The organism is Bradyrhizobium sp. CCBAU 45321 (assembly GCF_028128975.1).
Taxonomy (GTDB): domain Bacteria; phylum Pseudomonadota; class Alphaproteobacteria; order Rhizobiales; family Xanthobacteraceae; genus Bradyrhizobium; species Bradyrhizobium yuanmingense.
In genome coordinates this window covers 1-57671 of sequence record NZ_LFKZ01000123.1, presented here as the reverse complement: position 1 = coordinate 57671, position 57671 = coordinate 1, and the positions used below count along the sequence as shown (strand labels likewise).

At 64.2% G+C, this 57671-nt stretch carries 38 protein-coding genes, 2 tRNA genes and 1 pseudogene (1 of these 41 running past the window's edge); 13 read left to right on the top strand and 28 right to left on the bottom strand.

All coding sequences use genetic code 11. The features are described 5' to 3' along the window. The 3 genes from ACM43_RS19420 to ACM43_RS19410 form a co-directional block, all read right to left on the bottom strand. On the bottom strand, positions 1–67 hold the 5' end (the start) of the coding sequence (locus ACM43_RS19420) for an OB-fold-containig protein (protein WP_157284307.1). Its footprint begins 593 nt before the window's first position; the window shows 67 of its 660 coding nt (coding positions 1–67); it begins with the start codon at positions 65–67; its stop codon lies beyond the left edge, outside the window. 10 nt (positions 68–77) lie between these two features. Beyond that, entirely contained in the window at positions 78–1241 is a 1164-nt protein-coding gene (locus ACM43_RS19415; protein WP_271542158.1) for a PspA/IM30 family protein, read from the bottom strand. A 437-nt stretch (positions 1242–1678) separates the two neighbouring features. Beyond that, positions 1679–1939: a hypothetical protein gene (locus ACM43_RS19410; protein ID WP_271542157.1), complete on the bottom strand. Its 261-nt coding sequence runs from the start codon at positions 1937–1939 to the stop codon at positions 1679–1681. Between the two features lie 263 nt (positions 1940–2202). Between ACM43_RS19410 and ACM43_RS19405 the strand changes: the two genes are divergently transcribed. Beyond that, positions 2203–2397: a hypothetical protein gene (locus ACM43_RS19405; RefSeq protein ID WP_271542156.1), complete on the top strand. Its 195-nt coding sequence runs from the start codon at positions 2203–2205 to the stop codon at positions 2395–2397. An 83-nt stretch (positions 2398–2480) separates the two neighbouring features. Here the strand turns inward: ACM43_RS19405 and ACM43_RS19400 are convergent, their stop codons facing one another. From ACM43_RS19400 to ACM43_RS19370, 7 genes are all read right to left on the bottom strand, one after another. Next, entirely contained in the window at positions 2481–2627 is a 147-nt protein-coding gene (locus ACM43_RS19400; RefSeq protein ID WP_198399783.1) for a hypothetical protein, read from the bottom strand. A gap of 174 nt (positions 2628–2801) precedes the next feature. Continuing rightward, positions 2802–2875 (bottom strand) — tRNA-Cys (locus tag ACM43_RS19395). Between the two features lie 84 nt (positions 2876–2959). Next, on the bottom strand, positions 2960–3700 hold the full coding sequence (locus ACM43_RS19390; RefSeq protein WP_271542155.1) for a tRNA-uridine aminocarboxypropyltransferase: 741 nt from the start codon (positions 3698–3700) through the stop codon (positions 2960–2962). 36 nt (positions 3701–3736) lie between these two features. Continuing rightward, entirely contained in the window at positions 3737–6844 is a 3108-nt protein-coding gene (locus tag ACM43_RS19385) for an efflux RND transporter permease subunit (protein ID WP_157284297.1), read from the bottom strand. Next, on the bottom strand, positions 6844–9993 hold the full coding sequence (locus ACM43_RS19380) for an efflux RND transporter permease subunit (protein ID WP_271542154.1): 3150 nt from the start codon (positions 9991–9993) through the stop codon (positions 6844–6846). The genes ACM43_RS19385 and ACM43_RS19380 overlap by 1 nt, the downstream gene beginning before the upstream one ends. Positions 9994–10030: 37 nt before the next feature. Next, positions 10031–11434 (bottom strand): efflux RND transporter periplasmic adaptor subunit, encoded by a 1404-nt coding sequence (locus tag ACM43_RS19375; RefSeq protein ID WP_271542153.1) that lies wholly within the window; start codon positions 11432–11434, stop codon positions 10031–10033. Further along, entirely contained in the window at positions 11424–12908 is a 1485-nt protein-coding gene (locus ACM43_RS19370; RefSeq protein WP_271542152.1) for an efflux transporter outer membrane subunit, read from the bottom strand. Before ACM43_RS19370 ends, ACM43_RS19375 begins: the two co-directional genes overlap by 11 nt. A 724-nt stretch (positions 12909–13632) precedes the next feature. Between ACM43_RS19370 and ACM43_RS19365 the strand changes: the two genes are divergently transcribed. Further along, complete coding sequence (locus tag ACM43_RS19365) at positions 13633–14667, top strand: cysteine synthase A (protein ID WP_271542151.1); 1035 nt, start codon at positions 13633–13635, stop codon at positions 14665–14667. A gap of 61 nt (positions 14668–14728) precedes the next feature. Here the strand turns inward: ACM43_RS19365 and ACM43_RS19360 are convergent, their stop codons facing one another. The 7 genes from ACM43_RS19360 to ACM43_RS19330 all read right to left on the bottom strand — a co-directional run bounded on the left by ACM43_RS19360 (position 14729) and on the right by ACM43_RS19330 (position 26311). Continuing rightward, positions 14729–16966, bottom strand: a complete 2238-nt coding sequence (locus tag ACM43_RS19360; RefSeq protein ID WP_271542150.1) for an O-linked N-acetylglucosamine transferase, SPINDLY family protein — start codon at positions 16964–16966, stop codon at positions 14729–14731. 118 nt (positions 16967–17084) lie between these two features. Then, on the bottom strand, positions 17085–19358 hold the full coding sequence (locus ACM43_RS19355; protein WP_271542149.1) for an O-linked N-acetylglucosamine transferase, SPINDLY family protein: 2274 nt from the start codon (positions 19356–19358) through the stop codon (positions 17085–17087). A 114-nt stretch (positions 19359–19472) separates the two neighbouring features. Further along, complete coding sequence (locus ACM43_RS19350; protein WP_271542148.1) at positions 19473–21704, bottom strand: O-linked N-acetylglucosamine transferase family protein; 2232 nt, start codon at positions 21702–21704, stop codon at positions 19473–19475. A gap of 93 nt (positions 21705–21797) precedes the next feature. Continuing rightward, on the bottom strand, positions 21798–22535 hold the full coding sequence (locus tag ACM43_RS19345) for an amino acid ABC transporter ATP-binding protein (RefSeq protein WP_271542147.1): 738 nt from the start codon (positions 22533–22535) through the stop codon (positions 21798–21800). Positions 22536–22546: 11 nt separating this feature from the next. After that, complete coding sequence (locus tag ACM43_RS19340) at positions 22547–24067, bottom strand: amino acid ABC transporter permease (RefSeq protein ID WP_271542146.1); 1521 nt, start codon at positions 24065–24067, stop codon at positions 22547–22549. Next, on the bottom strand, positions 24064–25269 hold the full coding sequence (locus ACM43_RS19335) for an amino acid ABC transporter permease (protein WP_271542145.1): 1206 nt from the start codon (positions 25267–25269) through the stop codon (positions 24064–24066). The genes ACM43_RS19340 and ACM43_RS19335 overlap by 4 nt, the downstream gene beginning before the upstream one ends. A 25-nt stretch (positions 25270–25294) precedes the next feature. Further along, complete coding sequence (locus tag ACM43_RS19330; RefSeq protein WP_057029155.1) at positions 25295–26311, bottom strand: amino acid ABC transporter substrate-binding protein; 1017 nt, start codon at positions 26309–26311, stop codon at positions 25295–25297. Positions 26312–26708: 397 nt separating this feature from the next. Between ACM43_RS19330 and metC the strand changes: the two genes are divergently transcribed. Next, entirely contained in the window at positions 26709–27893 is a 1185-nt protein-coding gene (gene metC, locus ACM43_RS19325; protein ID WP_271542144.1) for a cystathionine beta-lyase, read from the top strand. Between the two features lie 65 nt (positions 27894–27958). Here the strand turns inward: metC and ACM43_RS19320 are convergent, their stop codons facing one another. The 6 genes from ACM43_RS19320 to ACM43_RS19295 all read right to left on the bottom strand — a co-directional run bounded on the left by ACM43_RS19320 (position 27959) and on the right by ACM43_RS19295 (position 39135). Next, a complete protein-coding gene (locus ACM43_RS19320; protein ID WP_025036223.1) occupies positions 27959–28297 on the bottom strand; it encodes a lipid-A-disaccharide synthase N-terminal domain-containing protein in 339 nt (112 codons plus the stop codon). Then, complete coding sequence (locus ACM43_RS19315) at positions 28294–29031, bottom strand: glycosyltransferase family 2 protein (RefSeq protein ID WP_271542143.1); 738 nt, start codon at positions 29029–29031, stop codon at positions 28294–28296. The genes ACM43_RS19320 and ACM43_RS19315 overlap by 4 nt, the downstream gene beginning before the upstream one ends. 64 nt (positions 29032–29095) lie before the next feature. Next, positions 29096–29941 carry a phosphatase PAP2 family protein gene (locus tag ACM43_RS19310; RefSeq protein ID WP_271542142.1) on the bottom strand — a complete coding sequence of 282 codons (846 nt, stop codon included), beginning with the start codon at positions 29939–29941 and terminating at the stop codon, positions 29096–29098. A gap of 1 nt (position 29942) precedes the next feature. After that, a complete protein-coding gene (locus tag ACM43_RS19305) occupies positions 29943–31685 on the bottom strand; it encodes an ArnT family glycosyltransferase (protein ID WP_271542141.1) in 1743 nt (580 codons plus the stop codon). A gap of 50 nt (positions 31686–31735) precedes the next feature. After that, positions 31736–33844 carry a penicillin-binding protein 1C gene (pbpC, locus tag ACM43_RS19300; protein ID WP_271542288.1) on the bottom strand — a complete coding sequence of 703 codons (2109 nt, stop codon included), beginning with the start codon at positions 33842–33844 and terminating at the stop codon, positions 31736–31738. Between the two features lie 95 nt (positions 33845–33939). Beyond that, the gene (locus tag ACM43_RS19295) at positions 33940–39135 is read right to left on the bottom strand and encodes an alpha-2-macroglobulin family protein (protein WP_271542140.1); all 5196 of its coding nucleotides are present in this window, start codon (positions 39133–39135) and stop codon (positions 33940–33942) included. A gap of 420 nt (positions 39136–39555) precedes the next feature. Between ACM43_RS19295 and ACM43_RS19290 the strand changes: the two genes are divergently transcribed. Next, positions 39556–39632 (top strand) — tRNA-Arg (locus ACM43_RS19290). Positions 39633–39634: 2 nt separating this feature from the next. Here ACM43_RS19290 and ACM43_RS19285 read toward each other — a convergent pair. The 3 genes from ACM43_RS19285 to ACM43_RS19275 are packed head-to-tail and all read right to left on the bottom strand — an operon-like array spanning position 39635 to position 41096. Continuing rightward, positions 39635–40744, bottom strand: coding sequence for a tyrosine-type recombinase/integrase (locus ACM43_RS19285; protein WP_271542139.1), 1110 nt, complete (start codon positions 40742–40744; stop codon positions 39635–39637). Further along, a complete protein-coding gene (locus ACM43_RS19280; protein ID WP_271542138.1) occupies positions 40741–40935 on the bottom strand; it encodes a hypothetical protein in 195 nt (64 codons plus the stop codon). Before ACM43_RS19280 ends, ACM43_RS19285 begins: the two co-directional genes overlap by 4 nt. Next, a complete protein-coding gene (locus ACM43_RS19275) occupies positions 40935–41096 on the bottom strand; it encodes an Arc family DNA-binding protein (RefSeq protein WP_271542137.1) in 162 nt (53 codons plus the stop codon). The genes ACM43_RS19280 and ACM43_RS19275 overlap by 1 nt, the downstream gene beginning before the upstream one ends. A gap of 73 nt (positions 41097–41169) precedes the next feature. Between ACM43_RS19275 and ACM43_RS19270 the strand changes: the two genes are divergently transcribed. Further along, positions 41170–41433: an Arc family DNA-binding protein gene (locus ACM43_RS19270; protein ID WP_333919435.1), complete on the top strand. Its 264-nt coding sequence runs from the start codon at positions 41170–41172 to the stop codon at positions 41431–41433. A gap of 66 nt (positions 41434–41499) precedes the next feature. Here the strand turns inward: ACM43_RS19270 and ACM43_RS19265 are convergent, their stop codons facing one another. Both ACM43_RS19265 and ACM43_RS19260 read right to left on the bottom strand, forming a co-directional pair. Further along, positions 41500–43539, bottom strand: a complete 2040-nt coding sequence (locus ACM43_RS19265) for a hypothetical protein (protein WP_271542136.1) — start codon at positions 43537–43539, stop codon at positions 41500–41502. After that, a complete protein-coding gene (locus tag ACM43_RS19260; RefSeq protein WP_271542135.1) occupies positions 43536–47939 on the bottom strand; it encodes a bifunctional RecB family nuclease/DEAD/DEAH box helicase in 4404 nt (1467 codons plus the stop codon). The genes ACM43_RS19265 and ACM43_RS19260 overlap by 4 nt, the downstream gene beginning before the upstream one ends. 424 nt (positions 47940–48363) lie before the next feature. Here ACM43_RS19260 and ACM43_RS19255 point away from each other — a divergent pair, with 424 nt between their 5' ends. The 8 genes and pseudogenes from ACM43_RS19255 to ACM43_RS19220 all read left to right on the top strand — a co-directional run. Continuing rightward, entirely contained in the window at positions 48364–48957 is a 594-nt protein-coding gene (locus ACM43_RS19255) for a hypothetical protein (RefSeq protein ID WP_271542134.1), read from the top strand. Next, on the top strand, positions 48958–50742 hold the full coding sequence (locus ACM43_RS19250) for an ATP-dependent nuclease (protein WP_271542133.1): 1785 nt from the start codon (positions 48958–48960) through the stop codon (positions 50740–50742). Beyond that, positions 50735–52513, top strand: coding sequence for an ATP-dependent helicase (locus ACM43_RS19245; protein WP_271542132.1), 1779 nt, complete (start codon positions 50735–50737; stop codon positions 52511–52513). Before ACM43_RS19250 ends, ACM43_RS19245 begins: the two co-directional genes overlap by 8 nt. A gap of 781 nt (positions 52514–53294) precedes the next feature. Then, the gene (locus tag ACM43_RS19240) at positions 53295–53987 is read left to right on the top strand and encodes a hypothetical protein (protein WP_442869323.1); all 693 of its coding nucleotides are present in this window, start codon (positions 53295–53297) and stop codon (positions 53985–53987) included. 92 nt (positions 53988–54079) lie between these two features. Beyond that, positions 54080–55525 carry a DUF1254 domain-containing protein gene (locus ACM43_RS19235; protein WP_271542131.1) on the top strand — a complete coding sequence of 482 codons (1446 nt, stop codon included), beginning with the start codon at positions 54080–54082 and terminating at the stop codon, positions 55523–55525. Between the two features lie 5 nt (positions 55526–55530). Then, positions 55531–55728 carry a hypothetical protein gene (locus ACM43_RS19230; RefSeq protein ID WP_271542130.1) on the top strand — a complete coding sequence of 66 codons (198 nt, stop codon included), beginning with the start codon at positions 55531–55533 and terminating at the stop codon, positions 55726–55728. Positions 55729–55763: 35 nt separating this feature from the next. Next, complete coding sequence (locus ACM43_RS19225; RefSeq protein ID WP_271542129.1) at positions 55764–57206, top strand: DUF1254 domain-containing protein; 1443 nt, start codon at positions 55764–55766, stop codon at positions 57204–57206. 121 nt (positions 57207–57327) lie between these two features. After that, positions 57328–57671: pseudogene (locus ACM43_RS19220) on the top strand (phenol degradation protein meta); the annotation flags it as partial.

Sequence of the window (57671 nt, the reverse complement as noted above, 5' to 3'; positions counted from 1 at the left end):
TCATAGCCGCCGCGATCGCGAACGGCCTGACTTCAGGCGCCATGACGTGTTCGAGCAAAGCGCTCATGACACCGCACTCAGGAGCCCGACTTCAACCGGGCCAGCCTCGCTGCAATTTCCTTGTCGCGATGGAGCGTGCTCAGCTCGTCGATGTCGCTCGAATAAGGAATTCCCGGCGGCACGCCGGTGGCCCGTGCCACTGCCCTGCCCGCCCGCAGCGCCTTCGCGGCAGCGGAGGTGCCGCCGGATTTCCGCGACGACGTCGATGTCTGTGGGCTGGCCTGTGCCTCGCTCTTTTCCAGATCGGCCCGGCGCTGCTCGGCATCCTGGAGCGCCGACAGCACCGCGCGGAGCGATGTGACGCATTGCTCGATCTTCTCGTTGTTCTCGTCGATGGCGCGAGAGAGCACCTCGAACTGCGCCTCCAGGTCCATTTGCCGCGCGATGCCGGCGCGGGCGAGATCATCGCGCCCGTCTGCGATCGCGGCCTCGATCTTGGCGGTCAGATCGGTCATCGCCCGCTCGATCTCGCTGCGGCGCGCGTTGAGGCGATATTCCTCGGCCCGCGCAGCGGCGAGCGCATCGCGCGCTTCGGTCTCGGCGCGCTCGATTTCGCGGATGGCCTGGCCGACCACCTTCAGCTTGTTCTTGCCTTCCGCCTGCTCGATCGCATCGTACGCGATCCCGGCAATCAGGCGCCCGACTCGGGACAGGAAATTGTCGGGAGCGGCAGCGATGTTATCCATGGCGTTCTCCTCCTCTGGCAGGCTGTTCGGCGTGACGCCGTAGTGAACTTCGAAACCGTCGTCGGTGCGGATGAGGCGCGCCGGCACGCTCTGCCCCCAGCCCTCGGCATAGCCGGCGTAGTCGAAGGGCACGCTGAAGCGCCCTTGCACGGTCGCAATCGAAATGGTGGCGGGCCCCTTGATCTTGGCGAGCTTGTCGTCGAGCGGCAGGCGGCGCCCTTGCGCGGCGCGATACTCCGCGCGGTCGCGGAGCCCCAACGTCACCAGCCGCGAAGGCAGCGCCGTCTGTTTGCGGATCGGCTCATAGGCATGGGCATGGAGCAGGACCACATTGGAACCCACATTGTGGGTCCGCGCCACCTCATCGAGGACTTCCATCATGCGGTCATAAGCCTGGAATGTCGCCTCGATGGCGGCCTTGGCGGCCGGGTCAGGGGCAAGCCGGTAACGCAGCGCGGACGGCGCGTTTTTGCGAGATGGGCTCATAGAAAGCACTAAAGCACCATTTTGGTGCTTTCGGAAGAGGAAACTCGATCACGTTCTGCTGATTCCCATACACTCTGTAGGTTAGTCGCGGCGACGAGGGCCTGCGTTCAAGGCTGCCGATCATCCCTAGCGGACGGCCGATCAAGATTTGATGCACGCTTCGGTTGAAATTTGAGACGAATGCTGTGGGTGTTCGGTAAGCCGTCATTCTCTCGACGCGCCGTTGCGCGGAGCTCCGGCCGCAGCAGCGATCTGCCAGATCGCGCAATTATTTCGGTGAGCTCATTTGACGGAGATATGACGATCGCCGACCAAGATGCGACGACGGTACGAAGCATTCACGTCCGGCATCCGCAGCAAATCCACAGCATATCCACAGGGTGCCTGTGACCGATTCGCGAGCCTCTGCGAGACACTTGCTGCGCACAAACCCACAGGCGGGCCGTTCAGCCACCCGCCTGGTCGAATACGGATCGGCAGGCCTCGCTGAGGTTGGCGCGGTTGCGACGCAGGCAGGCGGTGATGGCGCGGACGTTGGGGATCTCGCCGGCGCAGAGCCGGTAGACATCGGGCGTACAGGCCCGCCGCTGCTCTGCCGTTCCCTGTGCATGGGCCGCGGAGGCAAACAGCGTCAGGAACAGCCCGACCGTCGAGGCGCTCCGCGCCCGGCTCTTCACGCCCGCAAACCGCAAGAACCTCGCCTTCATGACCGGTCTCCCGCTCTGCACTGCCCGCTCCGGCCTGCATTGGCCGGCACGGTGCAAAGGGGTTACGAGAAATAAACCGCCAGGGACGTGATCTCCTTCACACCCGCCGCGCGGCGGCGGCACATAGGGTTGCCCCGGGGATTTTCAGGAATCGCTAACCATTCGGGTCCCGATCGCCGCATCGTTAAAATGCGAACGATCGGGTCAATACGGAAACAAATCGGCTTTGCGACATTGCGCCGTCCGCGTTCTGCGAGGGTGTGATGAGCGAAGCCGAATTCAATTTGCTGCTGGATGCTGTCCGGGACGCCATGGTGTTTGAGGATTTCGCGCCTGTGCCGGTGGAGAAATACGTGCCCCGCTCGTGGAGCTTCAACGCGACGCCCAACGCTGCCAATGACAACGAGGGCGCCTGGCCCCTCCTGCCCTTTCCCGACGACTGGTACGCGGCCTGCTGAGGTCCGCCTTGAAGTGAACCGATGCGTCCGCCTTGCGGGCGGTTCGGCGTGACCGAGCGCCGGGGGGGACCGGCGCAGCCCGATCAAGTCTTGACGCGCTCCTCGCCGTGCTGCGGCGCCCGGTCGGGTGCAGCCGGCGGAAAGATGCTGTCATAGATCGCGCGCGCCTCAGCAATGAGGCGGGCCCGCTCCAGCTCGGATTTCGGGACAAATCGAACGACGTCGCCCACGTGCTCTCCAGCTCCAGGGTTTGGATGCGTCTCTTCGCAGATGCGAAGTCTATGCCAGAGGACTGAATCGCACCTTTCCGCCAAGCCCCGGGCAAACCCGGTGACTGGCTGGCGCGTGCGGCTCGGCGAAACCGCCCAAAAGTCAAAATTTTGCGGAAAATCAGAGACTTGTGATGGAGGCCACGACCAGAATTGAACTGGTGTACACGGTTTTGCAGACCGTTGCGTAACCACTCCGCCACGTGGCCCCGTAAGGGCGGACCAATATAGGGGATCAATGGCTTAGGCAACCCCACGGCCCGCGGGTAGCACAGCGAAATGTCCAGGCAAAATCAGGCGCGCTTGCCGCGCCGGAAGTCGCGCCGGCGGCCCTTGGGCGCGGGCTTGGGTGCCAGTTCCGGCATCTCGGCCTGGACCTCGCGGTAGCGAGCCAGCATCCGTTCGAAACTGGCATGAAGCGTCTCGGCGATATCAGAGCGCCGCTCGAGGCCGGCGAGGATCGTCGCGGCGGCTTCGATGGTCGAGAGGCCGTCGCGGCGCGGCTCCTTGCGCAAGCGCCCGTAGCGAGAGGGATGCGCCGGATTGAGGATCACGCGCTGGCATTTGAGCATCCAGGGATTGCGCCACCACAGCGCCTTGGCCTGGCTCCAGGTGCCGTCGAGCAGCACCACGCCTTCGAGCTTGCCGAGGATCGCGCGCTGGTTCTCCGCGACCTCGCCCTTGCGGTTGAGCGCGACGATCTCAGCTTCGGCATCGAGATCGGCCGCGCGTGCCGAGCCGAGATAGAGCACCGCCCAGTGCGAAGCATTCTCGACCGGACGTCCCAGCGCCTTGGACAGGCTCGGCCAGGACAGGCCGACCCGCACCGTGGCATCGGCAAAATGCCTGGCCAGCAGCCGCGCCGTGCCGAGCGCCCTGTCCTGCTCCTGCGGATGCTGCAGGATCAGGAGCGAGAGCCGGTTCTCGATCGGCGTGACGCTGTCGCAAATGCACAGCGGCATCGGCTTCTGGCAATGCGGGCATTCGGGGATCGGCTCGGCCGGCGCGGCGGTAGTGTCGGACGGATTGGACATGGCGCCGCTATACGCTTGACGCGGCGCTGCAACAACCTATTCCGCCGGGGCCGCCAGCGGACGCGGCTCGGATCGCCGCCGCAGGCGGTCGATCAGGAGGTAGATCACGGGCGTCGTGTACAGCGTCAGGATCTGCGAGACGAACAGGCCCCCGATGATGGTGATGCCGAGTGGGCGGCGCAACTCCGTGCCGGGGCCGGTCGCGATCACCAGCGGAATGCCGGCAAACAGCGCCGCCATGGTCGTCATCAGGATCGGGCGGAAGCGCGCCTGGCAGGCCTCGAAGATCGCCTCGGCCGAGGACAGGCCGCGCTGGCGCTCGGCATCGAGCGCGAAGTCCACCATCATGATGCCGTTCTTCTTGACGATGCCGATCAAGAGGATGATGCCGACGAAGGCGATCACCGTCAGCGGCGTGTTGGTGAGCTGCAAGGCCAGCAGCGCACCTAAGCCGGCCGAAGGCAGCGTCGAGATGATCGTGAGCGGATGGGCGAGGCTCTCATAGAGCACCCCGAGCACGATATACATCGCGACCAGCGCGCCGAGGATCAGGAGCGGCTGACGACCGCTGGTCCTGGCGAAATCGCCGGCATTGCCGTCGAAGCTGCCACGAATGCCTTCGGGCATGTGCAACTCGTCGACCGCGCGCTGGATGTTCTGGGTCGCCGCCTGAAGCGGCACGTCCGGCATCAGGTTGAAGGACACCGTGGTCGATGGGAACGACTGCGAATGATAGACGGCAAGCGCAGCGAGCCCACGCGTCGCGCGCACCACGGCCGACAGCGGCACCTGCGCATCTCCCGCCCCGGCGACGTAGATGCGATCGAGATTGGAGGGGTCGACCTGGAACTTCGGGTCGATCTCCAGCACGGTCATGTACTGATTGCGCTGGGTGTAGATGATCGAGATCTGCCGCTGTGCGAAAGCGTTGTTCAGCGCGTTGTCGATGTCCTGGACCCTGACGCCGAGCGCGGACGCCTTCTGGCGGTCGATGGCGAGCGTCAGCTGCAGCCCGCCGGGATCGCGATCGCTGGAGATGTCGGTGATGCCCTCCACGCTCTCCAGGCGCTTGGCCACGATCGGCGCCCATTTCTGCAACAGGCCGAGATCGGTGCTGGTGAGCGTATATTGGTAGTCGGAATCGCTCTGACGCCCGCCGGCCCGCACGTCCTGGGCGGCGAACATGAAGAGGCGGATGCCGGGCACGGGATACAGCGCGCGCCTGAGCCGGTCGATCACGACCTCAGTCGACACGTGGCCACGCTCCTCCGGCGGCTTCAGGCTGATGAACATGGTGCCGCGGTTCGAGGTTGCCGGCCCCGGCCCCCCGCCTCCGCTGCCCACGGTCGAGCCGATGCCGGCCACGGCCGGATCCCGCATCACGATCTCGGCGAGCCGCTGCTGCAGGCCGAGCATCGACTGAAACGAGATGTCCGCCGAGGCGCGCGTCGCGCCGATGATGAGGCCGGAATCGTCGGTCGGGAAGTAGCCTTTGGGGACCTTGATGTAGAGCGTCACCGTGAGCGCGATGGTGGCGAAGAACACCAGCAGCGTCAGCAGCGGGAATTCCAGCACGGTGCGCAAGCTGCGGGCGTAGAACGCGACGGTGCGCGATAGCGCGCCTTCGATAATGCGGTCGAACAGCGTTGCCGTGCCGGAGGTGGTCTGCCGGATGTAATGGGCGCAGATCATCGGCGTGACCGTCAGCGACACCAGCGTCGAGACCAGGATGGCAAAGGTCAGCGTCAGCGAGAATTCGCGCAGGAGCCGGCCGACGACGCCGTCCATGAAGATCAGCGGCGTGAAGGCGGCGATCAGCGACAGGCTGATCGAGACCACGGTGAAGCCGATCTGCTTGGCGCCCTCCTGCGCCGCCCGGAACGGCCGCATGCCTTGCTCGAGGTTGCGGAACATGTTCTCGATCATGACGATGGCGTCGTCGACGACGAAGCCGACGGAGATGGCGAGCGCCATCAGCGACAGGTTGTCGATGGAGAAGCCTGCGACCCACATGCCTGCGCAAGTGCCGGCGAGTGCCAGCGGCACCGAGATGCCGGCCGCGATGGTCGGCGTCAGCCGCCGCAGGAACACGAACACGACGACCATCACAAGGACGGACGTTGCCAGCAGCGTCCATTGCATGTCCAGCACACTGGCGCGGATCGTGCCGGTCCGATCGACCAGGGTGGAGATCTCGACACCGGCCGGGATCCACTGCTTCAGCTCGGGGATGAGCGCCTTGACCCGGTCGACGGTGTCGATGACGTTGGCATCGCCCTGCTTGGTGATCTGGATCAGAACCGCCGGTTGCCTGTTGAACCAGGCGATCGAGCGGACGTTGCGGACGGAATCCTCGATGTCGGCGACGTCCGACAGCCGCACGAAATTATTGCCCGAGCTCTTGATGACGATGTCGCGGAACTCCTTCGCCGTGCGCATCTGCTTGTTCAGCGACAGCGTCTCGCTCTGGCGCTCGCCTTCGAAGATGCCGACGGGGCCGAGCGCGTTGGCGGCGATGATCGCGGTTCGCACGTCGTCAGTGGCGATTCCAGCATTGGACAGCGCAACCGGGTTGAGCTGCACGCGCACGGCCGGCTGGTCGGCGCCGGAGATCGACACGTTGCCGACGCCCGGCACCTGCGAGATGCGTTGCGCCAAGACGCTGTCGGCGACGTCGTAGATCGCCGACGGAGAGATCGTCTTGGAGGTCAACGCCAGCACGAAGATGGGTGCGCCGGCCGTGTTTGCCTTGCGGAAACGCGGCAGCGTCGGCAGGTCGCTCGGCAGGTCGACCATCGCGGCGTTGATGGCCGCCTGCACGTCGCGCGCGGCCTTGTCGATGTTGCGGCCGATGTCGAACTGAAGCTGGATGCTGGTCGTGCCGAGGCTCGAGGTCGAGGTGATCTGGTTGATGCCGGCGATCTCTCCCAACCGCCGCTCAAGTGGCGACGCCACCGTCGCCGCCATCACGGACGGATCGGCGCCGGGCCGGCTGGCGGAGACGAAGATGGCGGGGAAGTCGACATTCGGAACCGAGGCGACGGGCAGGAACTGGTAGGCGACGATACCCAGCAGGAACAGCCCGATCGACAGCAGCGTGGTCGCGACCGGACGGCGGATGAAGGGCTCCGAGATCGATGCCATCACTGCATCCCCTCGGTCGCGCCGGCGACCGGCGGGCCGCCGGATTCGGCCGGCGGCAATGCCTGCTCGAACCGGCGGTTGATGCGGTCGAGCGCCAGGTAGATCACGGGCGTCGTGTAAAGTGTCAGGAGCTGGCTGAGCAGCAGACCGCCGATGATGGAGATGCCGAGGGGAAAGCGCAGCTCGGCGCCGGTGCCGCTCTCGATCGCGAGCGGCAGCGCCCCGAACAGCGCCGCCAGCGTCGTCATCATGATCGGACGGAAGCGTAACAGACACGCCTGCACGATCGCTTCGTTCGGCGACATGCCCCGCCCGCGCTCGGCCTCGAGCGCAAAGTCGATCATCATGATCGCGTTCTTCTTGACGATGCCCATCAAGAGGATGATGCCAATCAGGCCGATCACCGAGAGGTCCTGTCCGCACAGCATCAGCGCCAGGATCGCGCCGACACCGGCCGAGGGCAGCGTCGACAGGATCGTGATCGGATGGATATAGCTCTCGTAGAGCACCCCTAACACGATGTAGATCGTGATGACGGCGGCGAGCAGCAGCCACGGCTGGCCGGCGAGTGCCTTGGCGAATTCGGCGGCGTCGCCGGCATAGACGCCGACGATGCTGCCCGGCATGCCGATGCGGGTCTCGATCACCTTCACAGCTTCGACGGCATCGCCAAGCGCCGCGCCCGGCGCCAGGTTGAAGCTGAGCGACACCGACGGGAATTGCGCCTGGTGCGAGATCGCGAGCGGCGCCGTGGTCCGCTTCAGCGTCGCCACGGCCGACAGCGGCACCTGGGCATTGGGCGCGCCGGCGGTGGCGCTCGCGGCGCCCGGCAGATAGAGCTTCGACAGGATCGAGGGATCGCGCTGATACATCGGCAGGGCCTCCAGCACCACGCGGTACTGGTTGGCCTGGCCGTAGATGGTCGAGATCTGCCGCTGCGCGAAGGCATCGTTCAGCGTGTCGGTGATTGCTTGCAGGCTCACCCCGAGCTGGCCGGCGCGCGTGCGGTCGACATCGAGCTGCGCCCGCAGGCCGCCCTCCTGCGCCTCGGAGGAGACGTCCCGGAACAAGGGATCGCGCCGCATCTCCGCAACCAGCTTGCGCGCCCATTCCGAGACCAGCGTCGCATCGGTGCCGGTCAGCGTGTACTGGTATTGCGAGCGGCTCGACTGGGTCGAGATCTGCACGTCCTGCACCGGCTGGAAATAGACGGTCATGCCGGGGATGCCGGAGACCCGCTCCTTCAGCCGGGTTACGACCACGCTGACATCGTCTTGGCGCTCGCCGCGCGGCCGCAAGCTCATGACGAGCCGGCCGACATTGGTGGTCGGGTTGATGGAGCCCGCACCGATCACCGACACCACGCCGACCACATCAGGGTCGGCCCTGATGGCCTCGGCCGCCTCGGCCTGCCGCCTCTTCATTTCCGCAAACGACACGTCGGGCCCCGCCTCGGTCACCGCCGTGATCGACGCGGTGTCCTGCAGCGGCAGGAAGCCCTTGGGCGCGACGACATAGAGCACCAGCGTCGCGATCAGCGTAACGAACGTCACGACCAGCGTGGCGCGCTGACGCTCCAGCACCCACAACAGCGATGTGTGATAGGCGTCGACCGTACGGTCGATGAAGCGGCTGATCGCGGCCAATCCCGGCACGGCCAGCTCCTCGTGCGCGTGCTTGAGCAGCCGCGAGCACATCATCGGCGTCAGCGTCAGCGAGACCACCGCCGAGGTCACGACCGCAATCGTCAAGGTCAGCGCGAATTCGCGGAACATGCGCCCGACCAGGCCCGACATGAACAGGAGCGGGATGAAGACCGCAATCAGCGACACCGTCAGCGAGATCACGGTGAAGCCGATCTCGCTGGCGCCCTTCCGCGAGGCTTCCATGGCGCCGTCGCCATTTTCCATGTGACGCACGATGTTCTCGATCATCACGATGGCATCGTCGACGACGAACCCGGTGCCGATCGTGAGCGCCATCAGCGACAGATTGTCGAGGCTGAAGCCGGCAAAATACATGATGCCGAAGCTCGTGATCAGCGACAGCGGCAGCGCGACGCCGGCGATCACGGTTGCGCGCAGCGAGCGCAGGAACAGCAGCACCACGAGCGTCACCAGCACGACGGCAAGGACCAGCGTGAATTGTACGTCGCGCACCGAGGCGCGGATGGTAACGGTGCGGTCGGAGACGATGGTGAGGTTCACGCCGGCCGGGATCGCGCGCTGCAGTTTCGGGATCTCGGCGCGGATCTGGCTGACGACGTCGATGACGTTGGCGCCGGGCTGGCGCTGGATGTCGAGGATGACCGCCGGCGTGCCCTGGTACCAGCCGCCGGTGCGGTCGTTCTCGAGGCCGTCGACGATCTGGGCGACGTCGGCAATGGTCACCGGCGAGCCGTTGCGGTAGGCGATGATGACGGGCTTGTAGGCGTCGGCCGCCGCGATCTGGTCGTTGGCGGCGATGATATAGGATTGCTGCGCGCCGTCGAGCGAGCCTTTCGGCCCCGAGACATTGGCATTGGCGATCGCGGTGCGCAGATCTTCCATCGCGATGCCGTAGGCTGCAAGGCGCGCCAGGTCGGCCTGGATGCGCACGGCCGGCTTCAGCCCGCCCAGCACGGACACGCGCCCGACGCCGGAGATCTGGCTCAAACGTTGCGCCAGAATGGTGTCGGCGATGTCGCTCATGACCCGGAGCGAGATCGTGTCCGAGCGCAGCGCCAGCGTCATCACCGGCGCATCCGCCGGGTTCACCTTGGCGTAGGTCGGCGGGTAAGGCAGCGTCCTCGGCAGCACGCCCGCGGCGGCATTGATCGCGGCCTGCACGTCCTGCGTCGCCCCGTCGATATCGCGGTTGAGGTCGAACTGCAGCGAGATCTGGCTGACGCCGAACGAACTCGTCGAGTTCATCGCCGAGAGCGACGGGATCTGCCCGAGCTGCCGCTCCAGCGGCGCGGTGATCAGCGAGGCGATCACGTCCGGACTCGCGCCCGGCAGCTGCGTCGTCACCTGCACGGTCGGGAAATCGACCTGCGGCAGCGCCGAGACCGGCAGCGCGAAATAGCCGAGCAGCCCGCCGATCAGAAGCGCGATGCCGAGCAGCGAGGTCGCGATCGGCCGGCGGATGAAGGGTTCGGAGACACCCATGGGTTATGCCTGCCGCTTCAAGCGGCTGTTGTCGGGATCATGGCTGCTTGGCTCCACTTTCCGATGCCCCCGGCCCCGGCGCCGGTCCTGTCTGCCCCTTCTGGTCGCCTTCGCTGCTCTTGCGCTTGGCGCGCAACTCGCCGTCCTTGGCTTGGCCGTCCTTCTGCCCGTCCTTCTGGCCTTCGTTGGCACCATCCTTCTTCGGGGCGTCCGGTGCGCGTGAGCGCTTGCGCGGGGCAAGATCGGCCGACGGAGTCTGGTCGTCGCGGCCGACGATCACCTTGGAGCCGTCGGACAGATTTGCGAAGCCCGTGGTGACCACCCTCTCGCTCACCGACAGGCCGCTGGCGATCACGGCGTCATGCTCGTTCTGCTGGGTCACCGTCACGGGCTTGGCCGAGACGATGTTGTCCGCGCCGATGACGTAGCTGAAAGTGCCGATCGGGCCGCGCTGCACCGCCGAGGTCGGCACCACCAACGCCTGCGTCAAGGTCTCGACCTTGAGGCGGACGTTGACGAACTGGCCCGGCCAGAGCTGGTAATTGGCATTGGGGAATTCGGCCTTGAGCTTGAGCGTGCCGGTGGTCTGGTCGACCTGGTTGTCGATGCCGGTGAGCTTGCCGGTATCGATCACCGTGATGCCGTCATTGCCAAACACGTCGACCGCGAGCGGCCCCTTCGCCGCCGCCGCGTTGACGCGCATGATCTGCTGTTGCGGCAGGCTGAACCACACCGCGATCGGCTGCAATTGCGTGATCACCACGAGGCCCGTGGTGTCGGAGGCATGGATGATGTTGCCCTGGTCGACCAGGCGCAGGCCGACGCGGCCCGAGATCGGCGCCACGATCTTGGTGTAGCTCAGCGTCGCCGCCGCGTTGTCGATCGCAGCCTGGTCGGCCTTGACCAGCGCCTCGGTCTGCGCGACCAGCGCACGCTGGGTGTCGGCCTGCTGCTTGGAGCCGGCGTTGGAGGCGGCGAGCTGCTCGTAGCGCGCGAGGTCGATGCGTTGGTTGGCGAGCTGGGCCTGATCCTGCGCCTTCTTGGCAACCGCCTGGTCGTACTGCGCCTGATAGATCGCCGGATCGATCTCGCCGAGCACGTCGCCCTTCTTGACGTCCTGACCTTCCGCGAAATTGACCGCGATCAGCTTGCCGTCGACCTGCGAGCGCACGGTCACGGTGTTGAGCGCGCGGATCGCGCCGACGCCGTCGAGATAAACCGGCACGTCCTGGATGCGCGGGCTCGCCGCCAGCACCGGCACCGGCAGATCGGGGCGCTGATTGCGGTTGTTCGTCTGCTGCTGTTGCATGACGATCCAGCCGACATAGCCGAGGCCGCCGAGGATCGCGAGCGTGACCAGGGTCATGACGATGCCACGGCCGCGCGATCTCTTCGCCGTCCCCTCTCCCGCGCCCTGCTTGGTGTCCGGCTTAAAGAGCATTGACCGGTTTCTCCATTCGCGGCTCCCAGCCGCCGCCGAGCGCCTGGTACAGGCTGACGATGGCCAGAAGCCGTGCGAGTTGGGCCTGCGACAGCGCATCTTCCGCCTGGAACAGGGTCAGTTGGGTGTTGAGCACGGTCACGATGTCGGCGGTGCCGGCACGCAATTGCTGCTCGGAGAGATCGAAGGCGCGGCGCGAGGCGGCGACGACGTCACGCTGCAATTGCAGCCTGAACGTGGTCTGCTTGATCGAGAACAGCGCGTTGTCGACGTCGGCAAAGGCCTGGATGATGGTCTTGCGATAGGTTTGCAGCAGCTCGTCCTGCCGCGCCTTGGCCAACTCGAAATTCCCGAGGATCCTGCCGCCGTCGAAGATCGGCTGTGTCGCACTGCCCACGAGCTGGAAGAAGGCCGCATGCGGCTGGAACAGCGAGACCAGCGCCGAGCTCTGATAGCCGCCATTGCCGGTGAGCTGGATGGTGGGAAAGAACTGCGCGCGGGCATTGCCGATGTTGGCAGTGGCCGAGGCGAGCTGCGCCTCCTGTCGGCGGATGTCCGGCCGCTGCGTCAGCAGCTCCGACGGCAGGCCGGGCGTCACGCGCGGGATCGCGATCCGGTCCAGAGAGCCGCCGTGCACGCGCACGCTCTCCGGCGGCCGCGACACCAGCACGGCGAGCGCATTGACGTTCTGGTCCAGCGTCTGGCGCAATGGCGGCACCAGCGCCTTCTGGTTCGCCAGCACGCTCTCCTGCTGAGCGACGTCGAGATCGGTGCCGGTGCCGGCCCTGCGGCGCTCCCTGACCGCATCGAGGATGCGCTGCGCGCTCGCGATGTTGCGCTGTGAGGTCCTGATGCGGTCCTGCGAGGCCAGCACCTGGAAATAGGCGTTGGCGACGGCGGCGAGCGTCGTCAGCGCGACCGTGTCGCGATCGAAACGGTTGGCGTTCGCCGTCTCCTCCGCCGATTGCAGCGCGTCGCGGTTCTGCCCCCAGAAATCGAGCTGATAGCTCGCGCTCAGCGAGGCCGAATAATTGACGACCTCGCGCCCGCCGATGGACAGCCCCGAAGCGCTCGAGCCGGATGTGCGTGAATAGGACTCCGATCCGGCTGTCGAGACACTCGGCAGCAGCGCCGCGCCGGCCTGTCGCGCCTGCGCGTCAGCCTGGACAATGCGCGCCACGGCTGCGGCAATGTCGAGATTAACGGTCTGCGCCTCCTCCATCAGTTGCGTCAGCTCCGCGGAGCGGAAGCCGCGCCACCAATCCAGCGACGGCGGCGCATCGCCCTTGCCGGCATATTTGTAGTGCGCGGGAACGTCGAGCGCGGGATCGGGAAGATCCTGGGTCAGCACGCACGCCCCCGAGCCGGCAGCGAGACAGAGCACCGCAATCCATCGCGCCGCGCGCAGCGTTCCGAATGCAGAACCGAGAGACCGCCGCGAGGCGATCACTGGAACTTGCTGTGTCACATCCACCCCCCGCCGGGCAGATCAAGCCGCCGCAACGCTGCCGGATTAACCGATTCGCGGCGGGACGGTCGGGAGGCTTTGGACGACGCGCTCACAGTAATGATGCTTTCTGCGGAACCTGAGCTTCATACTAGCCGGGCCCGGAACGGCGGGACAGTGCCGCAATTGCGAGATGCCCGTGCCAACGAGGCGGGAGCGAACTGACAAGAATGCGAAAAGCGCCTGTGTCGCAGAGACTTTCTTCATTGCGAAACATTGGGAAACGTAAGCAAGCTTACCAAGATTTCATGTGATATCGCGGCCACACCCTTAGCTTCGCTCTTTATTCTCAACGCGTTGCACGCCTTCAGCTCAGTCCCACCCTCTGGGCGACGCACAACACCAGCCAATCTTGCCGAAAACGAAGCCGTCCAACGTACCGATATCTCTTGGGCCGTCACCGCGTCCACGTGTCCTGTCGCGACCCGTCTCGCCAGTGGCAAGAATCGGTCGCGACAGTGCTGATGGGGAGCGCAATCGTTCGTGCCCTGGCCGGGGTTCGGTCGTTTCCTCCTACCGATATCCCGCCTCGCGGCCGCGCGCATCAGCGCCGGTCTCGTCTCGGGCATATCACTGTTTCCGCGGGCGTTTCGGTCAGGTTCGCCGCAGCGCAAAAGCCTTCCCCTTTGGCCTCCCAAGCACTAGGTTCGGGCCAAAGCCGATCAACCCCTTGGTAGTGATTTCCCCCGACATGACCATTCGCAACGACGTTGTCGAAGCCATCGGCAACACCCCCCTGATCAAGCTCAAGCAGGCTTCGGAATTGACCGGCTGCACCATCCTGGGCAAGGCCGAGTTCATGAATCCCGGTCAGTCGGTGAAGGACCGCGCCGGCAAATGGATGATCCTGGAGGCCGAGAAGCGCGGCGAGCTGAAGCCCGGCGGGCTGGTGGTGGAAGCGACCGCCGGCAATACCGGCATCGGCCTTGCCGTGGTTGCGAGCGCGCGCGGCTATCGCACCCTGATTGTAATCCCGGAGACGCAGAGTCAGGAGAAGAAGGACTTTCTGAAGCTTTGCGGTGCCGAGCTGATCGAGGTGCCGGCCCTTCCCTACGCCAACCCCAACAACTACCAGCATGTCGGCCGGCGGCTCGCCGACGAGCTGCGCAAGACCGAGCCCAATGGCGTGCTGTTCGCCGACCAGTGGAACAACCTGGACAACGCCAAGGCGCATTACGAATCCACGGGGCCTGAGATCTGGGAGCAGACCGGCGGCAAGATCGACGGCTTCGTCTGCTCGGTCGGCAGCGGCGGCACGCTCGCCGGCGTCAGCCGCTATCTGAAGGAGAAGAACAAGAACATCCGCATCGCCTGCGCCGATCCGCACGGAGCCGGCATGTACGAATATTTCAGGACCGGCGATCCCAAAGCGACGCCGGGCGGCTCGATCACGGAGGGCATCGGCCTCAACCGCGCCACCGCCATCGTCGAGACCGCCAAGGTCGACGATGCCTATCTCATTCCCGACACCGACGCGGTCAGTGCGATCTACGAGCTGCTCCAGCACGAAGGTCTGTGCCTCGGCGGCTCGACGGGCATCAATGTCGTCGGCGCGATGCGGCTTGCGAAGCAGCTCGGGCCCGGCAAGACGATCGTTACCGTGCTGTGCGATTCCGGCAGCCGCTATCTGTCGAAGCTGTTCAACGCCGACTTCATGCGCGCCAAGAACCTGCCGGTGCCGGAATGGCTGGAGAAGCGCAGCAACATCAAGCCGCCCTTCGTCTGATCGTCACACGCATCATCGGGCCGAGGGCGCAGATCCACAAAATCTGCGCAGTTCGGCCGGCTCAAGCGACCCGCCCGCTTTCCGAGGCCGCAGCACAATAGTCGCGCCAGAACTTGCGGTAACCCTCCTCGACCCTGCGCGTGTAGGTTTCGACATTACCCGCGGCCGAAGCCGCGATCCGGGCCGGCAATTCCGCGCGCAGCTTTGCCAGATGCGCGGGCTGGGCAGCGAATTTGCACGCGATAGCGGCGTAGCCCTCGTCGTCCTCGGCCACCCAGTCGTCAAGACCGACGGCGGCCACGATGGAGCCGCCGGCGCGCGAGGATGCGCCGTGGCCGAGCTTGGCGACGACCGGAACGCCCGCATAGAGGGATTCCCAGGTGCTGACGCCGCCGTTCTGCGGAAACGGATCGAGCGAAATATCGACCAGCGCGAAGGCTCGCAGATGATCGGCGCGCTCGGACGAGCCGAGGCAGGTGATCCTCTCCTCGGCAATCCCGTGGGCGACAAAGCGCGCGAGAAGGCCGTCGCGCACCAGGGGATCGTCGAGCAGCGTATGCTTGATAATGATCTTCGATCCGGCCACCTCCCGCATCACGTTCGACCACACGCGAATGGCCTCGTCCGAGATCTTGTTGACGCGGTTGAACACGCCGAAGGTGACGTAGCCGTTGCGGAGCATGGGAGGCTCCGAAGGCGGCACATCCAGGATGGGATCGATCGTGATCAGGCACGGCAGGTCATAGACTGTTTCGGCCAGCAGATGCCGCGCCGATTGCGGAATGAAGACCGGATCCGCGAGCACGTAGTCCATCGTCCGAAGGCCCGTACCGGTCGCGTGCCCGAAGCCCGTGACCTGGATGGGAGCCGGCTTGCGGGCGAAGACCTGAAGCCTGTTGCCCGACGAGTGCCCGGACACGTCGATCAGGATATCGACCTTGTCGGCCTCGATACGATCGGCCAGTTCGTCGTCGAACATCTGCCAGGCATCGACCCATCCGTCTGCCGCCGACTTGAATTCGGCTGTGATCGCATCTCGTGTCGGCGAACACGAATAGCAGACGACCTCGAAGCTGGCATGATCGTGATGGCGTAGCACCGGCAGCAAGCCGAACGCCGCCGAATGATACCAGAATTCGGCGGAAACATAGCCGATCACGATCCGCCTGTCGGGATCGAGCTGCCGGGGGGCGAGCTTCCTCTGCGGCACGCGGGCACCGATCGCTTCGCCCCAGGACCTTCGCGTCGCCTGCTGGATCGTGAAATCGGCGTCGGGGAGAAAGTCCAGATAGTAGATCTTCCGCGCCATCAAGTCTGGATCCGGCGAGATCGCCAGCGCGGCGTCGAGATGTTCGATTGCGGACGCGATTTCTCCCTGATTTGCAAAACAGGAGCTCAGCAACGCCAATGCGATCGTGGAACGTGGATTTTGCTCGAGCAAGGTCGTGGAGGCCAGGATCGCCTGTGCGGTATTTCCCAGGCTGAGCGAGACCTCCGCCTTTCCCCGCAAGGCCATTTCGAACCGGGGCGAAAGCGCAAGTGCCGCATCGAAGTCCGCCGCCGCCTGTTCCAGCCGCGACAGTGCCGAGTTGAGGCGGCCGCGTTGCGCCAGGATCTTCGCCGAATCGGGCTTGATCGCGAACGCCGCTGCGAGCGCAGCTTCCGCCTCATCGTAGCGCCGGAGCTCGATGCTGACCATGCCTTTGCCGATGAGCGACTCGACGTGGCGCGGCTGAAACAGCAGCGCGCGATCAAAGCTCTCCCTGGCGCGGTCGAACCGGAACAGCGCCAGCTCCGCCACGCCACGATTGCAAAGCGCGTCGGCATAGTCGGGCTTCAGCTTGATGGCGCGATCGTAGACCTCGATGGCCTGCTCGGGCAGGTTCATCTGGAGCAGGGTGTTGCCGAGACCGGCCAGGGCCGGCGTAAAATTCGGCTTCAGCGCGATCGCTTTCTCCTGACAGGCGCGCGCCGCTTCCAATTTCTGAAGCACGAAATAGAGCGCCGCGAGATTGCTCTGAGCCTCGTGCGAACGCGGATCGATCGCAATCGCGCGCTCGAGCAGCTGTTGCGCCTCGTCGAGGCGCCCGCCCTGCTGCACGCTGAGGCCGAGCACGTGTGTGGCGTCGAAATGATCCGGAACGGCTTGCAAAATCTGGCGGCAGAGCGCCTCGCTCTCCGCATATCTGCCTTGGCCATAGGCGCTCGCCGCTGCGGAGATGACGGCGTCGGCCTGCTTCTTCAATTTCTTCTGCAATCGCGCATTCTGGAATGCGCGCGCGCCGACGCTGCTCTGCAAGGTGTCTCTCCGGAAGATGGCCCAAGGCCGAGTCTAACTGATTCGCGCACCGACCCGGCCGGGCTGCCGGACCAGAAATCCGTCCGGGATATCCCGGGGGTTGCCTGCAGGATGCGGCTCAGGAGCCGCCAGGTGCGTCCGCCCCGCTGACCGCAGCGTCGCCGTGCTCGGCGGCAGCGGCACAATAGTCGCGCCAGAACTTTCGGTAGCCCGCCTCGAGCTCACGCGTATAGATCTCGACATTGCCGGCGGGCGAGGCTGCGATCTGGGCCGGTAAGCCCGCGCGCAACTTCGCCAGATATTCGGGCTGCGAGGCAAACTTGCGGGCGATCTCGACATAGCCGTCGTCGTCCTCCGCGACCCAGTCGCCGAGGCCGATGGCCGCCACGATGGAGGCGCCGGCACGCGAGGAGGCTCCAATGCCGAGCTTGGCCACGACCGGAACGCCCTTGTAGAGGGATTCCCAGGTGCTGATGCCGCCGTTCTGCGGGAACGTGTCGAGGGAAATATCGATCTTGTCGAAGGCCATCAGATGGTCGTCACGCGAGGTGGTGCCGAGGCAAGTGATGTCCTCCTCCGCAATACCCTGTGCGATGAAGCGTGCGATCAGGCTATCGCGCAGCAGGGCGTCGTCGAGCAGACCATGCTTGAGGATGATCTTCGATCCCGGCATTTCCCGCATGATGCGCGACCACACGCGGATCGCATCACCCGAGATCTTGTAGATGCGGTTGAACACACCAAAGGTGACGTAGCCGTTGCGGAGCATCGGCAGCTCGGAGGGCTTTAGATTGGTGACCGGCTCCATCGTGATCAGGCACGGCAGATCGTGGATCTTCTCGGGAAACAGATGCCGGGCCGATGGCGGAATGAAGATGGGATCGGCGAGCACGTAATCCATGGTCGGCATGCCCGTGCCCGTCGCGTGTCCGAAGCCGGTGGCCTGGATCGGAGCCGGCTTTCGCGCGAAGCATTGCAGCCTGTTGCCGGTCGTGTGGCCGGAAACGTCGATCAGAATGTCGACATTGTCGGCCTGAATACGATCGGCGAGCTCGTCGTCGGAAAGGTCCCAGGCGTCGACCCAGACGTCCGCCAGCGCCTTGAACTTGGCGGTGTACTCGTCCGCGCCCGGCCAGGAGTAATAGCAGATGATTTTGAACTTGGCGTGATCATGATGGCGCAGCACCGGCAGCAAGGTCAGCCCCGCCGAATGTTGCCGGAACTCGGCCGCGACATAGCCGACCACGATCTGCTTGTCCGGATCGAGCGGCCGCTTCGGCAGCGTCCGCCGCGGCTGCTTGGAGCCGATCCTGTCCCACCACTCGCGTCTTACCGCCTGCTGGAGGACAAAATCGGCCTCGGCGCGATAGTCCAGAAGGAAGATCTTGCCCCTGATTGCATCCCCATAGTCCGGCCTGATCGCCAGCGCGCGATCGAGATATTCGATCGCAGAGTCCATGTCGCCCTGGTTCGAATAGGCAAAGCCCATCAGCGCCAGCCCCATCTCGGAGCGCGGATTCTGCTTGATCAACGCCGTTGCCGCCGCCGTCGCCTGTGCGGTCTTTCCCATCACGAGGCAGACCTGCGCCTTGCCCCGGAGCGCAAGCTCGAGCTTGGGCGAGACCGCGAGCGCCGCATCGAAGTCCGCAAGCGCGGGCTCCAGGCGCTGCAGCTCGTAACTGAGCCGCCCGCGCTGGGCCAGGATCCTCGGCGAGCCCGGCTTGATCGCGAGCGCCATCGCAAACTTGGCCGCCGCCTCCTCGTGGTGCCGGAGCTCCATGGCGACCATGCCGAGGCCGACGATCGCCTCGGCGTGGCGCGGCTGAAACAGCAAGGCGCGATCGAAGCTCTCCTTGGCCTTCGTGACCTGTGCCAGCAATATCTCGATCATGCCGCGATTGCAGAACGCGTCAGCGTAGTCCGGTTTGATCTTGATGGCGCGTTCGTGCATCTCGAGCGCCTGCGCGTACTGGCCCAGATGCATCAGCGTGTTGCCGAGATTGGTCAGCCCGACCGCGAAATTCGGCTTCAGCGCGATCGCCTTCTCCTGGCAGCGCCGCGCTTCTTCGAGATTGCCGAGGTCGAAATGCACGGTCGCGAGATTGTTGTGGGCATCGTGCAGGCGCGGATCGAGCGCGATCACACCCTCGAGCAGCTCCCTCGCCTCGTCCAGGCGCCGGCCATCATGGGCGCACATGCCGAGCAGGTGCATGGCGTCGACGTGATCCGGAAGGGCTTTCAGGATCTCGCGGCACAGCGCCTCGGTCTCGGCATATCGGCCCTGGCCATAGGCGTTCGCCGCAGCGGCAATGACGGCGTCGGCCTGCTTCATCAACTTCTTCTGCAATCGCGCATTCTGGAACGCGCGCGCGCCGCCGCCGCTCTTCTGCAAGGTGTATCTCCGGAGGACGCCCTCAGCAGAGTCTAACTGATTCGCGAGCTTGGCCCGCCGGTCACCGGAGTCCTATCGCCTCCGGGATTTCCCGGGGCCCGGCGCAAGATCCTCCTACGCCACCTCCGAAGCGGCGGCACAATGATCGCGCCAGAACCGGCGATAAGCCGCTTCGACCTCGCGCGTGTAAAATTCGACGTCGCCGGCCGGCGAGGCTGCGATCCGAGCCGGCAGATCCGCCCGCAGCTTTGCCAGGTAGGACGGCTGCGCCGCATATTTGCACGCGATCGCTGCATAGCCCGCGTCATCCTCGGCGACCCAGTCCTCCAGGCCGACGGCGGCGACGATGGAGCCGCCGGCGCGCGACGAGGCGCCGCTGCCGAGCTTGGCGACCACGGGAACGCCGGCATAGAGGGACTCCCAGGTGCTGATGCCGCCGTTCTGCGGGAAGGTGTCGAGGGACATGTCGACCATCGCGAAGGCCCGCAGATGCTCGGGGCGCGAGGTCGAGCCCATGCAGATGACGTTCTCTTCGGGGATGCCCTGTGCCGCGAACCGCGCGACCAGTCGATCGCGCAGCAATGGATCGTCAAGCAGCCCGTTCTTGACGATGATCTTCGATCCCCTCACCGCATGCATCACATTCGACCACACCCGGATGGCCTCGTCCGAAATCTTGAAGATGCGGTTGAACACCCCGAAAGTGACGTAGCCGTTGCGGAGCATGGGTGGCTCTGAAGGCGGAATGTCCAGAATCGGATCGATCGTGATCAGGCACGGCAGGTCATGGACCTTCTCGGCCAGGAGATGACGCGCCGATTGCGGAATGAAGATCGGGTCCGCGAGCACGTAGTCCATGGTTTGAAGGCCTGTCCCCGTGGCGTGCCCGAAGCCTGTGACCTGGATCGGCGCCGGCTTGCGGGCAAAGACATGAAGCCTGCTGCCGGTCGTGTGCCCGGAGACATCGATCAGAATATCGATGCCATCGGCCTGGATGCGGTCGGCCAGCTCGTCATCGGACAATTGTGCGGCATCGACGAAGACATCCGCGAGAGGCTTGAATCTCTCCGTCATCTTGTCCTGTACCGGCCAGCAGGAGTAGCAGACGATCTTGAACTGGGCGTGATCATGATGACGCAGCACCGGCAACAGAGAGTATGCCGCCGAGTGGTTCCTGAATTCGGATGCGACGTATCCGATCACGATCCGCCGGTCAGGATCGAGTGGCCGCGGCGCCAGCGTCCTTTGCTGCAGCTTCGCGCCGATCGCGTCCCACCAATATTTTCGCGCCGCCTGCTGCGCGGCGAAATCGGCCTCCGGCAGGTAGTCCAGCACGAAGATCTTGTATCCGATCGCCTCCGGAAAATCCGGCGCGATCTCGAGCGCGGCGTCGAGGTGCACGAGCGCGGTCGCGATGTCTCCCTGGTTCACGTGACAAGCTGCCAGCAGCGCCAGCCCCATTTCGGATCGCGGATTGACCTCGAGCAGCGTCTTGACGCCTGCCATCGCCCGCGCCGTGTTTCCCGCGAGAATGTCGATCTGCGCCCGCCAGCACAGCGCGAGCTCGAGTCGTGGCGATTGCGCCAGCGCCGCGTCGAGGTCCGCGGCCGCCTGCTCCAGCCGGGACAAACTTAGGTTGAACCGTCCACGCTGCAGCAGAATCCGCGGCGAACCCGGCTTGATCGCGAGCGCGGCGTCGAAGGCGGCGCCCGCTTCCGCGAAGTGCCGGAGCTCGAGGCTGACCATCCCCCTGCCCGCGATCGCCTCGGCGTGAGATGGCTGAAATGTCAGGGCACGGTCGAAGCTCGCCTTGGCGCGCTCGAACTGGCCCGTCATCAATTCCGCCATGCCACGGTTGCAAAACGCATCGGCATAATCCGGCTTCAGCCTGATCGCCCGCTCGTGCAGCCCGATCGCCTCGTTGCCGAGGCCGATGTGCAGCAGCGTATTGCCGAGATTGGTCAGGGTGATCGGACAGTTCGGCTTGAGCGCGATGGCCTTCTCCTGGCAGGCGCGGGCGCCAGCGAATTTCTCCAGCGCGAAATAGACCGCCCCGAGATTGCCGTGCGCATCGGGCGAACGCGGATCGAGCGCAATCGCACGCTCGAGCAGGAATTCCGCCTCCTCGAGCCGCCCGCCGTCGAACGCGCGCAGGCCGAGCAGGTGCGTGGCATGGAAATGATCCGGCACCTCCTTCAAGATCTCGCGGCAGAGCATCTCGGCCTCATCGGGCCTGCCCTGCCCGAGTGCCTCGATCGCGAAGGCCATGACGGCGTCCGCCTGCTTCTTCAGCTTCTTTTCCAGTCGCGCATTCTGGTATGCGCGCACGCCGGCACTGCTCTGCAAGGTCTCTCTCCGGAGGATGGTCCGAAAAGAGGCAAGCCGATTCGGATGGTGCCAGGCTTGCGGTCAGACCGGCGAGGCCACAGTTTGCCGGGCTCAGCGCAGAATCTGGCTCAGGAACAGCTTGGTGCGGGCGTGCTGCGGGGCGGCGAAGAACTCGTTCGGGGTGTTGGCCTCGATGATCTGCCCGGCGTCCATGAACACGACGCGGTTGGCGACCTCGCGGGCAAAGCCCATCTCGTGGGTGACGACCAGCATGGTCATGCCTTCCTCGGCGAGGTCGACCATGGTGTCGAGCACCTCCTTGACCATCTCGGGGTCGAGCGCCGAGGTCGGCTCGTCGAACAGCATCACCTTCGGGTTCATGGTCAGGGCTCGGGCGATCGCGACACGCTGCTGCTGGCCGCCGGACATCTGACCCGGAAACTTGTTGGCCTGGTGCGGGATCTTGACCCGCTCCAGGAACTTCATCGCGGTCGCCTCGGCGTCCTTCTTGGGGATGTTGCGGACCCAGATCGGCGCCAGCGTGCAATTGTCGAGCACGGTCAGGTGCGGGAACAGGTTGAAGCTTTGGAACACCATGCCGACTTCACGGCGGACCGCGTCGACGTGCTTGAGGTTCGGCCCGAGCTCGATGCCGTCGACGACGATCTCGCCCTCCTGGAATTCCTCCAGCGCATTGATGCAGCGGATCAGCGTGGACTTTCCCGAGCCCGAGGGGCCGCAGATCACGATGCGCTCGCCCTTCTGCACCGCCAAATCGATGTCACGCAGGACGTGGAATTCGCCATACCATTTGTTCAGGCCGGAAATCTTGACGATGGGCTCGGACATGGTGGTCTCGATCAGTTGCGGCGGTGGGCGTTGAGGCGATGCTCGACGAACAAGGAATAGCGCGACATGCCGAAGCAGAACAGGAAGTAGATGATCCCGGCGAAGGCGAAGCCGGTGAACGCCGTCGACGGCGTCGACCATTTCGGATCCGCGAACGAGGCGCGCAGCGAGCCGAGCAGATCGAACAGCGCCACGATCGAGACCAGCGAGGTGTCCTTGAACAGCGAGATGAAGCTGTTGACGAGGTTCGGAATGACGTGCCGCAGCCCCTGCGGCAGCACGATCAGCGAGGTCGTCTTCCACCAGGACAGTCCGAGGGCGGCGGCCGCCTCGCTCTGCCCGCGCGGGATGGCCGCGAGCCCGCCGCGGACGTTCTCGGCCTGATAGGCGCCGGTGAACAGCGCGATGCCGATCAGCGCACGCACCAAGCCGTCGACGGTGAAATTGCCGGGCAGGAACAGGGGCAGCATGTAGGTTGCGAAGAACAGCACGGTGATCAGCGGCACGCCGCGCCAGAACTCGATGAAGGCGATCGAGAAGATCCGGATCAAGGGAATGGTCGAGCGGCGGCCAAGTGCGAGCGCGATGCCGATCGGCAGCGAGGTGACGATGCCGGTGACGGAGACCACCAGCGTCACCAGGAGGCCGCCCCACAGATTCGTCGTCACGATCGGCAATCCGCCGTGGTCGAGGTCCATCAGCCTGATGACGATGGCGATGCCTATGAAGGTGGCGACGCTCGAGGCCAGAGCCCGCCCGCCGGTGCGAACGCCGCCGCCGAGAACGAAGGCGATCAGGCAGACGATGGCGGCCGTGACGGCGAAATCCGCCCAGACCGGCTGGCCCGTGCCCTGGATTAAATCGCGCAGCCAGGTGAGCGGAAAGATCAGCCAATGGATCACCGTGCCGAGCAGCACGATGAGGCTCCCGAGCGCCCACAGCAGCGGACCGACCGCGGAGGTCCTGCTCGAGGTGAGCAGCGCCTGTCCGGCACCAACGATGCTCTCGTCGAACAATTGCAGCAGGCCGGCCGTCCAGCTCAGCCCGAAGCCCTTGATGCCGCCGCCGTGCAGCAGGAAGAACGCCACCACCGGAAAGGCGACGAAGAACAGGCCGGCATTCAGGCTCTTCGCCGGCAGCCGCGGAATGAGCAGCGGCAACAGCAGGACGACTGCAAGCAACAGCGTCAAGTTCACCCGCCAACGCTCGGCCTCGGGATAGAAGCCGTAGATCAGTTGCGGGAGCTTCGCCTGGATGTAGGGCCAGCAGGCGCCGACCGCAAAGCCGGCGTTCTCGGCGAGGCACGCGGTGCGGTCCTTACCGCTCCAGACCGCATCGACCATCAGGAACTTGACGGAGGGGACGATGGTGAACCAGAGCAGCAAGGCGCCGACGATCGTCAGCAGGATGTTGGTCGGCGAGTTGAACAGGCGCGTGCGCATCAGGCCGATGAAGCCCGTCGTCTTCACCGGCGCCGGACGCTCGGCGAGCAGATCCTGGCGAACGAAGCTGGATGACATGACATCGCTCATGCGCCGAGGCTCCGGCTGACGCGCCAACCGTAGACGCTCATGATCGCGCTGGTGAGGAGCGAGATCAGGAGATAGACGCCCATCGTCATGGCGATGATCTCGATCGCCTGCCCGGTCTGGCTCAGCGACGTTCCGGCAAACACCGACACCAGGTCAGGATAGCCGATCGCGACCGCCAGCGACGAGTTCTTGGTGAGATTGAGGTACTGGTTGGTCAGCGGCGGCACGATGACGCGCATGGCCTGCGGCACGACGATGAGGCGGAGCGTGGCGCCGCGGCTGAGGCCGAGCGAAGATCCCGCCTCCATCTGCCCCTTGTGAACGGACAGGATGCCAGCGCGCACGATCTCGGCGATGAAGGCGGCGGTATAGGTCGCCAGCGCCACCGTCAGCGCCACGAATTCCGGGATGATGCGTGAGCCGCCGGCGAAGTTGAACCCCCTCAGCTGCGGCAGCTCGAAGGTGAAGGGCAGACCGAAGACCAGCACCGTGGCGAGCGGAAGGCCGAACAGCAGGGCCAGCACGGAAGGCCAGATGCGGATCACCTGCCCGCGCTGGAACAGCGCTCGCCTTGCGTAGACGCGCAGCGCCAGTGAGGCGACGACGCCGAGCGCCAGCACCGCCAGGAACGGCGCAAGACCGCTCTGACCGATCGGGCTGGGAATGACGAGGCCCCGATTGCTGATGAAGGCAATGCCGAACAGGGAAATGCTCTGCCGCGGATTTGGCAGGGCCGCGAGCACCGCCAGGTACCAGAACAGGATCTGGAACAGCAGTGGCAGGTTGCGGATGACCTCGACATAGATCTCGCCGACCCGTGACAGCAGCCAATTGGGCGACAGCCGGCACAGCGCGACGATGAAGCCGATCACCGTGGCGAAGACGATACCGACCACGGAGACCACGAGCGTATTCAACAGCCCGACCACGAACACGCGCAGGAACGTGTCCGAGCCGGTGTACGAGATCAGGGTCTGGTTGACGTCGAAGCCGGCATTGTTCCTGAGGAAGCCGAAGCCGGCGGCGATGTGCTGGTTCTCGAGATTGGCCCGCGCGTTGGAGACGATCTCGTAGCCGATCCAGCCCAGGATCGCTGCGAAGGCAAACTGGACGGCAACGCCGTTCCAGCCTGCCTTGCCGCCCAGAATGCGCCGGATCTTCAGCGCGATCTGGGGCGGCGGTTTTCGAGCCTCGGTGCTCATGCCGCTGCCGGCCGATCAGGGCTGATCAGCGGATCGGCGGCGCGTACTGAAGACCGCCCTTGTTCCAGAGATTGTTGACACCGCGATTGATGCCGAGCGGCGAACCGGCGCCGACGGTGCGATCGAACACCTCACCGTAATTGCCGACGGTCTTGACGATCCGCACCACCCAATCCTTGGTCAGGCCGAGCTGTTCGCCGAAATTGCCGTCGCTGCCGAGCACGCGCTTCAGCTCGGGATTTTCCAGCTTCGCCTTCTCGTCGATGTTCTTCGAGGTCACGCCGAGCTCTTCGGCGGTGAGCATCGCGAACAGCGTCCATTTCACGATGTCGAACCACTGGTCGTCGCCGTGCCGCACCATCGGACCGAGCGGCTCCTTCGAGATGATCTCGGGCAGCACCATATGGTCGTTGGGGCTGGCGAGCTTGAGGCGGTTGGCGTACAGGCCCGACTGGTCGGTGGTGAAGACGTCGCAGCGGCCGGCTTCATAGGCCTTGACGGTCTCGTCGTTGGTGGCGAACGCGATCACCTCGTACTTCATGTTGTTGGCCTTGAAGTAGTCGGCGAGGTTCTGCTCAGTGGTGGTGCCGGTCTGCACGCAGACCGATGCGCTGTTGAGCTCGAGCGCCGAATTCACCTTGAGCGACTTCTTCACCATGAAGCCCTGCCCGTCGTAATAGGTCACGCCGGTGAAATTGGCGCCGAGCGAGGTGTCGCGCGAGATGGTCCAGGTGGTGTTGCGCGAGAGCACGTCGATCTCGCCGGATTGCAGCGCGGTGAAGCGGTCCTTGGCGGACAGCGGCACGAACTTGACCTTGGTCGGATCGTTGAAGATGGCGCCGGCAATGGCGCGGCAGACGTCGACGTCGATGCCGGTCCAGTTGCCCTTATCGTCGGGCGACGAGAAGCCCGGCAGGCCCTGGCTGACGCCGCAGGACACCATGCCCCGATCCTTGACGGTCTTGAGCGTTTGCGCATCGGCGGCTTGGGCGGTGAGGCCGGCGGCGAGAGCAAGGGAGAGAGCCAGGGTTACGCGTTTCATGGGCTTTGGGCCTTTCAAGGTCGTCTCAAGGTCAGGAATGTTGTCTTAGGATCGTCTCTGCCAAGCCAGGTCCTTCAAGAATCCGGCCTTGCAAGAGTCATGCTGGAAAACCTTGCCGAACACTCGCCGATCTCGGGAGGCCATACCTTCATCCCCGCCGCCGGCGCCCGCCATCTCTTGGCTGTGACGCGACGTCCGGTCAGGCAATGGATCGAAGGTCGCGGCAGGCCCCTCAACATGCGGCGACTGAATAGCACCTGCGCATCACAGAACGACTAGCGTTCCGGGTCAAGGGGTTGACGGGACTCTTCTGTGTTCTGTTATTAACGACCGCGGCCTTTCGGTCGGCCCAGGGGCGCGATGCGTCCGGTGGAAACGCGGTTTTGAAAGCAGGCGCATGGATTCTTCGTCCCCCCAAGAGCAGCACGCCGATACCCGGCTGGTCACCTCCGGCCGCGACACCAAGGCGCAGAAGGGGTTCGTCAATCCGCCGGTCTTCCACGGCTCGACCGTGCTCTATCCGACCGCAGAGGACCTGCACGCCCATCGCGGCGAGTTCACCTACGGCCGTCACGGTTCCCCGACCACCAAGGCGTTCCAGGAGACGCTGATGGCGCTGGAGGGTCCGCAATGCGCCGGCGTCGGTATCGTGCCGTCGGGGCTGTCGGCGATCTCCACCACCCTGCTCTCGGTGCTGAAGGCCGGCGACCACATCCTGGTGGTCGACAACATCTATCGGCCCTCGCGCAATTTCTGTAACGGCATGCTCACGCGCTACGGCGTCGAGACCACCTATTTCGATCCGATGATCGGCGCCGGCATCGACAAGCTGTTCAAGCCCAACACCCGGGCCGTTCTGGTGGAGGCGCCGGGCTCGCAATCGCTCGAGATGCCCGACATCCGCGCCATCGCCGAAGTCGCACATGGGCGCGGCGCGCTCGTCATCGACGACAACACCTGGGCGACGCCGCTCTATCACCGCTCGCTCGACCAGGGCGTCGACATCAGCATGCAGGCCGCCACCAAATATATCGGCGGTCATTCCGACATCATGTTCGGCACCATCTCGGCCAACGCCAAGGCCTGGCCGATGATTGCCGAAGGCATCCGCTTGCTCGGCGTCTGTGCCGGCCCCGACGACGTCTTCCTGGCGCTGCGCGGCCTCCGCACGCTGTCGGTGCGGCTGGCGCAGCATCATCGCTCCGGGCTCGAGATGGCGCGCTGGCTGGCGGCGAGGCCTGAGGTTGCGCGGGTGCTGCATCCCGGGCTCGAGACCGATCCCGGTCATGCGATCTGGAAGCGCGACTTCACCGGCGCCTCCGGCTTGTTCAGCATCGTGCTGAAGCCGGCGCCGCAGAAGGCGGTCGACACCATGCTCAATACGCTGAAGCTGTTCGGCATGGGCTTTTCCTGGGGCGGGTTCGAGAGCCTTGCAATTCCCTTCGATTGCGATGCCTATCGCACTGCGACCAAATGGGCGCCCGGCGGCCCGACGCTGCGTCTCCACATCGGGCTCGAGAACACCGACGACCTCAAGGCCGATCTCGATCGCGGCTTCGCTGCCCTGAAAGCGGCCATGTGAGCATCAGGATTGGGCATCTCGCCCAGCAACGTGCCAGGCTTCAACAAGCGGAGCCGAACGCTCGGTCAGCGGTCCAGCGTCTTTGAGGCGGTGCCGCGGTTCTTCCAGATCAGCATGATGTTTCTGATATAGATGATGGTCGCGAGCGACTGTCCGAGGATGATGACGGGCTCGCGCTTCACGACGCCATAGACCAGCGTCATCAGCCCGCCGCCCATCGAGCAGAACCAGAACGCCATCGGCACCACGCTGTTGCCGGCGCGCTCGCTCGCGATCCACTGCACCAGGAAGCGCGCCGTGAAGAACAGCTGCGCGACCAGGCCGAATGCCAGCCAGAAGTCGAATTTGGCGACGAAGACGTCATAGAGATAATTGCTCAGCGCCTGACCGTATTGAATGATCATGCGTTCACCTCGGTCACTTCAGGCGTCGCCTTCTTGCGGCGGATCAGCCACCAGACGCCGGCGAGATCCATGATGCCGATCCACAGCCGGTCGAAGAAACCATAGTTGGACACGCCCGAATGGCGCGGCCGGTCGATCACGTCGACATAGGCGATGTCGTAGCCTTCGCGGCGGACCAACGCGGGAAGGAAGCGATGCAGCCCGTCGAAATATGGAAGCATCAGGAAAACGTCACGCCGGAACGCCTTCAGCCCGCAGCCGGTGTCGCGCGTGCCGTCCTTCAGGATGGCGTTGCGAACGCCGTTAGCGACGCGCGACTGGAATTTCTTGAAGCCGGTGTCCTTGCGCCCGATCCGCTGGCCGGCCGCGAGACCGACGCGCCCTGCCCCCTTCTCGACTGCCGCGATCAGGTCGGGCAGGAAGGCCGGATTGTTCTGGCCGTCGCCATCGAGCGTCGCCACGATCTCCCCGCGCGCCGCGCGCACGCCGCTGCGCACGGCCGCCGACTGGCCGCCCGATCGTGCATGGCGAAGCTGACGCAGATTGCTCCGCTGCTTCATGATGGCGCCAAGCCGCTCGCCGGTGGCGTCGGTCGAGCCGTCGTTGACGTAGATGATCTCATAGGGCCAGCGGCCATCGAGTGCCGCGCCGATCTCCGAGATCAGCGGCGCGATGTTGTCGGCTTCGTTGCGCACGGGAACAACGATGGACACCGAAGGCTGGGACGTCGACAAATCGAGGCTCGTGGTTGGAATTGACCTGCCCAGGGGAACCGGCGGTCCCGGCAGGCAGCCGCTTTTATGGGGCGGATGCCCGGTGGGCAACCCTTTTGAGGCGGTCGGAAAACGTCCCTGAAAGCGGCACGATGGTGCCGTCGGCGCGGATGGCAAATCCGAGCTTTCGGGCCGCGAACCAGTAATGAACGGCCATGGCGCCCACCGTTCCGACCAGAGCGCCGGCGACCACGTCGCTCGGATGATGCGCCAGCAACACCAGGCGCGTCAGCACGATCACGATTGCGTAAGTGAACATGAAGACGCGCAGACGCGGCCACAGTGCCGAGACGGCAAACGCCAGGGCGAACGCGGCCACGGCGTGGCCTGACGGCAGGCTGGCATAAGCCCCCGTCCCCTCGAACGGGACGAAGTTGAACGGATTGGCCTTGCCCCCGACGAACGGACGTCCGCGGCCGATGACATATTTCAGGATTTCGGCGACGAAGGCTGACACGGCAACCGACAGAAACAGGAATTGCAGCCGCGTGCCGAAGCCGAGCAGCAGCGCGCGACGCCTCCCGTGCAGCCCGGCCGCAACGAGCGCCAGCACCACCAGCGCAGCACCCAGCACCGAGAGGATATACTCGTCCTTGCCGAAATCGGTGAGGATGCGGATCGGCCACAGGCTCGGCGTGCCGCGCGGCGGCATCAGCAGGATTTCGGTCTGATCGAACGCGACCATCAGCACGATGACGAGCGCTGCACCCGCCGTGGCAATCCATAGCGAATGCCGCGCCAGCTTCCGGGCGGCCTCGGCGCGGCGCGAATGCGAGGGCGACCGCACGAGCTGCGCCAGCGCGCGCCAGGATACCGCTAGCAATTGCGCGGGATAGCCGGCATGCGGCGCAATGTCGGTCGGGGCCCGCACCCTATTCGGTTCCTTCCGAGCGGAAGATCGAGATCGAGATCGCGCGCCCTTGCGAGAAATTATAGCCGTCGATGCGCGCGCCCACCTTGTAGCGCAGCCCGATCGCCTCGGCGCGCTGCACGAAGCTGCGCTCCGAGCGCTGCTCGATCAGCGCGAAGCGGCAGCTGCCCTGCCGCAGGAAATCCGCCGCACCGGAGCCGTCGGTGAGCAAGGTCCGGGTGCCCGCTAGGAAGACGAGGCTCGGCTCGTGATAACCGGCCGCAGCCGCCTTCGGTCCGACGCAGGTGACGTTGCGAAGCGCGCGCGCGATCTCGATGCTGGGAAACAGCGGCGTCAGCGACGGCAGCACGATGCCGTAAATCGTCACGGCGAGCATCAGGCCTGCGACCAGGGCGTTGAGCAACGAGCGCTCGGCGCGGTTGGTATCGAACAGCCACCAGGCGAACAGACCGAAGATCAGCGCGGCCGCGATGAACGGCCAGGCCACGAAAGCGGGCTGCCGCGTCAGTATCACCGAGCCGACCACCGCAATGATGGAGGCGGCTGCGGGGATCGCGAACCACCAGGCCGAGCCGCGCATCAGCCAGGAGCGCGACAGCACGCGCCGCTCCACCGCGCCGGCGGTGAGGATCGCGATCGCGGGATACAGCGGCAGCACGTAATGCGGCAGCTTGGTCAGCACCGCCTCGAACACGATCCAGGACGGGATCAGCCAGGCCAGCAGGAACTGCGCACCGGGCTCGCGGCGGGCCCGCCACACCGCGGGCGCCGCCATCGCCGCCAGCGGCGCACCTGGCCAGAACGTGATCCAGAACAGCGCCAGGTAAAGTCCGGGCGGTGCGCCGTGGGATTCCTGGGCGCCGAGCTTGCTCAGCATGTCGCCGCCGACGGAGGTGGTGAAGAAGGTCTCGCCCGCGCGCCAGAAGATCGCGACGAACCAGGGCAGCACCAGCACCAGCATCCACATCAGGCCCCAGACAGGCCGCAGCTTCCACAGCCAGGAGGCGTCGCGGTCCTGGATCGCGAGCGCGACGATGGTCAGGCCTGCGAACATCAGGATCAGCGGGCCCTTGATCAGGATGCCCACGGCGAGTGCGGTCCAGAAGATCGCGGGCCAGCTCCAGGGCGGATGCGTCTCGTCCTCGGCGCGCTGCCAGGACAGATAGGCCCGCGCCATCGCGCCCATCGCGGCGACCACGCAGAGCAGCAGCATGGCGTCGGTCTTGGCCAGGCGCGCCTCGACGCCGAGCAGCACGGAGGCGCACATCATCAGCGCCGCCAGCACCGCGGCACGTCGTGTTATGAATCCGAGCGCGGCCCAATAGGTCATCAGCACGGCGCCGATCGCCCCCATCAGCGACGGCAGCCGGTAGACCCAGATACGCAATTCGGCCTTCGGCAGCTTGAGCATCGATGCGGCTTCGAGGGTCGCCGATTGCAACCAGTAGATGCCGACCGGCTTCTTGTAGCGGACGTCCTCCTGAAAGCGGATGTCGACATAGTCGCCGCTCTCGACCATCTGCTTGGTGGCCTGGGCAAACCGCGCCTCGTCGCGGTCGATCGGCGGGATGGTGAAGAAGCCCGGCAGGAACAGCAGCAGCGCGCACAGCACCAGGAAGCCGATCGCGCGCGGGTGGCTGGCCGTGACGATGTCGAGCATGCGCACGAGCCCGCTGCCCGGATTTGTGGGCGATTTCGACTCGCGGGGGGCACCAAAACGGGGGCTGGGGTAGGTCTCGGCCATTGGTTCCGCTTACGCTGAAACCGCCATGGCCACAACCGCTTAAGGCAGGGTCATTGAATTCGAATGACGACTGTGTCCGCGGCGCCCGTGGCGTCGATCACGGTGAGCCGTGCAAAGCCCGGCCCGGGCGGATCGATCAGCCGCTGACGGCGGCCGTCGATTTCGCCGAGCGCGGTGCCGTTAACCATGACGGTCATGGGCAGCACGCCGCCGGCGACCTTGACCGGCATCGCCGCGCTCTCCCGGCCGCCCGATCGATCGACGTCGATCCGCGAGCCGTTCAGTGGAAACTGGATGTGCAGCGGCTGCTCGCCCCCGCTTCGCACCAGTTCGCCGACCGGACGGAACCGCTTCAAGGGCAGCGGCAGCTTCGCGTTGCTTGCGACCAGGGTTCCCTTGGGCGGCTTCGGCAAGGCGGCCAGCGTCTTGCCGCTGCGGGCGAAGGCATCGAACAGGATGGGCGCGGCGGCGATGCGTCCGATCAGGCCGGGAACCGGCGCTCCGTCCGGACGGCCAACCCAGACGCCGATGGTCATGCGGCCGTCGAAGCCGACCGACCAGGCGTCGCGATAGCCGTAGGAGGTGCCGGTCTTGAAGGCGATGCGGTTGTGGGCGGCGTTCTCCGGGGGCGGCGTGCCGAGCAGGACGTTGCCGACCTGCCAGGCTGCGACCTGATCCAGCAGCCGAAGCGGCTCGCGATCGTCCTTGGCCGTGACGATCTCGCGCAGCGGCTTGGTGGTCCCAAGGCGGGCAAAGCCGGCATAGAGCTGGGCGAGGTCCTGGAGCGTCACGCCGACGCCGCCGAGCCCCATGGCGAGGCCGGGCGCTTCGTCCTTGGGCAGGATGAGGTTGCCGCCGGCCTGCCGCAGCCGCGAGGTCAGTCGGCTCGAGCCGACGCGGTCGAGCAGCACGATGGCCGGCACGTTCAGTGACAATTGCAGCGCCTTCCGCACCGGCACAGTGCCTTGGAAAGTCATGTCGAAATTTTCCGGCGCGTATGAGCCAAAGCGGACCGGGCGGTCGTCGATCAGACTGTCGGGATGGATAAAGCCGTCCTCGAAGGCGAGCCCGTAGATGAAGGGCTTGAGCGTCGAGCCGGGCGAGCGGATGGCGCGGGTCATGTCGACCTGCCCCGCCCGGCTCTCGTCGAAATAATCGGCCGAGCCGACGCGGGCGAGCACGTCGCCGCTCTCATTGTCGACCACGACGATTCCGACCGAGATGTTCGGACCTAGCGCAATTGCGCGGTCGCGCGCCAGCGGCTCCAGCACCTTCTGCAAGGTCGCATCGAGCGTCAGCTTGATGATCGGCGTGTCCTTGACCGTCGACAGCGCGGCGTCGGAGGCATGCGGCGCCAGGATCGGCATCGGCCTGCGCAGTGTCGGCACCGGTACCGCCTTGGCCTGATTGGCCTCCTCGGCGCTGACCACGTGCTCCTCGACCATGCGGTCGAGCACGCGGTCGCGCGCCTTGCGGGCTGCCTCCGGATAGCGATCCAGCCGGCGGGTCTCCGGCGATTGCGGCAGCGCGACCAGCAACGCGGCCTCCGCCAGCGACAGCCGCTTCGGCTCCTTGCCGAGATAGGCGATCGACGCCGCGCGGATGCCTTCGAGATTGCCGCCATAGGGCGCCAACGCCAGATAGAGATCGAGGATCTGCTCCTTGCTCATGCTGCGCTCGATTTCGATGGCACGCACGATCTGCCGCAATTTTGCGTACATCGAGCGCTGCCGGCGCGGCTCCATCAGACGGGCCAGCTGCATGCTGATGGTCGAGCCGCCCGAGACGATGTGGCCGCGCGTTCCCAGCTGCAACGCGGCGCGTCCCAGAGCGAGCGGATCGACGCCGTTGTGGGCGTAGAAGCGCTGGTCCTCATAGGCGAACAGCAGCTTCAGATAGGTCGGATCGACGTTTGTGTTGGCATCGACCGGCAGCCGCCAGCGCCCGTCAGCCATGGCGTAGGCGCGCAGCAGCTTGCCGTTGCGGTCAACGATCGTGGTGGAGACTTGCCGCGCTTCATCGAGCGGCAACGGGCCGAGGGAGTAGACCCAGCCGACAAAGCCGATGATGGCGAGGATGAGGGTGAGTGCGAGGGTGGAGAGGATGCGAAGCCCCCCGCCCCTTGCTCCGTCATGGCCGGGCTTGTCCCGGCCATCCACGTTCTTCGTCGCCGCGGCAAAGTCCGTGGATGCCCGGGTCAAGCCCGGGCATGACGACCGAGTTTGAGGCGCGACCTCGCTCATCCCACCAGCACTCACTTCGCCGCCCGCACCTCGACACTGCCCGTGCCGGTCCGGCCATAGCGCGAGGGATTGTACATGTCCTCGACATAGGCCTGCGGCAGCACGTATTTGCCGGGCGAGACCGCGCGCACGACATAGGCGAGCGTGAAGACCGACTTGGAATCCGAGGCCCGGTCGACGGCCGCGGTGAAGCGGTCGTCGCGGAATTCGGTATGTTCCGGCTCCTCGCCGTCCTCGATCCAGTCCAGCGTGCCGCTGTCGCCCGACGACACCAGGTTCGGATTGTCGATCTCCAGGCCCGCCGGCAGATAATCCGACACCATGATGTGGCCGTACTCGGGCTTGGCCTCGGTGATCTTCAGCACCACCGCAAAGCGCTGGTTCTGCTTGACCTTGCTGATGTCGGCGGGCTTGCCGTCGAGCGTATAGTAGCCGCGCTCGATCTTGAAGCCGTTGGACGCCGCCGGCTCCGGCGTGACCGGCGAGCCCGACACCGAGACGACCGCCTGCACCGGCGCATCGCCGGTGTTGGTGATCTTCAGCGGCTTGCCGCCCAGCGTGTCCGCCTTGTAGCTGCGGTACAAGGCGGTCTTGACCGGCTGCCCATCGACCTCGATCGAGAGGTTCTCCTTGGCGAGCGCCCGTGCCGCTAGCACCAGCCACGCATTCTCCTGCGTGGAGGTGTAGGGCGTCAGCCCGCGGGCGGTCTCGACCCGCGACACCGCCTGCGTCAGCGTCGCCCTCGGCGCGTTGCCTTCGCTGGCAAGCGACACCAATGCTGCGGCATCGCGCAGCTGCGAGCCGTAGTCGGTGCGGCCGAATTCCAGCGCGGGCTTGGGCGCGAGGCTGTCGAGCGCGGCGCCATAGACCCGCTCGGCGCGGTTGCGGTCGCCGACCAAGGCGAGCGCAGCCGCAAGCTGCGATTTCGCGATTGGGGTCGCGAGGTTGGTGAGCTTGGTGTCGGCGAGATAGCGGAGATCGCCGATCGGGGCTGCGCCGTTGCGGGCGAGCACATACAGGCCATAGGCGAGATCGCGGCCACCGTCCTTCTCCGGCTCATTGGCATTGACGACAGAGTTGCGGATACGGTCCAGCGCGTTCTTGAACAGCACGTCCGGCACCGCAAAGCCCTTCTCGCGGGCGCGGGTGAGGAAGTCCGTCACGTAGGCATCGAGCCAGGCATCGTCGCCGCCGGCCAGCCACAGGCCGAACGAGCCGTTCGAGCCCTGGCGCGCCAGCAGCCGCTCGATCGCGTCGCGGATGCGCTGGTCGACCTCGGTGTCCATGGCAAGATGCGCGCCGGCCGCGAGCTCGTTGACATAGAGCAGCGGCATCGCCCGGCTCGTGATCTGCTCCGAGCAGCCATGGGGATAGCGGTCGAGCGCCTTCAGGATCGTTGCCGCGTCGAGCGCGGTCGACAGGCTCGCCGAGACCGAGACAGCGCCGGTGCCCGGCACGAGGTCGGAGAACAGGTCCGAGGTCAGCGTCAGGCTCTCGCCCTTCGCCAGCGTCCGGATCGAGCGCCGCGCCAGCACCTGCGTCGCTGGCTTGACGTCGAACGCATAGTGACGCACCAGCGCGAGGCCATTCGGGCCCTTGATGTCGACGTCGAGCGTCGCCTGCCCCGCCGCGGTCGCATCGAGCGCGAGCGAGAACGAATTTCGCTGCTTGGCGGCGAGCTTCACCGTGGTTGCGGGATTGCCGGTCATCTTCACCGGGCCGCCCGCCTTCACGTTGATGACGTAGTCGCCGGCCTGGCCCTCGACATTGTCGATCTCGAGGTTGACCGAGCCGCGGTCGCCATTGAGCAGGAAGCGCGGCAGCGTCGTCGTGAGCACGACGGGATCGCGGATCACGATGTCGGTGTTGGCGCGGCCGAGCTTGGTCGCGGTCCACGCCACCGCCATCACGCGCGCGGTTCCCGCGAACTCCGGAACATCGAAGCTCACTTCGGCCGAGCCGTCGGCAGCGACGGTGACGATGCCGGAATAGAGCGCGAGCGGCTTCTGCGTGGGCGGCGAGCCCTGGAGCTCGCCACCGGCGTCGCCGCCGGACTTGATCTGGCCGCGCGTGCCCGACATGCCGTCGATCAGCTGTCCGTAGAGGTCGCGGATCTCGGCGCTGAGGCGACGCTGGCCGAGATAATAATCGTCCGGGGCCGGCGGCTTGTAATTGGTGAGATTGAGGATGCCGACGTCGACCGCGGCGATGACGACCTTGGCGTCCTCGCCCGGATTGAGCCCATCGAGCTTGACGGGGATCTTCAGCGTTGAATTCGGCCGGATCAGCGAAGGGGGCGACAGCTTGACCTGCAAGGTGCGAGCCTGCTTGTCGATGCCGAACCATTTCAGCCCGATCGCACGGCCCGGCATGCGCTGGGCGGCGGCATCGAGCGGACGGCGCAGCGTCGCCACCACATAGGCGCCGGTGCCCCAATCCTTGCCGATCGGGAGCTTGACCTGCGCGGTGCCTTCCTTGACGTCGATGGTCTGCGTCGTCAGCAGCCGCTCGCCGAGCACGTTGACGGTGAGCTTGCCGGCGCTGCGGACGTTGACGGACACCGTCATGGTGTCGCCGGAGGCGTATTGCGGCTTGTCGATCGAGGTCTCCAGCAGGTCCGGCGTGTCGGCGTTGCCGTCGGAGTACCAGCCGACGTCGAACTGCACCGAAGTCACCGGACCGTCAGCCTCGTTCGACCTGACGTCGAGCCGGTAGCGGCCGGGCTGCGGCGTGAGCGAGATCCGCGTCGGCTTGTCGACCGTAACAGTGACGTCGCCGTCGGCGACGCGCGAGGTCGACTTGACCGGCTCGTACTCCCAGTAATTGTTCTGGCGGTACCACTGGTAGCGCGACTCGATCTTCAGGAGCTCGTAGCGCAGACCGTCGCGGCGCAGCTTCTCGCCCTCCGGCGAGACGAACACGACGTCGAACTCGGCCTTGTCGCCCTCGGCGACGTTCTTGTCGCCGAACAGCGGCTTGATGCCGATCTGCGCCGTGGCGGGCGCGACCGGCAGCACGATCTTGCGCTCGACGGCGCGGCCGCCGGTCTCGACCATGCGGACGAAGATCTGCGCCTCCTGCGGGCGCGTCGAGGCCGGCTGCTTGTCCAGCGTCACCGGGAAGGTCGCGACGCCATTGGCGTCCGCCTCGGGCAGGTTCTCCAGCGGCGTGCGCTCGTTCGAGGTGGTCTCCTCGTCGTCGACGCCGAACTTGTAGCCGGCAAAGCCGGGCCGCTCGGGCGCGGGCGCGATCAGCATGTCGCCTTCGAGCTGCAGGCCCGAGGCCGGTGCGCCATAGAGGAAATGACCGTCGGCCTTAAGCTCCACTGGAGCGTTAGCTTTGATCAGCTTGTCCTTGGCGGACAAGTCGAATTCGATCCGATCGGGGACGTAATCCTCGACCATGAAGGTGGTCTCGCCGACCGAAGCTCCCTTCGGATCGGTGAAGGCACGCACCCGCCACGTGCCGGTCGGTACGGCCGAGTTGAGCGGCACGGACAGCGTGCGGCCGCCGGCGCCCTGATCTGCCAGGACGGCGCGACGATATTCGACGCCGTCCGGGCGCTCGACCACCAGCGTCATCGGCCCGCCGGTGACGGCATTGCCCTGCCCGTCGCGGAGCAGCGCGGTGAGGAACACGGTCTCGCTGGAACGGTAGACGCCACGCTCGGCATAGACGAAGGCATCGGCGCCGGCGGGCACCGCGCGCCCCGAAACGCCGCGGTCGGACAGGTCGAAGGCCGAGGTCTTCAGGCTCAGGAAGGCATAGTCGGCCTTCTCCCCGGTGACCGTGAGCATCGCCGGCGACAATCCGCCCTCGCCGCGCGCAAGGCCGGCCTCGAACAGCACGTGACCAGCATCGTCGGTCTTGCGCGTCGCCAGGATCTCGTTATTGCGCGCGACCAGGCGCACCTCGGCCTTGCCGATTGGATCGGTCGACGCCAGTGAGTTGACGAAAACATGGATGCCGTCATTGCCGGAATAAGCGGCGATGCCGAGGTCGGAGACGATGAACCATTGCGTGGCGAGCTGGTAGTCCTCGTCCGATGCCCTCGCCGCGGCCGTCATGACGTAGACACCGGGCTGGAGCTCGCCGAGCGCCTGGTCGACCGGGAACGCCGTGGTGACGTCCTGGTTCAGCGTCGTCGCAGTCGCAAGCTCGCCCGTCCAGACCTTGACGCCGCGCTCGTCGCCGAGCTCGCTGAGCTGGTACTTCGACAGCGTCCTCTGGAAATCGCTGTCGACCACCGTGTTGATCAGGTTGCGGTCGCCGATCCGGAACACGTTGATGCTGACTGAGGGCGTGTTGACGCTGACGACGGGAATACCGCGCTGGCCGGTCCGCGGCAGCACATAAGCGCGGCTGGTGAAGCGCACGAACGGCTTGCGGTCGCGTACATAGATGTTGAACTCGGCCGATTTCGGCAGGCCCTCCTTCACGGTCGACGGCAAACCGGCGCGCAGGTTGATGTTGTAGCGCTCGCCGTGCTTCAGCCCGTCGACGCAGAGCTGTTTGCCTTCGGCCGACAGCGCCGGCTTGTCCTGCCCGGCGAGAGCCAGGAACGGCGCGAAGTCGGTGCGCTTGGCGAGCTCCTCGGAGAACTGGAAGCAGGCACGCGGGCTCGCCGAATCCGAGTCTACGGTATAGTCGAGCAGCCGGAAGCCGTGCTCGTCGCGCATCTTCTCATATTGGCCGCGGACCTCGGCGACCTCGCGCATGTCGAGCGACAGCCGCAGCGCATCCAGTGCCGGCCGCCACAGCTTGCGGTCGGCCAGCGCCTTGCCGAGGACGGCAAGCGCGTCGGCCTCCTCGCCCGGATTGCCGGCGCGCATGTAAGCGATATAGGCCGCGGTCGAGGCGCGCTCCAAAAGGAAGGTCTGCTCGCTCGAGCTCTTTGGCGAAATCTGGAAGATGACCTTGGCGAGCCGCAACCAGTTGCCGGCATCCTCGGGCGTGGTCGCGGCGATCTGGCCGAGCACGGAAAGGCCGGTGCGATAGTCATTGCGCCGGAAGGCGGCGTCGGCGTCCGTCTTCAGCGTCGCATTGGTCTTGGCGACCGGCCCCGCCTCGCTCTTGATCTGGGCCTCCAGCTTGATCGCGGAATCGGCGAGGTCGTCGCGTCTGAACGCCTTGTCGGCGGCCTGCGCAGCGACGAGGCCGAGCGCCAGCGCGGCGCAGATTGTGACGGCGCGAACAAGACCGATCATGGAGGACTCCCGGAAAGCGCGGACGAACGCCGCGGCGGCAAATGAAATGCGCGGAAAGGTGACGGACTCAAGGCGATGGAACCAGAAGGTGCAAAGCGTCGCATTCGCCATGACAGAGGCAAGCCCAGAGGAGACCGGCCGAGATACCGCCACGCACGCCGTCCTGATGGCGCAGCACTACCTGACCAGTCGACCGGCGGCCGTGCCCCGGAAGCTATTCAGCGTTCCCGGCGATGTGATCCATCGTCCGGTCCGCTGCCGCTCAATCCGGCACCCTGACACCCCACCGTTCCGCTTTGTCGTCGCACTGAGGAAAACGGTTCGGTTCAGACTTGGCGAAACACCAGTTTTTTCATATTGGCATGCTACATGAACGGCCAGCCGCCCAATCCGAGCGGTCCAAACCGGCCGGCTCAAGACGGTCCCGTAGCTCAACTGGATAGAGTAGCGGATTTCTACTCCGCGGGTTGCAGGTTCGAGTCCTGCCGGGATCGCCACTTCATTTTCCACCCCTAGCGATATCAATGTCTTGCATGGCATCTTGGCTCACCGGGTCGGAAGGTGAGCCAATGCCTGTTCCTGAAATGAGCTTCGCCGCGGCTCGCGCCATGCGCTTTCGATTTGCGGCCTTTGTGTAAACCTGCGCCTGCGAGACCGAGGTCCAACCAAACCACGCCATTAGTTGATGGTCCGTGGCGCCCTCCTCGGCAAGATAGGTTGCCGCTGCCTTGCGTAGGCCATGCGACGTGCAGCGCTCCGGCAGCTCGGCCTCGCGGCATCGGTCACGGAACCAGTTCCCGAAGCCCGCCGCGCTGAACGGCTTGCCCTGTTCGGTCGTCAGGAACGTCAAATGGTTGCTGGAGGGCATCGCCTCGATTGCAGCCATCAAGCGAGGCGTGACTTCAACATAGAATGGCACATCGGTCTTCTGCCGACGCATCGACATTTCCTTCCCACGGATGTGCTGCCGCCCCATTCTGACGACATCGCAGCGGGATTGGCCAGCCTGCAGCAGTAGCTCATAAGCTAGCCTCGCGCGCGTGCCCACGGTATGCCTCTTCTCAAATTGCTCGCACTCGCGCGCCTCCCAGGGATGGTGGCCCACGGTCTTCATTTTGGTAAGCTTCACGTCGCGCAAAGGATCTGTGCGGATCATCCCGAGTGAGAGGCAGTGATCGAGCCAACCGCGGAGCGCTTTCTTCCAGTTCCGCTGCGCCGCGGGTGCTTTTGCGTTGAAGATGTTCTGCAGCGCCGCAGCGTGCATCAGGGCCACGCGCTTGCCGCCATGGTCTTCGCGAAAGCGATCGAGAATGGCCCGCCGATTACTCTGAGTGCTCTTGGCGAGACCATCTTTGAAGGCACTGGATTGATAGTAGCTGATGATCGCAGCGTTGACGGTGCCGGGCTGAGTTCGGCCGGCGCCAAGTTCGGCCGGCTTGCCGTCCGCTCGGGCTGCCTCGAGCGCTGCTAAGAACGATGGCGACCATGGCAGGACCCCGTCGCCGACTAAGATGCGAACCTTCTTCCCACCAGGCGGTCGGTAGTACCAAACGCGCTTGCCGTGCTGGGTCTCATAGGCGTGGACGTGTTTCGGGTTTTTGCGTTTCACCTTACGGTGTCCCATTCGTTGCTCTCAGCAGGAGGCTGGGCTTCCGACGAAGGACGCGTCTCATCGAAATCAAGCAACACCGATCCGTCAGCAAGTACTTTTGCACGATGAACGGTAAAACCCGCCTTTACCGCGCCCTTGAGCATCTTGGTAAAGCTGGCCTGCTTGAATGATTGCGCGCCACGAGACATCAGGCAGTCGCCTCTCGCTCTCGGTCCATCCGGGCCCTGATTGCCCGGATGATCTCGCTGTTCTGCGAGGCGCCATTTCGCTCAGCCTCGCGCTCAATCCATGCTTTCACGTCTCGGGGCATCCGAACCAAAACCCGCTCGGCATCGCTCTTGCGGATCATGCTATGCTCCTTCCATTAACTATGATATCGCCGTGCCATATCCTGTCAACAAGAATATGGCACGGTGCCATCTATGCAAAGACCGAAACAAAAGATGCAGGGCAGCACTGGAAGGGATTCCGAGAAATTCATTCTAAGGATGCCTGCGGGAATGCGCGATCGGATCGCAAAGATGGCCGCCCAAAATGGTCGATCGATGAATTCAGAGATCATCGCCGCGCTCGAGAAATACGTTGAAGCGACGGATAGTATTAGCTTGCTTTGGGACGCCATCGACGAGCTCCAAAAGCAGATCGATGACATACATGAGAGCCGTGGCGACCTGAATCGCGACTGATAGTGCATTGCCCTCTCAAGGGCTGCTCGACAGATCTTAGGAGCACCGCAACTCGATGGTTTAGCGTTAGCGCCCGGCCCTACACGCAACGGGGGCGTCCGCTGCCTTAACTGGCGACATCGATTTTGGCGCGGCGCATTTCACAATTGCCTGGGCAAAGGCGAGATTCACCTCATCGCTCTTCGTGAAATCGAGCTCCGCCGCTGTGATCCTACGCGCCCAGGCGCGCGCCTCTCGCCTGCCCGCGTCCGCATCGAGCTGCTCCGGGACGGTCCAGCAGCCAGGCTGATCGACCCGGCAGACGACCACGGCATCCCAGGAGATGGACCGCTCGCGCTTGTGCAGCCTGGTGCCGGCGTCGCCTAGAAGCGGAAGCGCCCTGATTGGTCGCACGCCCCCCTCCGCCATCCCTTTAGCGAGGGCAGTCCATCCGTGGCCATCGAGATTTTGGTATGTGAAGACCACGCGGGCTTGAGGACGGCAGACCCGGCGAATCTCCCTGAAGGCCTCTGCCATCCCTCGCGTAAACTGCTCGATGGCGGCGGGTGCACGCGATCCGGCCGCCATCTGGGCGGCAGGAAATCCGTCCAGCGCCTCCGGAGCGACCAGCCCGAAGCGCACCAGCCACGGCACGAAGAAGTGCCCGAGCTCCGAGTAGGAGATGTAGTCGAAGTACGGGGGATCCGTCAGGACCAGATCGATCGAGCCGTCGGCCAGATGCGTAAGGTTCTTCACGTCGCCGCAGCGCAGGTCCCAGGCGCCTTGCGGACGGTCGTCGACCGCGCGGACAGCTCCCGTTCTGGTCGGTTCGTGCGGTTCCCTGAGAGCCGCTGCGGCCCGCTGCACCGCCCGCACAGCGTTCGGGAACGTTCCGCGGCCGTTCTTGCGCAGCCAGGGATTGATCTCCACAGGCCGGGCAATGTGGCGGAAGGCTCTGATCGAAAACAGCGGACTGAGCCGGCGCCAGTCGGTGGCGTAGCTGCACAGCAGGTTGTTGGTCGTCAGATGATCCGAGAACGCTATCGAGAGCGCCTCCCGCTCGGGACCTTCGAGCTTTTCGATCTCCTTCGCGAGCAAAGCGAGATGCAGGCGCTGGCGCGCGGAAAACAGGTCTGCATAGTTCTGGTACCCATATTTGATCAGCCGTTGGTCCTTACGGCCTTCGCGTGGGATCGGCGATGGCGGGATCGCGCCAGGCGTCTCCGACTCAACGGTTGCAAGCGCCGCTGCGGCGTCCGAGAACATCTTGAGGTCGAACGAGCTCGCCGCACGGATCTTCCGGCCGGCACCGACCACCCGGCGCTCCGATCCGGATGGGATCGTCTCGACCGCGAACAACCGGAACGACGGCGGCGCACCCGTCCGCGCCGCTTCGTCGATCAGCTTCTGCCGATGCGAGCACCGTGGACAAGCCCCCGCGCCCGCATCCATGTTGCCGGCAGAGCCCGTCGTCCGGACCCCACAGGCGCAGCCGACCGTCTTGGCGGCCCGCTTCGCCTGGTTGATGTCCCCACAGCCGCGGCAGACGACCCACTGCTTGTCGATATTGGCGTCGGACGCCAGACGGAATTGCGGGTGCGCGTGATATTCGTGGTTGCACACCTCGCATCGCACGGTCTGAACCCAGAAGGCGTGTAAGAGGGTTTCCTCGGAGCCTTGCTCATCGCGGGCACGGTAGTACGGCGCGAGCTTGGAGCCGACCGTCTCACAGAGACGCTCCAGCATGGGCTCGAGCGGCGGCAGCGAGCGAAGCCGCCCCTGGAACGAGGAGATCGCGGCTGCGACCGGCTCCACGTCGACACCGTGGACGTCGGCACCGAGCCGAGAGGCCTCCAGCACCATGACTCCGCCACCAAGGAATGGGTCAAGCACGGCCCTGCCTTCGTACGACGGAGCGTCGTAGTAGGATTGCCAGAACGAGCCGCCGGACGGCGTGCCGGCGGCGACGAGCAGCGACCGCGCCGTCACCGCCAAGCGCCGAGCAAACCACTTGTGCGCGCCATAGACGTCGCGCGGGCGCACGGTCTCCCGACCGGCGAGACGCGCCAAGCCGACCACCGGGAGGTCGCCGTCGTCAAGCAGCGATTGGTCCGGAAATTTCGTCATCGTTCGTGAAGGTGACACTCAGAGAAGCCCGGCACCGAGATTGGTCCGGATCTGCGCAAGAATCCATCCACGAAGTGCTTCAGCAGCCGCGACTGGATCAAAGCCTCCTTGTCAGACGGAAGATGGTCGACGAGCTTGCGGCTCATGATCGCCACGAACTTGGCCTTCGCGCGAGACGCGGTCACGTTGAAGCGGTTGAGGTTAAAGAGGAACGTTTCCTCCGCCTTGATCTGATCCTTGTCGCCGAGCCCAAAGCTCGCGATCATGACGGTCTTTTCCTGGCCCTGGAAGCGTTCCACTGTGTCGACGGCCGCGAAGATCTCGTTCTCGTCGACGCGGCCGGCGAGCGCAGCCGACAGGCGCTCGAAGACGGCAGCCTGCTGCGCGCGATGAGGCGTGACGATGCCTACGCCCTTGCGGAAGAAGTCGACCGGCGACAGAGCGGTGCGATTGCCGTCATCGATGTCCATCAAGCCCGCATCGAACAGCGCGAGCACCATTCCGGCGACGAGGTCCGCTTCTTCCTGGTTGCGCTGGCTGCTGTAGCGATCGTTGTGCACCACGGCCGCGAGCGGCTGCCCGGGATCAAGTATGCCTGGCAAAGCCGGCGAGAACTCGAGTTGGCTGGGCCAGGTCGCGGGCCGGCGTGCCGGGATTGGTCGAGCGATAGCGAAGCGCAAGCCGGCGGTGCGGTCGCTCGCATGGAGGTCGGGGTAGCCGGCGAGCTTCACGAAATCGATGATCTCCCGGTTCGACCGGAAGCTCCGGTCGAGCATCGTGCGTTCCAGCTGTTCGCCGCGGTAGTTGCGGTAGAAGTCGAAGATCGAGCCAACGAGATGTCCTGCACCTTCGGGCGGCTCGATCGGATGGATCGGGGCCATCTGCAGATCGTCCCCTACGACGACCACCCGCGCATCGGGAGCCAGCTTCGTGAAGCCTACGATCGCGTGGGCGACGTCGACCTGGGATGCCTCGTCGATCAGCATCAGATCGAACATGGGCTCCATTACTCCTCGGCCGAGCTTGGCAATCTGGTCGACGGTACTGGCTACGACGACGAGGCTGTCTCTGGCCGCCAGCGCAGCCTCAAGTTCAATACGGTTGGCGGCATCCCGATCGTCCATCGGGAGCATGAACGGCTCAAGCTCGGGCGCGATCTGCCCCGCCGCGTCCGCCCTCGAAACCAGTCGCGCCAACAGCACCCGGTCCTCGAGGCCGAGTTGCTGCAGGATTTCCGGTACCTTGCGCGCAACGTGGTCGATCGCCACCCACGTTACGGCGGTGATCGCAATGCGCAGGCCGGTCCCCTCCTCAGCCGCGCTAGCCAGCGAACCCGCTATAAACCCCTGCGCCGTTGCGCTCTTGCCCGTGCCCGGCGGCCCCCACCAGATCGCCAAATGTCGTTGCACCGCGCGTTCGACGGCGTCGACCTGGCGCGGCGTGATGCCCGGATTGCGCTGTCGCGCGACACGCAGCACGGCATCGGCGTCAAGGCCGGTGGCGCTACGGGAGGCGATGTCCGCGTTCCAGATGAAGGTCTCCGCTGGAACGCCGGCGGTGCGCCGCGGATTGAGGGCGGCGACGTTCGCGATTGAGGCCGGAAAAAGAGGACGAGCCGCTGCGAGCGGCGGATTGCGGATTCCCTGCGAGCCCGGTTTTCCGGAGAGTGCCTCGCGAAGCCGCCGCGTGAAGAAATCGATCACGACTGGATCGAGAATACCGAAACGCGCACGCGCGGCGCCGAAGCCAAAATCGGCGATGCCGAGTTCGACGAGATCGACGAGCAGCGTCGGTGCCTCGATGACGAGGCGTCGCGCTGCGCGGTCCAGCTTTTTGACCGAAACCTTCAGGTCGGCCCGAGCAGGCCTGGTGTAGTCCCAATTCTCGATCGGGCGGCGATGCTCCAAAGCCGGGAAACGCCTCTTTAGACCGGCCACCGTGTCGTGCATCGTCAGAGCGAGAAGGTCCTCAGGCAGGAATGAGAAGAGGAAATCCCCGTCCTTCACCCGCACCTCCTTGGAAGCCTCACGCAGATCGAAGACGAAGACGGCCGCGTCGGCAACTGCCCCGGGGAGTCCGATCTGACGGAGATAGGCTGCGCGCTCGGCACCAGTCAGCGTACGCTGCACGCGCGCGCTCTCGAAGCGAGCCTCGCGTTCGTGCGGCGGCATGGCCATGAGCAGATCGTTCTCGAGCCTGTCTGCTGCGTGCATCAGACGGGCGTGCTGATAGATCATCTGGCCGTCAACGCCAACACCGGTGAGCGCCTGCACGGGCCGGAAGACGTCGTCGACGTTCGGCGCATCTGCACTCAACGTGTCGCTCAGCCGACGTTGCAGTCCCTGCACGGTCCACGCAACCGCGCGAAGCTTATCGATCACGACACGCCTGGTCTGCTCCTGATGCCACTGGAAGTCCTGCGTCCGGAACGGCGACTTGCGCTCCCAGATTTCGGTGCCCCGCTCGGAAGGGATCTGGTCCGACAGTGGGTCCAGATAGAACTTGTTCACGTTGAAGTGCCACAGCCGGCCGTCGCGCACGCGGCGCTCTGGATCAATCGCATTGGCGAGGGAGACCAAGCCATAGTGATGCGGCACGGCGGCTGCCATCAGGCTGTTGACGATATCGGAGACGATGGTGATCGGCGAGGAAACCGCCGTGAAGCGGGCGTCTTCGAGAACGCTGTCGGCGGGGAACAACCATGAGACCGGGCTCACGTCGGCGCCCCCCGCGTCCACCGGCTGCAACATGAGGTCGAGATGCCGCCCCATGACGCGACAGAGGTGATCGAAGATGAGCCGGTCCCAAACGTAGAACTGGATGCTCACGTCATCCTTATCGGGATCGTACTGACGATAACCGGCGAGCAGCTCCGTGCGGGCGCGCATGATGTCCTGGACGAGGAATCCCAGCCACTCACGGAGAATGTGCCCCTCCTCCTCCACCGAGCGATCGAGCACCAGCATCGGGCGGCGGCGCTCTCTGAACTCGCGGCCATAGCTGCGGTTCCCGGCTGGATCGCGCGGAGCGTTCGGTATTCCATATGTGATGACGGAGCCGAGTGCGAAGGTGATGCCTGTCGCCACGTCGAAATCGGCGGAAAGGAAAACGCGGATGTCGGAAAAGCGCGGAAGCACCGCCGAGGTACCCGCTCGGTCCGCAATCTCGGCTTGGCGCGCTTCGGTGAGCGAGACGCCGCGAGCCACCAGCAGTGTGCGCTTGGCCCGCAGCGTCTGATGCGTCTCGAACACGGGGTTGCCGGGTTGAACTCCGGCCACCTCGGCAACGTTGGCGATTCCGCGTTCGAGCAGTTTGCCGGTTGCTCCCTCCGTTAGCCCCGCGATCCGGCTAGGATGACCGACATCGCGGGCCATCGTCCAGCAGTACGCCATGTTCTCTCGCTCGGATCGCGCGGGTGGAGTGGCGATACCCGCAGCGGCGTCTTCGTCGGTGGACCAGCGATAACCGAGATAGTCGCAGCCTAGACAACGACGATCCACGTGCCACGACAGGTCGCGCCAGTCGGGCACAGCGAGCACCGAGCGAAGCTCGGTCTGCAGGAAGCGCGAAACGCGACCGAGCACGACCTCCGGCGGCATCTGCTCGAGATCCTGCGCAAAGGCCGCCAGATACAGCGCCGGCCGCCGCTCGACGATGTGCTCGGCGACGTCGGCCTGAAGCTGCCGCTCGATGCTGGAAGCGTGATGCCGTCCGGGCCAGACCGCGGCCTCGGCCAGCACAAAGAAGCGGTCGTCGTAGCCGTGCTGCGTCAGCCATCCCGCCAGTGTCATGCCGTAGTAGGCGAGTTCGGCGAAGTGCGCGGGCGACGCTTCACCGGAGATCTTGATGTCCACGATCTTGAGACCAAGGCGCCGCTGATCGTCAATGGACTCGAGCCGACCGTCGGCGAGGATCGCGCGGCGCGGTGTACCGTCGGGCGGCACGACATGGATAATGTCCGGCCTGACCTTGGCGAATTCTAGTCTATTTGCGCCGCCGAAAAAGGCGCCGCCGTATAGATCGTCGAGCCCGTGAGCCGCCGTGAACGGCGCCTCAACCTCGTACTCGGCCTCGATCAGAATCTGATTGGGAATGACTCCACCTAGGCGGTCCGCCAGCGACAGCGTGCCGAACGCACGCTCCTCGCCCTCGGCGAAGGCGGTCGTTTCCCCATGCACCACCAGGCCGGGCAGCACTTCCGCCAATTCGCCGAATTTGCGCCGCTCATGACTGCGACCGGCCTGGGTGAGCAGAGCCAGACCGGGCCGGTGGGTATCCCGCTTCGGCGCACCGACCGATTCCCTGTCCCTTTCGGACCTGTACAGGTCGAGCCGCAGGCGCCGCTGACAATCAGAGCGGATGAACTGCGAGATGGCGCGCTTGCCGAGACGATAGACCATGAGACCGGAGCTCCATGCCCAAGCCACCAAGGAAAGCGATTCTTGGATGTCAGAGTTGCGGGACGCGAACGGGAACGCCGGAGATTGATTCAGGGGAACAGGCGGAGTCAATGAGCGGCACGCTTCCCAGCCGATCTTTCCCTTATTATTTGAGCGACTTGGCGCGGGCGGCCGGAACAGTCGATCGCAACCACCCGTATTTTTCCCAGTGGCCGATCACGAACACGCTGCCCACTCGGCGCCTGCGCATTGACCTGCGACTGCGCCAGCAAGTGCTGCCAACCCGGCGCTCCGCTCATTGATCGCTGCCCGCGGTTGGGCGGAAGATCTTGCGATGGCGGCGTGACGGAGAAGATTGACTGCGATCTCGATCCGCGCTCTCCTGAGAGTTGCAGAGCGAACACCATGCACGGAGGCCCCGAACTTGTTCTACCTCATTAAGCTGCCTGATGGGCCATCAGGCTACGTCAATCTTTCGACCGCCAACGATTGGCAGGCTTGGATCCGGAAAAGTCTTCCGGACGGTCTCCACAAGGATGTTCAAGAACGTCTGATCTCCAATCTCAAGCACGTTCTCGTGGGACTAGAGATGAAGGCCGCTCTGATCGTTCCTCACGCAAAGCAGGGCAAACTTCTATTCGAGTCCTACTTCCACATGCTCAACTTCGAGTTCTGTGTCGGCATGTTTTCGATATGCGAAGGGCTTGGCTCCGCGCTCTGGCTAAGGGAGAACGGTCTAAACGGATCCGCCGCCGACCGCATCTCCATTGTTCAGTGGAAGCCTTCCCTCACGAAAGTTTTTGATCCCGAGGGGAAATCTAACCTCAGTGCGGACGTGGACACAGTAAAGACTGTCAGAGACAAGCTTCATCAAGATAAATTGGGCGCCCGAGAGAACATCGATTGGCATGCTTTTTCGTATGACAAGGCGTTCACACCAGCGGCGCGTGCGATGCGATGCCTGCTCGGAACGAATCCGAGTGAAGTACCGAAGAAAACAAATCTCACCGCCGGGTAAATGATGCGCCTCGCCAAACTGAGCATCCGAAATTTTAGGAACTTCCGCCTGGTCGACGTTCCCCTCTTCGGGAACGCTGTAATCCTAGGAGAAAACCGTGTCGGGAAAAGCAACCTGCTATTCGCGATCCGGCTGGTTCTGGATCCCGCCTTGCCGGACTCAGCACGTCAACTCAGGCTGTCTGATTTTTGGGATGGCTGTGCTCCGAACTACGATGATCCGATTGAGGTACACCTCGAGTTTGCCGACTTCATGGGAGATCCCTCGCTTGTCGCTTTATTGACCGATTTCAGAACCCCTCTTGATCCGACCACCGTTCGACTGAGCTACGTCTTCCGAAAGAAGGCTGGAGTAACGGGAATCCCTCAGACCAGCGCTGACTACGACTTCGTTGTGTTCGGAGGTGGGGACGAGACCCGGGCAGTTCCAGGCCGCGTGCGCCGGAGGGTCGCGATCGAGATATTGGACGCTTTGCGCGACGCCGAGTCGCAGCTCGCGACCTGGCGCAATTCTCCCCTCCGCCATCTACTGGAGGAGGCCATATTTGCTATTCCTCCAGCTGATCTAGGCACGGTGGCTGCGGAGCTAGACAAGGCCACCAAGGCGTTGGAGAGTTTCCCAACGATAAAGGCGCTAGAAGACGAGTTGAGGGTGGGTATCCTTCATTTGTCCGGGAAGGCGCACGATATCGATGCGAGGCTCAGGTTTGCCCCCTCCGATCCGCTGCGGCTCTTCCGAGCGATCGCGATGTTCATCGATGGTGGCAAACGGGGGATAGCCGAAGCCAGCTTGGGATCGGCCAACGTCGCTCTGCTGGCACTGAAGCTCGCAGAATTTGCCTGGCGTCGCAGGAAGAACGACCGGAACTTTTCGCTGCTGTGTATCGAGGAACCGGAGGCGCATCTGCATCCGCAGCTTCAGCGATCCGTATTCAAGAAGCTATTCGGCGGTGCCGATCCTACACAGGCGCTGATCGTGACAAGCCATTCGCCGACGTTGGCCGCGGTGACCCCCTTGCGATCGATCATACAACTGAGGAGTCGCAACGGAGCAACGGACGCGTTTTCGCTGGCGGCGCTCCCGGTCAGCGCGGACCAAATCGACGACCTCGAAAGCTATCTGAACGCAACGCGCGCGGAGCTGCTATTCGCCCGAGGCGTGCTCTTCGTCGAAGGCGATGCGGAGGAAGCCCTGGTGCCCGTCTTCGCGCAGTCGATGGGACGGCCGCTCGACGAACTCGGGATCACGGTCTGCAACGTGGCGGGCGTTAATTTCAGCCCTTACGTCAAGCTCGCCGAGTCGTTGAGTCTGCCTTATGCGGTGATCACAGACTGGGATCCGGTGGACGGATCGACACCGCCATTGGGCCGGAAGCGGACGATCGGCCTTTGGCAAGACATGCTGGAGATGCGACGGCAACCCGCGTTGACAACCACCCAGACGGCGGAATGGGAATCCAAGACCTATGCAGTTTTCGCGCCGGCAGCAGCCAATTCGGGAGTATTCCTGAACGATCGGACTTTCGAGGTTTCGATTGCTAACACGCCAGCGCTCCTCGGTCCGCTCCTCGACATTCTCGACCAACAAGGATTCGGTTCGACGCGAACCGGCCGAATCGCCGCGTGGCGCGCCGGCACGGAACTGGTGGATCCTCCGCAGTTGCTCGCCATGATCGCCGATATCGGCAAGGGACGGTTGGGCTCGAGGTTGAGCAAGAGGATGATCGGTCTTGCTCCGCCGCAATACATCGCCGACGCGATCAAGTTCGTGGCCGACCGTGTCTGATCCCGGCCGCCTTCTCGGGGCGCTCAAGGAACTCGAGGGCAACCCCGAGCAGCTCGCGGCCGCACGCGAGATCGGGCCCTGCGTGGTCTTGGCTGGCCCGGGCAGCGGAAAGACTAAGATCCTCACGACCGCGATGGCACGGGCTCTGGTGGAGGACGTGGCCGATCCTCGCGGCGTCGCCTGCATCACTTACAGCAACGAGTGTGTCGCCGAGCTTGAAGCCCGCCTGTCGAAGCTCGGAATCGGTCCGGGAGACCGCACTTTCATCGGTACGGTCCACGGTTTCGCGCTGAGCCAGGTCATTTCGCCCTATGCGCGTTGCGTTCCGGTCGGCCTGCCCACGGACTTCAGAGTAGCGACACGTGCACAATCGCGCGCCGCCGTGGAGTCCGCTCACGCAGCGATTATCGGTGGCTCAGAAGACCCGCATCGGCGCTGGCAGTTCGCTGTCGAGAAGCGGCGACGCGACGTCGATCGCAGCCGCCCGGAGTGGAGGGGTCTAAATCCTGAACTAGCCGACTTCATCGAGGCCTACGAAGCGGAACTGCGCAGCCGAGGGCTCATCGACTACGACGACATGCCGCTCCTCGCTTATCGCATGATCAAGGGATACGATTGGATACGGGATGCGATCAGTGCGCGCTTCCCGGTATTGTTCGTCGACGAATATCAAGATCTCGGACATGCGCTGCACGAACTAGTGCTGCTGCTCTGCTTCGGCGGAGGCATCCGACTATTCGCAGTCGGCGACGCCGACCAATCGATCTATGGATTCAATGGTGCAAATCCGGAGCTTCTGGAGAGCCTAACGGAGCGGGCGGACGTTAATACGATTCGGCTGAGGTTCAACTACCGGTCTGGCAAGAAGATCATCCGAGCCTCGCTCGGTGCGCTTGGCGAGGAACGCGACTATCAAGAAGTCACAGGGGCGCCGGACGGCGAGTTGGCGTTCTACGCCGTTCCGTTCGGTCTTGACCAGCAAGCGCAGACCATCGCCACGACGATCATCCCGAATATTCTCGCGAAGTCCATCCCGCCGGACGAAATCGCCATCCTGTACCGGGCGGGTTGGCATGGGGACAAAGTCGCGGAGGCCTTGAGGGAAGCAGACATTCCCTTCGTCCGCGCAGATCCTAAAGGGTTGGTTCGACGGGGATCGAGGCTTGCCTGCTTCATCGAGGATTGCGCACGGTGGGCAACGGGTGGATGGCGGGACGCCGATCCTCGCTACAGCCGCCTGCTCTCCCGCGCCGCTGCCCTCGTCTACGGCGGGAGTGCGAGCGGGGACGAGATGCAGGCGCTGTCGGACCGTCTCATCACCTTCCTGAACTCATCCATCGGCACCAGCGAGACCACGCACGTTTGGCTCCAACGGGGCCAACGTGAGTTGATTGAGCCATGGCAGGCGATCTCGCGCAATTCGGAGCATGATTGGGACGTCTGCTCCGAGATGATCTCGAATACCGATCCGGCCAACGATCTCGACATGCCGTTGAACCGCTTCGCCGGACGCATCGAAGGCGCGGGCCGCGTCACCTTAGCTACGTTGCATAGTGCAAAAGGAAGGGAATTCGACGCGGTAATCATGTATGGCGTCAACTCCGCCGATCTCCCGAATAACCGAGATAAACAGACGCCGCACGGTCTTCGCGAGGCGCGCCGAAGCTTCTACGTCGGCGTCACACGTCCTAGGAAGTCGCTGAGCCTGGTGTTCCAGGAGCATCATCATTCACCATGGGTCTACGAACTCGCGCAACGAAGCGAGAGCTAATCTTCGAGAAAGAGGCTACGCTTCGCCGACGTCTGGACGAATGGGACCTCGGTCGGGAAGGTCAAGGAAGGCGAGACTAGGGCGTGTACTCATAAATCCGCGATGTCCGCTTATTCCCCAACAGCGACGCAGGAGCGGACATTGCGCGAGGTCCGAGAAGGGCCAAGAAGAGACATACGTTGGTGTGGGGCGCGCCCGATGTCGGAAATCACAACAAGGCGAAGACTAGTCCGAATCTAAAGCTGCCGACGACCGATCCGGTGCTCGGGCAACATGGCGGGCTCGCGAAACTATGGAAGCGTGGCTGGCTAGAGATATGCCGTGTAGGAACTAGCCCACACCAGAATGGACGCCAGAAGACCGATCACGCCCGCGTTGCCGGCAAAATCGGTGGCGCCGGCAAATATCCCAGTAAGTTCGCGAGGATAAATCCGCTGTTAACAGCGAGATAGCCCCAGACAACCAGCCCCATCGCACGAGCATGAATCTCGAGAACACCGCGCAGAGCGCGACGAGATAGGGGCACAGGATAATGATCATGGCTGGCCCTCACTATTAGGTTGTGCTATACTTTGCTCGTGGAGGTAGCCGAAGTCACCCTTCGAAGTGCCCTGCAGCGACAAGCTTTATAGCGTCGATTTCCCGCAATCCTGTCCCGATTATACAGACGCCACGCGGCGTTTAATGCAGAGGACGCCGCACATTCACTTGCATGCGACCTCTCGCGCCTGAGCGAGGGGCTCGCATTCGTTCAGTCGATTCTTGCATAAGGAATGATGTCATGCGTGCCACAACCTTGAATCAGATTCTTGGAATACTCGCCGTGTTCGCGTTGTGCGGTGCGAGTACGGCGATCGCCCAAACTGTGGGAACGGCGATCGCTCAAGGTGCTCCGGCACCTTCTTCCATGAAGACGATCGGCGCTCCTTCCGCCGCCGCCAAACCTGAGATTGTGCCCTCGCTGTTCGTGCTCAACTCCCGCGGCGCGACGCTGCAGGGCGACACACTCACTTTGACCGGCGTAACACCGAGCTCGATCATATTTGCCGACCGTCCGGTGCGATCGGCAGGCCACCAGCCCACCGCCGACGTGATCGCGGAATGGGGATCGGGCGACGACAGTTTTGCCAAGAACCCGCCGAACGCGACTTTGTCCGTGTTCGGCAAGGACGGTTTGGTGAAGGACGCCGTCGTGGTGCTGAAAAATCCGAAGCTCGAAGGCGACAGACTGACGTTCAATGTTCAGACTCTCGAGGGAGACATCACCGGCGCGGATGGCGGGGCCGCACTCTTTATTGATATCATCGGCCGGCCGTTCACGCCGATGTCTTTTGCCGGCGTCGCCCGCCGTTCGGCGTTTCGCGGCGCCATGTACGCCGGCGCCGCTGGCGCCGCCGCATATGGAGCGGCCGCGTACTACCACCCCTACGTCCGTCCGGCCTGCGGCTATTATCCGTATCCGCCCTGTTACTGAGACGAATGAGGACACGGGGAGGCGCGCGCCTCCCCGTATTCAATCGACTCCGCGTCCATTCGCAATCGAATATTCTCAGAAAGGCTTCCGCCATGAAATCGACCAGGCGATTGTTCGTTTATGCAGCTCTGGCAAGCGGCTTGGCTGCCACATCAGGCTTCGCGCTGACACTGTCTGCAAAGGCCCAGTCTCTGTCTCCAGCGGAGGCGCGGCAGATCGCCGAAGACGCTTATATCTACGGCTATTCGCTCATCACCACCGAGGTGACGCGCGTCCAGATGAGCAATGTGCCGAAGGTGGAGGGCTTCACAAGTCCAACGGGACAGTTCATCAACGTTCCCCGTTATCCGCCGGCGGACTACCGCGGCGTTTCCGCACCCAATGCGGACACGCTGTACTCAGTCGCGTGGCTCGATCTTGCCGAGCCGCAGGTGTTCAGTCACCCGGACATGGGCAGCCGATTCTATCTGTTCGAGATTACCGACCTTTGGATGTCGGACTCAGAGCAGTCGCCAAGCAAGCGCACAGCTGACGGAAAGGCAGCAAACTACTTGTTTACCGGTCCGGCCTGGAAAGGCGAAGTTCCGGCAGGGTTGAAGCACTTCCCGGTGGCAACAAGATACATGGTGATCCTGGGCCGCACCTATGCCGACGGCACCGAGCAGGATTATAAAGCGGTCAACGCGCTGCAGGCGCAGTACAAGATCACTCCGCTGTCGGCCTGGGGCAAGCCGTATACGCCCGTGACGCCGCCGGTGAATACAAATCCCGGCTTCAGCATGACCGACAAGCCACAGACGGTCATTCTCGGCATGGGGACCGAAGGCTATTTCAACCTGATGGCCAAGCTGATGGCAGCGGCCGCTCCGCCGGCCGCGGGAGATATGCCGATGCTCGCAAGCATGGCGAAAATCGGCGCCGTGCCCGGCAAATCGTTCGAGATGAACAAGCTCGATCCCGCTGTGCAAGCGGCATTGAAAGACATTCCACAAACCGCTCTGAAGAAGATCGAGGACAACAAGAACAGCATGGGCGAGATCGTAAACGGCTGGGTGGTGTCCAAGGGGCTCGGTACCTATGGCCCCGCAGACTACCTGAAGCGTGCCACGGTCGCGGCCTTTGGCTGGCCCGCCAACCAGGAGAAGGACGCGGTCTATCCATATACGGAGGTCGACTCCACCGGACAGAAGTTGACCGGAGCGAATAAATACACGCTGACCTTTGCCAAGGACATGACGCCGCCGGTCAACGGCTTCTGGTCAATCACCATGTACCTGATCGATCAAGGCTGGTGGTTCGTTCCCAACGAACTCAACAAGTTCACGGTAAGCCCGCGCGACAATCCGAAGCCCAACGCGGATGGATCGCTGACACTTTACTTCCAGAATGAATCGCCGGGCAAAGACAAGGAAGCAAACTGGTTGCCGGCACCGAAGGGTGACTTCATCCCAATGATGCGAATGTACTGGCCGAAGGATTCTTCACCTTCCATCATCAACGGCTCATGGAAGCCGCCGGCGGTGGTCAAGGTGAACTGAACTCAATGCAAGCGATCACAACGGTGAAGAGGATTAAAGGAATTCTGCTCATGACATTGTCGCTCTGCCTCGGCGCGGCGGCCGCGCCCGCGGCGCTGGCCGAAACGGCGGCGCCGATCACCGAGCAGGAGGCGCACGGCATCGCGGTGGACGCCTATGTTTACTTCTACTTCGCCGCCCGCTCCTTTACCGCAACCAGGTAGAAACAAAAAAACACTCTGGATGAGGAGACGTTCAAATGTTGACGAAACGCGATCTTCTTCGTTCCGCAGCGCTGGCTGCAATCACCGCCTCAACGGCAAATTCCGTCCTGGCACAGGCGCAGACGAGCGCCCCACGCCCCGGCTTCCTCAAGGCAAAAGACATTGCCGAGGCAGGCTTCATCTTCGGACTGCCCATCGTGATGAACTACGCCGTCATGTATGAGTATGCCATCGATCGTAACTCCGGGCAGTTCAAAGCGCCGTTCAATCAAATCAAGAACGAACCCAACGTCTTCACCTACAAAGACACAGCCATCGTAACGCCGAACAGCGACACGCCCTATTCGTTCGTATGGATGGACCTGCGAGCAGAGCCGATTGTCCTTTCGGTCCCCGCGGTCGACCCCAAGCGCTACTACTCAGTCATGCTCTGCGACGGCAATACCTATAACTACGGTTATATCGGTAGCCGTGCCACAGGCAGCGAGCCGGGCGACTACATGGTGGTCGGGCCGGATTGGAACGGCGCGACCCCAGCCGGTATCAAGAAGGTGTTCCGCTCGACTACGCAATTTTCGGTGGCGGGATATCGCACCCAGCTTTTCAATCCGGATGACCTCGACAACGTCAAGCAGGTGCAAGCCGGCTACAAGGTGCAGACGCTTTCCGCCTATCTGAACCAGCCGGCTACAGTCGGTGCGGCGGCGATTGATTTTCCTAGAATCGACAAGGAGCTCGTGAAGACAAACTTTTTCGAATACCTCGATTTCGCGCTGCAGTTTGCACCCGCGCAAGAGAACGAGAAGGAAATACGCAACCAACTTGCAAGCATTGGCGTCGGCTCCGGAAAGACTTTTAACTTCAAGGACCTCTCGCTGGAGGACAAGCTCGAGGTCGGCTTGGGCATGAAAGAAGGTGAACGCAAGATCGACGAAGCCATTGCCAATGTCGGCAAGGCGGTCAATGGATGGCGGATCAGTTCGATGCCTGGCGACAGTGCCCATTACAATGGCGACTGGTTGAAGCGCGCTGCCGCGGCAAAGGCCGGCATTTACGGCAATGATGCCGTGGAGGCGATGTATCCGCTTACCCGTGTCGATGCTGACGGTCAGACGCTTGACGGCAGCAAACACAATTACACACTGACATTCCCGCCCGGCCAACAGCCCCCCGTGAATTCCTTCTGGTCGCTGACAATGTACGACGGCAAGACGCAGCTGCTGATCGAAAACCCGATCAATCGCTATCTGATCAATTCGCCGATGCTGCCGGGCATGAAGACGAACGGCGATGGGTCACTGACGCTCTTCATCCAGAACAAGTCGCCGGGTGCCGACAAGGAAGCCAATTGGCTACCCGCGCCGAACGGCCCGATCTATCTGGTGATGCGGCTCTACTGGCCAAAGACCGAAGCGCCATCGATCCTGCCGCCAGGCGAAGGCACCTGGCAGCCGCCGGGCATAAAGAAGGTTTCGTAGATCCAGCTGATGCCAGCAATTTCGACACGATCGAAATGAGAGGCCGGCATTTTGGGGGGCGATCAAGATGGCGCATAACATTTACAAGCGAAATGCCAGCCGTCGTCGTACTTTCCGCAGCATGGGCATGGCTCTGCTGCTGTTTGGATCCATATCCGGGGCGGCCTACGCCGACGAGAGCGGCATTTCCTACTGGCTTCCTGGACGCTTCGGCAGCCTTGCGGCGACACCTCAAGTGCCGGGCTGGTCCATGGCCGCGGTGTATTACCACACCTCGGTCGAAGCATCGGGCGCCGTCGCCGCGGCAAGACAGATCCAGATCGGCAGATTCGCGCCAACGGTGAACGTCAATCTTAATGCCAGTCTGAACGCGCAGGCCGATCTGATACTTTTGAATCCCACTTACACTTTCGGCACACCGGTGCTTGGCGGACAACTGGCCATCGGCATCACTGGCCTGTTCGG

Coding starts and splice junctions, on each gene's coding strand:
- ACM43_RS19410 (WP_271542157.1), bottom strand. CDS start 1,939: ATGAAGGCGAGGTTCTTGCGGTTTGCGGGCGTGAAGAGCCGGGCGCGG.
- ACM43_RS19405 (WP_271542156.1), top strand. CDS start 2,203: ATGAGCGAAGCCGAATTCAATTTGCTGCTGGATGCTGTCCGGGACGCC.
- ACM43_RS19390 (WP_271542155.1), bottom strand. CDS start 3,700: ATGTCCAATCCGTCCGACACTACCGCCGCGCCGGCCGAGCCGATCCCC.
- ACM43_RS19385 (WP_157284297.1), bottom strand. CDS start 6,844: ATGGCATCGATCTCGGAGCCCTTCATCCGCCGTCCGGTCGCGACCACG.
- ACM43_RS19380 (WP_271542154.1), bottom strand. CDS start 9,993: ATGGGTGTCTCCGAACCCTTCATCCGCCGGCCGATCGCGACCTCGCTG.
- ACM43_RS19375 (WP_271542153.1), bottom strand. CDS start 11,434: ATGCTCTTTAAGCCGGACACCAAGCAGGGCGCGGGAGAGGGGACGGCG.
- ACM43_RS19365 (WP_271542151.1), top strand. CDS start 13,633: ATGACCATTCGCAACGACGTTGTCGAAGCCATCGGCAACACCCCCCTG.
- ACM43_RS19345 (WP_271542147.1), bottom strand. CDS start 22,535: ATGTCCGAGCCCATCGTCAAGATTTCCGGCCTGAACAAATGGTATGGC.
- ACM43_RS19340 (WP_271542146.1), bottom strand. CDS start 24,067: ATGAGCGATGTCATGTCATCCAGCTTCGTTCGCCAGGATCTGCTCGCC.
- ACM43_RS19335 (WP_271542145.1), bottom strand. CDS start 25,269: ATGAGCACCGAGGCTCGAAAACCGCCGCCCCAGATCGCGCTGAAGATC.
- ACM43_RS19330 (WP_057029155.1), bottom strand. CDS start 26,311: ATGAAACGCGTAACCCTGGCTCTCTCCCTTGCTCTCGCCGCCGGCCTC.
- metC (WP_271542144.1), top strand. CDS start 26,709: ATGGATTCTTCGTCCCCCCAAGAGCAGCACGCCGATACCCGGCTGGTC.
- ACM43_RS19320 (WP_025036223.1), bottom strand. CDS start 28,297: ATGATCATTCAATACGGTCAGGCGCTGAGCAATTATCTCTATGACGTC.
- ACM43_RS19305 (WP_271542141.1), bottom strand. CDS start 31,685: ATGGCCGAGACCTACCCCAGCCCCCGTTTTGGTGCCCCCCGCGAGTCG.
- ACM43_RS19295 (WP_271542140.1), bottom strand. CDS start 39,135: ATGATCGGTCTTGTTCGCGCCGTCACAATCTGCGCCGCGCTGGCGCTC.
- ACM43_RS19280 (WP_271542138.1), bottom strand. CDS start 40,935: ATGTCTCGTGGCGCGCAATCATTCAAGCAGGCCAGCTTTACCAAGATG.
- ACM43_RS19275 (WP_271542137.1), bottom strand. CDS start 41,096: ATGATCCGCAAGAGCGATGCCGAGCGGGTTTTGGTTCGGATGCCCCGA.
- ACM43_RS19270 (WP_333919435.1), top strand. CDS start 41,170: ATGCAAAGACCGAAACAAAAGATGCAGGGCAGCACTGGAAGGGATTCC.
- ACM43_RS19265 (WP_271542136.1), bottom strand. CDS start 43,539: ATGACGAAATTTCCGGACCAATCGCTGCTTGACGACGGCGACCTCCCG.
- ACM43_RS19260 (WP_271542135.1), bottom strand. CDS start 47,939: ATGGTCTATCGTCTCGGCAAGCGCGCCATCTCGCAGTTCATCCGCTCT.
- ACM43_RS19250 (WP_271542133.1), top strand. CDS start 48,958: ATGATGCGCCTCGCCAAACTGAGCATCCGAAATTTTAGGAACTTCCGC.
- ACM43_RS19240 (WP_442869323.1), top strand. CDS start 53,295: ATGCGTGCCACAACCTTGAATCAGATTCTTGGAATACTCGCCGTGTTC.
- ACM43_RS19235 (WP_271542131.1), top strand. CDS start 54,080: ATGAAATCGACCAGGCGATTGTTCGTTTATGCAGCTCTGGCAAGCGGC.
- ACM43_RS19230 (WP_271542130.1), top strand. CDS start 55,531: ATGCAAGCGATCACAACGGTGAAGAGGATTAAAGGAATTCTGCTCATG.
- ACM43_RS19225 (WP_271542129.1), top strand. CDS start 55,764: ATGTTGACGAAACGCGATCTTCTTCGTTCCGCAGCGCTGGCTGCAATC.